Consider the following 53496-nt stretch of genomic DNA (forward strand, 5'->3'; position numbering starts at 1 on the left):
TTCATAGGCTACACCTCTGACGTGTTCGATCGTTTAAATTTCATAAAGCGATGTTCAAAATAATCATATCATATTCGTTATAAAGAACAACCACTTATTTTAAAACCAATTATTATCTCTAGCACAAATAAGTGGTAATATGAACAGATGAGGAGAGGGGTGACAGGACTGAAAATTAAAATAAGATGGTATGTCGTCGTGTTTCTCATAACGGGAAGCTGGCTAGGAAACCTTTGGTATTTTCAGAGCATGCAGCTGAAGGAGGCGCTGTTTCTAAAGCATGACAGCACCATAAATGGGAGCACTGGTGAAATACTTGATTTTACATTTTTTGAAAATAAACAAGCAACTAATAAAGTAAGCAGCATTCAAATAGAAGAACTGCCGGAATTCCGATTTCAAATTTATAAAAGCAACATACATACTCATCAATCTGAGATGCGAGCTTCTGGACAATTGATGCCAGATGTTATCAATGAGGATAGGAAAATACCGTTCACAATAAGAGAGATTACGGTGTATTACGAGAAAGGGCAGTCTAGAAAAGTTCCGATTGGTGAGATTAATGTCGAGTGGAATAAACGAGAAGGCATACTAGACTTTGCTTCGGGTGGCTCGTCCTCAAATGGCTCTGGAAGCTATAAGGTTTATGTAAGGAAAGCGGCTGTTTTGGAGAAGATTGAATATACGTTCAGCGATAAAGTGAAGCCATGGTTCAAGCTTGATCTATTAGGGAAGCCGCTTGAGTCGGTTGAATTCCCAATGAAGCTGTCGCAAAATGACTCGTTAGCATTTACATATCAATGGTCTATTCCGGAAAATGAGCCCGAAGCCTTCACGATGTTTAAGTCCAAAATCATTCTTCACTTCAAGCTGGAAGATGGACAGGAAATGATTGAGGATATTCCGATTAATCATAACCTTAATTTTAGTGAGCGGCAGCTGAAGCGTTTAGTCCGTTCGGGAGGTGAAATGCATTGAGCACCCCTTTCAGACGCGAGCTAAGGAGACTTGGCTGGGGCCTTGTTTTTGCAATGATAGATATAAGGATTGGATACTTTGATTTGCTGCCTGACATTATAGGTTACTTGATGGTTTTGTCAGCCCTGCAGCATCTGGGCTCCATACACCCGGCATATAAAAAAGCGAAGTACATTTCTATTGTTCTGATCATTCTTACTATTCCAGTTCTGTTTATCCAAACAAATGTAACGATTACGGAATTTTCGTCTATACCGCTGGCCGTCCATCTCTATTCGCAACTGCTGTTTATTCTTCACATTTTGATGGCGTATTGGATTTTTAATGGGCTTATTGAAATGCTGAAACAGGATGGGGCTTTTCAGTTGTTGGATACTGCGATTAGCCGCAGAAATACTTATTTGGTGTTCAACCTTTTAATGGTTATAATATATCCGTTCTTGTTGAATGTAGAAGATAGCTGGGTCATGCTGTTAATCGCTTTTGGAATATTGTTATTCATTATGGAGCTGCTATTTCTTCGATTGCCATTTCGAGTCTCAAATGTTAGAGAGAAAAGGTCGTTGAATTAGCGGAAAAGGGGGATCTCATGTCTTTTGTAAAACGGTTGCGATGGTTTTTTAAGGATAGATGGGGCAGCTATGCGCTTGCCATAGGCATTATGGCGTTAGTCAGCCTGCTCTCCACAATACCGCCTAATCTAATTGGACGAACGGTTGACAACATCCGCGATGGACAGTTGACTTCAGCTGGTTTAACGCAGACGGTGTTGACACTAGTTCTGCTTGCGTTATTTCTTTACGTCATGGTCTATATATGGATTACGACGCTGTTTGGCAATTCGGCGCTTATCGAGAAGGTGCTGAGAGGGAAGCTGCTCGCAAATTTAACAAGGATGACGCCTGCTTTCTTTCAGCGCAACAGCACGGGACAGCTGATGGCGCTCGCGACAAATGATGTACTCGCAATTGGCCAGACAGCGGGATACGGTGTAATGACGCTCGTCAATACGCTGGTAGGGGCATCGGTAGTCATCATTATGATGATTTCATTAGTCAGCTTTAAATTAATGATCGCAGCACTTATTCCGCTTCCGTTGCTGGCAGTCGTGATTAGCAAGCTGGGCAAAAAAGTAAGAACCCGCTTTCTGGACGCGCAGGCTTCCTTTGGGAAAATGAATGAACATGCGCTGGAATCGATTTCGGGCATACGCGTTATTCGCTCGTACGTGCAGGAAAACAATGATCTTGTTGCATTTGATCATGTGACCTCAGAGGTTATGAACAAAAATAAACGGGTTTCGATTCTGAATGCGATGTTCCAGCCGATTATCTCGTTAATTGTAGGTGTCAGTTATTCCATTGGAATAGGTTATGGCTCATATCTCGTATTCCAAGATGAGATTTCACTTGGTCAGCTCATTTCATTTAATATCTATTTGGGCATGCTCATTTGGCCAATGATTTCGTTTGGCGAGTTTATTAATGTGCTGCAGCGCGGCAGTGCTTCTGCTGATCGATTGGATTCGGCGTTAACGCAAAAGCCGGATCTTCAAGATTCAGATAAGCCTGTTGCCATTAAGGTGCCTACGCGCATTGAGATGAAGCAGCTCACCTTTACTTATCCTACGGCTAGCCAGCCTAGCTTGAACAATGTATCCTTTCAGCTTGAACGAGGCCAGACACTTGGAATCGTAGGGAAGACGGGGAGTGGAAAGAGTACGCTGCTTAAGCAGCTGCTGCGTCAATATCCGCTTGAAGCGGATCGTTTAATGATAGCGGGAGTTCCAGTTGAGCAAATTGAGATAGACCAGATGAGACGCTGGATTGCCTATGTGCCTCAGGAGCATCTGCTTCTCTCCAAGACCATTCGAGAAAATATTGCGCTAGGCAAGCCGAACGCAACGCTAGATGAAATCGCTCGAGCGGTTCAAATGGCTTCTTTTACAGAAGATATTGCACAAATGCCAGAAGGACTTGAAACGGTCGTTGGGGAAAATGGTGTCATGCTCTCAGGCGGACAAAAACAGCGGCTGGCGATTGCGCGGGCATTGCTCGTTGATTCCGAAATATTGCTGCTCGATGATTCACTTTCGGCTGTTGATGCACGGACGGAAAGTCGAATTCTTCACCATATCCGTTTGGAGCGTGAAGGAAAGACGACATTTATTACGACTCATCGCCTATCAGCGGTTAGCCACGCGGACTGGATACTTGTGCTGAATGAGGGCCGAATCATCGAAGAAGGCACTCATGAAGAGCTGATGCTGTTTGGCGGCTGGTACAAGGAACAATGGGAACGGCAGCAAATGGAAGCTAGCTTGGAAGAATAGGAGGCTTAGAATGCCAAAACAATCAACGGCGAGAAGACTATTCGCATATGCTCTCGTCTATAAGTTTAGAATTATCGGCGCCCTGCTTATTCTGTGCTGCGCAGTAGGTGCTGAGCTCGGCGGACCTTTTATTATAAAAACGATAATCGACAAGCATTTATCCGTCGGCGGTAATGATATCATGCCAGTTCTCGGGCTGCTGGGCGTCTATATGGGGCTGCTGCTTGTTGCAAGCATTAGCAATTTCTCGCAATCCTATATTTTGCAGACGACGGCGCTTCGCATTATCAAAAATATGCGTATGGATTTAATGAGCCATATTCAGCGAATTCCGCTGCGCTACTTCGATAATACGCCGATCGGGCAAATTGTATCGAGAATTGCGAACGACACAGAGGCGGTCAGGGATTTATTCATGAGCTTCATGGCGACCTTTGTTGTCAGCTTCGTACAGCTGCTCGGTATTTTTACTGCTTTGTTTATTTTGGATGTGCGGCTAGCGATGTTTTGCTTGTTATTGCCGCCGCTCTTCGCGATCATTATGGTCATTCATTTAAAATACTCAAAGAAATACATTACAATTATGCGCGCACGTCTCAGCGACATGAATGCGATGATCAACGAATCGATTGTCGTTATGCCGATTATTCAAGCCTTTCGCCGCGAGAAGGTGACGCTCGAAGAGTTTGAGGTGCTGAACGAGGATCGTTACATTAACCAGATCAAACAGTTTAGAGTTTTCTCTTTGTCTTCAAGAAACATTGTGGGCACCATTGGGAGCTTGGTAACAGCGATGGTTATTTGGTACTTTGGGCGTGCTTCACTGGAAACAGCAATTCTTTACGGCGTGTTTTATGCTTTTATTGATTATTTGGGTCGTATTTTTCAGCCGATTATCGGTATCTTCGATCAATTGACGAATGCACAGCGTGCATTTGTTTCTGCGGAGAAGGTATTTGCGATATTGGACATGGAAGGCATGGAGGTCGAAGAGGTAGCTCAGGTGAAACGTCCGGATGGTATCGTGAAATTCGATAACATTACGTTTGCATATAAAGAGGGCGAAAACGTTCTGAAGCAAATTTCATTCGAAGCGCGCAGGGGAGAGACGGTTGCATTAGTCGGTCATACCGGTTCGGGCAAAAGCTCGATCATGAATCTGCTGCTTGGCTTTTATGAGCCTGATCAAGGGAACATTACGATTGATGGACGTAATATAGCGACGTATTCGAAGCAGGAGCTGCGCAAGCATATGGGCATTGTGCTGCAAGATCCGTACTTGTTCGCAGGCGACATTAAATTCAACGTCAGCCTGTACAACAAGGACATCACAATAGATCGCGTGAAAAGCGTGCTGAAGGATGTTGGGGCGGCAACTTTTGTAGAGCAGCTGCCTGGCGGTTATGATGAGCCAGTGGTTGAGCGCGGCAGTACGTTGTCTTCGGGACAGCGGCAGCTTATCTCTTTCGCTAGAGCTTTAGCCTTCGATCCTTCTATTCTAATATTGGATGAGGCGACAGCCAGCATCGACAGTGAGACGGAGGGGCTGATTCAGCAAGCCTTGAAGGTGGTCAGTGAAGGCAGGACAACACTAATTATCGCTCATCGCTTGTCCACCATTCGAGAGGCGAATCAGATTCTCGTCTTGCATCGCGGTGAAATCGTGGAGCGCGGCAATCATGATGCTTTAATGGCGCTGCGAGGCAGATATTATAAAATGTATCAACTGCAGAAAGGCGAGAAAGTATCGACTGAGCCGTCCGCTGTTACGATGGAAACACAAGGACGATAGAAGTTTACTTTTAACGCTTAGAATAGGAATGAGAATAGCGGCAGCCATGGAATTATTCCGAGGCTGCCGCTGCTATGTTATGACCTTATAGAGTCATACAATTTAAAGCGTGTGCTGATTTAGTTGAACTCGGCTTCATTTATGTGATCTTTTGTATCACTTCTTAGACTGCGGCTGAAGTAGAAACTCTTCTACTTGCTTGCGATGATGCTCGTCATGCTGGATAAAATCAAAAATTAAATATCCGATCGAATAGGGAGCTTTCGTTTGCGGACAATGTGTATTTCCGTGTACAGTGATAGGATGAAAAAATTGCTGCTCAGTCATTTCGGTTAATTTTTGCACAAGTTTTTGTCTTGTCTCAATCGCTTGATTTAAAATTTCAGATGGCAATATGCCCGATAATGCGTAAGCCGAGGAGGCAGCATTATATTCATCGTGGTTCGGGAATTCAACATTGCTGTGTTTTTCAGCTTCGGGCAGTACGCTTGTTATGAAATATTGATCCCATCTGTCTAAATGGGCAATGATTTCTGTGGCGGACCATTTGTCCTCCTTGATCGGATTAAGCCATGTCGGTTCAGGTGTGATATGGGATAAGGATGAATACCACGGCGCTAAGCTGCCAAACTGTTGAATAAGTTCATTTTGTTTAATCATATAATCCTCCTACAATCAGATATAACTGAATTGTAGAACATAAACCACGACAACTGCCTGTCATCGTTTCGTTCCTTTTTTTAGCTGTAAAGCCGCCATATATTTTTCGCTCTATCTCGGATGATATCCCTCACATATATCGGCTCAATTACTTCCACGGTATCCCCGTAGCTCAAAATCATGCCATATACCCATTCATCCTCAGGATAAACGATTTCAACAAACATTGTACCGTCGTTCTCGCAGCGAATGATTCCTTCTTGAAAAGAATCTTCGACTCTCACCTTAACGCTAGGTTGAAAACGCATCACCAAATGCACCGTCTTCGTATTCATTTTCCATTCGGCTTCAATGGCTGCAGCGTCATAAGCGGCGATTTCTCGGTCAAAGATTTCAGATATGGCAGCTAGTTTTCGCATTCTCGATAGTCGATAAAGCTTTGTTATATTTTTGTCTCTGCAATAGCCATACAAATACCAATGGAACCCTTTATGAACGACGGAAGCCGGCTCCACGACAGCTTTAGCTGAGCAGCCTTGTGAGTTGGTGTAGTCAAAGGTTACGACCATTTTCTTCTGAATGGCCTGTCGAAGGAGAGTTGTTTTTTTCTTCTCCTCCTCATTGCAGCCCCATGAGGACAAATCAATAATCCATTGTTCCAGTGCTTTATCCGTATAATGAATATCGCTTTTTTTCAATAGGGCTCGCATCTTCTCCAGCGTGCGGGCAACATCAAGATCATCCGAATGGCTTTGCAGCCCTTTTAGTCCCGTCATTACGGAAACGAGCTCATCTCTAGTGAGAACCTGATGGCTTAGGCGGTAGCCCTCCATAATTTCAAAACCTCCGAGCAGCCCCGGAAATGAAAGGATGGGGATGCCTGCCATATTAATGGCTTCCATATCCCTCTGAATCGTTCGGTTTGAGACTTCAAACTTTTGGGACAAAACCGAAGCGCTTGTTCTGCCATGGTTCAATAAATAAATGATAACAGCGAGCAATCGTTCTATTTTCAAAGTAATCACCTGTGTTTGTGGATTTATTGTAGAGAGTGGTGCTTGTTGGGGTTTGGGGCGGCTGGCTTTGATGAATATAGGAGCAACGAGCAGTTTCTGAATGCTATTGGATCCAGAAGCAACGAGCGTAAACTGAATTCTAACGAACCTATATGCTGCTATTTGCAATATCAGGTCCAAAATAAATTCTAACGAACTCAGAAAACCTTATATGCGTAAAAAAGAGCTCATTTACATCAATTGAGGTCTAATAAGGCTCCCTAGGTTCGTTAGAACTAAAAAGGTAGCATTTTAAAGCAAATAACATGTCTGGTGTTCGTTAGTTTTCAGTTGCAATGATCAATTGCTCATCCTTGCATTTCCCGCTTGTTTGATAAGTCCTGACTTTGTTTTTGAGTCCTATGAATATCGTATCTTTCGACATATTAATAGGAGTTTCGTAGAGAAATTAGAAGGGCAACACATCTCTAGGCACGCTTAAGTATTTGAAAATATTGTAACATTAAGCATGAATATACGGAAAGAACCACTTCGGCATATCTAAAATAGACAAAATGAACCATTAAAGTCACATATCAAGTTATGTATATGGTACTTAAAACGCAATTTCATTCTGTTTAAAACAAATCCTTCTACCAATTGACAGAAAAAATGTTCCGTTGTATACTCTCCATAAAGTATTGTGTTAGTTTACATCACATTAATAAGTAGATGGTTTATAAACTTTGGGCCCGAAGTTAAATTCCCCTTCCTTCATCAATGCAAATAGTCTGTTCACGGATGTTATGCATGTTTTTGGAGTAAGGGGATTTTTTATTGCCAGCTATGAACAAATGTGCATGTTTACGAGAACTTAATTTCATTTTGATGTTGTGATTACACTTTGTAGCTAATCTAATTGTTGGGTAAACTATTTTATTCATTAATGGTTGTGGAGAGGGGAAAATGTAGGATGCACAAATTGGTCATACGAATACAAAGAAAAGCTTGCATGCTGTTAGCGGCTCTTCTTTTGGTTGGAGGTACGCTCGGCAGCTTAGGTGCGCCGGTTCAGGCGTCGCCTGCAGGAGATAATATCGTTATTTCACAAGTGTATGGCGGTGGGGGAAACGGAACTGGCTCGACGTTTAAGCAGGATTTTATTGAGCTTTACAACCCAACGAATCATGACATTTCATTGGATGGAATGAAATTGTTTTACGGATCGGCATCTTCGAAAGTGGGGGTATGGCCGGATAGTTTCATGCAATTAAAAGATATTAAGGTTGGAGCTGGAAAATATTATTTAGTTCAACAGTCTGCGGGTACAGATGTTAATGCCCCTAACCTGCCTAGTCCGGATGATACTGGCACCCTTGCCTTGGGAGCAGCGGGAGGAAAGGTAAAGCTAGTAGATAGTAAAAATAATATCATCGATTTGGTTGGTTATGGTACCAGCGTTGAATTTGAAGGCGCAGGTCCTGCTGGTACTTCACTTACTAATGTTACAGCAGTGATTCGTAAAGGCAATCGCGCTCAGGACACTGATAACAATAAAGCGGATTTCGAAGTGGGCACTCCTGACCCGCGCAACTCCACATACGGTGTTGTCGCTGTTGATGTTGAAGCAGTAACGCCAGACGTGAACGAAGGAGCTGTACTTCCGGGTACAATCATTAAGCTCTCGACGCCAACAGTTGGCGCCAGCGTTTACTACAGTGTATATGGAGCAGGTGATGCACAAGTCGCTCCAGAGGACTTTACATGGTATCAACCGAATGTAACAGAAATCAAAATTAATGCGCCTACAACGGTTCATACTTATGCCAAAAAAGAAGGTTTTCCAAATAGTGCTTTGCGTGAATATTCTTATACGATCTCTACACTAGTGACTATCGCACAAGCACGTGCGGCTGCACTTGGTACAAGCGTAACTCTTAGTGGTGTTGTAACACACCGAGCGGATTCAGGCGCTTTTGTAAATCTTTTCGTACAGGATCAAAACGGAGGCATTATTGTTAGAGTTCCAAGCAGCGTCTCGGCACAGCCGGGGGACGTCATTGAGGCTTTTGGCAAGCTGACTGAATTTTCGGGATTGCTTCAATTGGAGGCATCTGCTGAAAATGCAAAAGTAACGGGTTCTGCTCCTATTCCAGATCAGATCGTTGTTGATTCTTCGAGCTTTGGCAAAACGACTGAAAATCGCAACAAATTCGAAGGTCGTTTGGTTCAAGTCAAAAATATTAAAGTTGAAAGTGTTGCCAGCGGCGTTGTTACAGCTACGGATGCTGTGAATGGCGGCAAAGTTATTATTTATTCTTCCGATGCTTCGTTTGTGGCAGGTAAAACCTTCGAGCAGGTTACTGGCGTTATGACGTTCCATTCCAGTGTAGGATTGGAATTATTGCCACGTAATACACTTGATATTGTGGAGAAAAAGTTGGCTGTTCAAGCGAGCACTCCGTCAGGGGGCATTAACGCAGGAGGATCTGTATCGCTAAGCTCACTAGTTCCGGGTGGTGTGATTCGTTACACGACAGACGGAACTGTTCCTACAGCTACTACAGGAACGCTTTATACGAAAGCCATTGTCGTAAATGCGGATATGGTCATTAAAGCGGTTGTGACAGCTGGTGGAGTGACAGGCGATGTATCGACATTTACGTATAAAGTATTAGAAAATACGAATGGTATTGCCATTCATACAATTCAAGGTGAGACGCATAAATCGATCTATACCAATGTAAAGGTTTCGAATGTTACTGGTATTATTACTTCGGTCAGTGCGAATTCCTTCTACATGCAGGCACCTGATGGGGAGCAGGATGAGAATCCGAATACGTCTGAGGCTATTCAGGTGTACAAGCCAGCACATGGTCTAGCTGTTAAGGATGGAGTATCAGTCACAGGTACTGTAGAGGAATTTGGAAACAGTCCATCTTTGACTGTAACGCAAATCAATGCAGCAACAATCACTAAGGTATCGAGCAATAACCAGCTTCCTACAGCTACATTGGTAGGAACAGGCGGCAGAATCATTCCTAACCTGATCGATACCGACAGCTTTAGCAAGTTCAACCCAGAGAACGATGCAATTGATTTCTTCGAGAGTTTGGAGAGCATGCTCGTTGAAGTGAAAAATCCAACGATTACTGGACCTTACGCGAATGCGGTAACTCCAATTACGTTTGATAATGGTGCCAACAATCCAGTGAAAACCGCTGTAGGCGGAATTGTATTGCAAGGAAATGGTTTGTCTGCTATTGATAGCAGCTTGAACCCGCAGAAGCTGTATGTTGGCGGATCAAAGCCAGCTGGTGCAGAAATTAAAACTGGAGATGCTTTTAACGGCAATATCGTTGGCGTAATTCAATACGCTGGTGATCTGTATAAGCTGATGCCTACACAAGCTTTGCCAACTATCGTACGCAGCGCAAACGTCCAGAAGGTAACGAATATTGTACCTAACCMGGACAAGCTGACGATTGCTACATTTAATGTGGAAAACTTCAGCGCAGATCAAACCGCTAAAGCTGCAAAAATTGCTTCAATTATTGTAACGAATATGAAGCAGCCAGACATTATCGGTTTAATGGAAGTACAAGACAACGACGGTGAAAAGGATACCGAAAATACGGATGCTGACCAAAGCTTCAAAACGCTGATTGATGCGATTAAAGCAAAAGGCGGACCTACGTATTCTTATACAGACATCGCTCCTGAGAGAAATAAAGATGGCGGCGCTCCTGGCGGTAATATCCGAGTAGGCTTCTTATATCAAGCCGAACGTGTAACACTTGCTCAAGGAACGAAAGGCGATTACAAATCAACAATTAAAGTAAACGGAATTGGCGGCTTAACGCAAAATCCTGGTCGTATTGGCTCTGATGACGCTTCAACATTTGCTTCATCTCGTAAACCGCTTGTAGCAGAATTTATGTTCCAAGGAAAACGAGTTGTTGCGATTGCGAACCATCTGAATTCAAAAGGTGGAGACGGCAAGCCTTGGGGTGATGTTCAGCCGGTTGTTCGCAGCAGCGAAGTGCAGCGCGCGAAGCAAGCGGAAGCTGTTAATAGCTTCGTGAAGGAATTGACAACGAAAGACCCTGAAGCAAGTGTAGTCGTGTTAGGCGACTTTAACGATTTCCAATTCTCAGGCACATTGAACAAAATTAAAGGCAATGAATTAACAAATCTTGTTGATACGCTGCCAGTTTCAGAGCGTTACTCGTATATCTATGACGGTAATTCACAAACGCTTGATCACATCCTCGTGGATAAAGCGAATGGGACAACAGCAGAAATCGACGTGGTTCACGTCAATGCAGATTTCTCTACAGAACAGGGCAGAGTAAGCGATCATGATCCGCTTCTTGCGCAGCTGGATCTGTCTTCTAAAAAAGCGGCTGAGTTTGCGATGACGCTCATGCATACGAATGATACACATGCGAATTTGGCGAATGTTGCAAAGAGAGTTACTGCAGTTCAGCAGGTTCGAAATGAAACAGTTAATTCACTCCTTCTTGATGCTGGCGATGTATTCTCGGGCACTTTGTATTTTAATAAATACTTAGGCCAGGCAGATTTAACGTTTATGAATTTGATGAAATACAATGCTATGGTTTTCGGTAATCATGAGTTTGACAAAGAATTATCGGTGCTGGCAGATTTTGTGAAAAAAGCAAAATTCCCATTTGTTAGCTCCAACATTGATTTCAGCAAGGAGCCTGCACTTAACGGATTATTATCCGAGCAAGCGGCTGGTGAAGCGGCTCAGGATGGAAAGATTTATAATTCACTTATTCTTGAAGTAGGCGAGGACAAGACGAAAGTCGGCGTAATTGGCTTAACTACAGAGGATACGAAGTTTCTTGCGTCTCCGGGACCAAATATCATATTTAATGATTATATCGCTAAAGCGAAAGAAACCGTCAAAATGCTGCAAGATCAAGGCATCAACAAAATCATTGCTTTGACTCATCTTGGTCATGCATTCGATCTTCAATTGGCTGAGCAAGTAGCTGGAATTGATGTTATCGTAGGAGGTCACAGCCATACGAAAGTAGACGCTCCTAAGGTAGTCAAGACACATGGAGAGCCAACGCTAGTTGTACAGGCGGAGGAGTATAACAAATATTTGGGACGCTTGGATCTCAAATTCAATCAAGCAGGCGTACTGACTAAATGGGATGGCAAACTGCTCGATATTGCAACATTTGCTCCAGATCCGGTAGCGACTGAATTGCTTGATCCATACACAAAGGGTATTGAAGCTATTAAACAACAGGTTATTGGTAAAACGAATGTATTTTTAGATGGTGGCAACCCTTCTGGTCGTGTTGCGGAAGTCAATCTTGGAAACATAATGACAGATGGAATGGTTTCTAAAGTGAAAAGCTTTGTTGACAGCAATCCTGATTTAAAGAAATTGGATGTAAAAGGATTCGTGGGGATTCAAAATGGTGGCGGAATTCGTAAACCTATTCCGCTGAAAGCTATAGGCAAAGCGGATGGTGACATTACACTAGGTGAGCTTTTGGAAGTTATGCCATTCGGCAATAATCTTACATCACTTCGTATGACGGGTCAGGAAATTGTGGATGCGTTAGAGAATGGTGTAAGCGGCATTGAAACGGTTCAAGGTCGATTCCCACAAGTATCTGGCATGCGTTACTACTATGATTCCAAGAAGCAGCCGGAAGTACTAGATGCGAATGGACAGCTTGTAACTGCGGGTAAGCGTATAGCAAAGGTAGAAATTAAGAACGCTGACGGCAGCTACAGTGCTATTGATCTGAATGCTTATTATTTTGTAGCAACAAATTCTTTTATGGCTAATGGCGGAGACTTCTACCGCTCCATGAAGAAAGCGAAAGATGATGGTCGTCAGTATGAGATGAACATCGTTGACTACGAGGTGTTTATCGAATACCTTACGAAAATAGGCACTATCAATATGGGGTTAGAAGGCCGTATTACAGATCTAAAAGGCGAGCCGCTTCCAGGTGACAACGATCCATTTAAGCTAACGATTATGCATGTGAACGACACGCATGCTCACCTTGATTCGATTGCAAAACGTTTTACAGCGATTAAGGAAATTCGTGCAGAAGTAAAAGACTCTATCTTGCTAGATGCAGGTGATGTGTTCTCAGGAACGCTGTATTTCAACAAATATCTTGGTCAAGCGGACTTGGCGTTTATGAATAAGTTTGGTTATGACGCGATGGTATTCGGAAACCACGAATTCGATAAAGGTCCATCCGTACTTGCTGATTTTATTAAAAAAGCGGAGTTCCCGTTTGTAAGCTCAAATATCGACTTCAGCAAGGAACCTGCAATGAACGGACTTGTGTCTGAGCAGGCAATCGGTAAACCAGCTGCGAAAGGTAAAATTTATGACGCGATCATATTGGATGAAGGCGGGCAAAAGATCGGCGTATTCGGCTTAACAACGGAGGACACAAAATTCCTTGCATCGCCAGGAGATAATATTGTATTCGAGGATTATATTAAGAAAGCTGAAGAAACGGTCAAAATGCTCGAAAAAGAAGGCATCAATAAGATTGTGGCATTGACGCATCTAGGAAATGAATTTGATAAAGTATTGGCTGAGAAGGTTACGGGCATCGACGTTATCGTCGGTGGACATAGCCACACGAAGGTTGACGCACCGCTTGTATATCATGCTACGGGAGAACCGACACTCGTTGTACAGGCAGAACAATATGGCAATTATTTGGGCCGTTTGGACCTCGAATTCAATAACAAAGGGATATTGACCGCATGGAATGGCAAGCTGCTTACAGTTAGCGGTTATGCAGCGGACCCGGAAGCTGTTGAAATGTTGAAGCCATACAGTGCGGGTGTTGCCGATATTCAGAAGCAAGTCATCGGTAAAACAAATGTGTTCCTGGATGGTGATCGTAATTCTGTACGGTCAAAAGAAACCAACTTAGGAAACTTGATCACAGACGGTATGGTCTCCAAAGTAAAAAGCTTCGTAAACAGCAACGAGGCATTAAAGCAATTGGATGTAAAAGGTTATGTTGGCATTCAGAATGGCGGAGGTATTCGCGAATCAATTAAGAAAACCGCTGAGGGTAAAGTAGATGGAGACATCTCGATGGGCGAATTGCTTACGGTGATGCCTTTCGGAAACAACCTTACGGCGCTTCGTATGACAGGCCAAGAAATTATTGCTGCGCTTGAGAACGGTGTAAGTGGAATCAAAACCGGAGAAGGCCGCTTCCCGCAAGTATCGGGCATGCGCTTCTACTACGATTCTAATAAGAACCCTGAAATATTGGATGCAGACGGAAAGCTTAAGCAGGCTGGCGAACGCATTACGAAGGTTGAAATCAAAAACGCAGACGGCAGCTACAGCGCAATTGATTTGAATGCTTATTATTTTGTAGCAACAAACTCATTTATGGCTAATGGCGGCGATTTCTATCGCTCGATGAAGCAAGCCAAAGATGCTGGACGTCAGCACGAAATGAACATTGTTGACTACGAGGTATTCTTGGAGTATATCAATCAACTAGGTACGATTAATGCAACGACAGAAGGACGCATTGTTGATGTGAATGTTGTAGTTCCGACACCTACTCCAACACCAACAACACCGCCGGTGACAACACCGACGCCGACACCAACGCCAACACCGACGACACCGCCGGTGACGACACCAACGCCGACACCATCCATCACATTTAGTGATGTACGCGGCCACTGGGCGGCAGATGCTATTGCGAAGGCAGTGGAAATTGGGTTTGTTAATGGGTATGGAGACGGCACGTTCCACCCTGGAGACACAGCAACAAGAGCACAATTTATTACAATGGTAGGCAGGGCGCTGAAGCTTGAATCGTCGACAAGCAAGCTGGACTTTGCAGATGCAGATAAAGTTCCTGCATGGGCACGCTCCTTCTTTGCACAGCTTATTGAAGATAAGGTCATTGCAGGCTACGAGGATAATACGCTTCGACCATCAAGTGAATTAACAAGAACGGAAATGACCGTAATTCTTGTTCGCGCACTAGGCATTAAAGTTGATCCGAAGGCGAAGCCGACGTTTGCTGATTTGAGTGACATCCCTGTATGGGCACGTCCTTATATCGCTGCGGCACAAGCCGAAGGACTAGTAGCAGGCATGGGCGGCAATAAATTTGCACCTAAGAAAAATGCAACAAGAGCAGATGTGGTTACACTGATTTTGTCCGCACTAGAGTATGAAGGAAGAAACGGAATTTAATTAAGCAAAAGCGTCCCATTCCACTTGTTAAGAGTGGGGTGGGACGTTTTTTTTAGTAAGATTTGTTGTTTTCATACAAAGAAGGCGACACTTCATTTGAAACCTATGTTAAATTAGAGGGAGTAGATACCGTTTGCATTTCTAGACATAAATAGAAAGAGTGAAACTTGGATGGCTGATGATCGACTGGATGATAAGCTTAGCAAAATGATTGATGTAGCAAGGCTGTATTATGAACTGGATTATAATCAGGAAGAAATCGCCCAGAAGCTGGGGGTATCGCGCCCTACGATATCAAGATTTTTACAGCAGGCGAAGGATGAGGGGTACGTTCAAATAAAAATCGTACACCCGAACGAAAACAATTTTGTTCTGGCGAATCGTTTGGAAGCGAAGTTTGGGCTGAAAAAAGCGGTTATCGTTTCTGTGCCGCAGTATGAGGACAGCATCGTAAAAAGGTATATTGGCGAAGCGGCAGCGAACTATTTATACGATACGGTAAAAGATGGCGATATCATTGCGACAACGTGGGGAACGACGCTCTTTCAAATGGCTTCTCAGCTTAAGGATAAGCCGGTTCGCGACGTTAAGGTCGTGCAGCTCAACGGCGGGGTTAGCCATTCAGAGACCAATACATACGCTTATGAAATTGTTCATTTATTCGGCAAGGCTTTCCATACGATACCTTACTTTATTCCGCTGCCGGCGCTTGTTGACCATGAGGTTGTGAAGCGGACGATTGAATCGGATCGCCATATCCGCAATATTTTGGAGCTAGGGAAGCTCTCTAATATTGCCGTTGTAACCGTGGGAGCCCCTACGGATGATTCTGTATTAATTAGAGCCAATTATTTCACAGATTCCGATCTGGAAATTATTCGCGAGAAGGCAGCTGGCGATATATGCTCACGCTATATCGATATTACAGGCAATATTTGTTCAACACTCATGAACCAGCGCACGATTGGCATCAGTCTCGATGAACTGAAGCGCAAGGATCAGTCAATACTTGTGGCAGGCGGAGCGAAGAAGGTAGATGGCATTTATGGCGCGCTGCGCGGCGGCTACACGAATGTACTCATTACCGATCAGTTTACAGCGAGGTATCTATTAGAACGGGATGTGTAGACGTCCTATAGAACGAACGAGGGGATCTTAGCTGCAAGGCAGCTAATAAGATCCCCTCGTTTTTCTTCCTATCTCTCTTAATGAAGTGCAAATCGCTCAGCGGAGTCAACCGTATGCTTCAGAAGCGTGGCGATCGTAACAGGACCTACGCCTGCTGGCACAGGAGTGATCGCACTTGCTTTTGCTAGGCATGCCTCGTAGTCAACGTCCCCAATATTCCCTTTATTGTACCCTGCATCAAGTACTACAGCGCCATCGCGAATCCATTCGCCTTGAATGAAGCTTGGTTTGCCTACTGCAGCAACGACGATATCGGCAAGACGCAATAGCTCCGCTAAATTTTCCGTTTTGGAATGACAGGTTGTTACGGTTGCATTGCGGTTCAGCAGCATCTGAGAAACGGGTTTGCCTAGAATCGGGCTTCGTCCAACGACGACGGCATGTTTGCCTTCAACCTTGATGTTATAGTAATCAAGAATAGCCATAATAGCAGCAGGGGTACATGACGGATACTGGGCATAACCAAATGCATTTTGAGCAAAACCTAGCGCGGTTACACCATCAACATCCTTATGGATACTAATCGCTTCAAAGGCAGCACGCTCATCAATTTGATGCGGTACGGGGTGCTGCAAGAGGATGCCGTGAATAAGCGGGTCAGCATTAAGCTGCAAAATAACGTCAATCAAATCATCCGTTGAAATGCTTTTGTTCAAATGAATACGTTTGGAATCAATGCCAAGCCGCTTGCATGCATTGCCTTTCATTCGAACATAGGTTTCAGACGCAGGGTCATCGCCCACCAGTATCGTCGCTAAGCATGGAATGATTCCCCGCTTGCTTAGAGCCTCCACTCTTGCTTTCAGCTGCTCTTTGATTGCATCGGCCACAATGGCTCCATCCAAAATCAGTTTCTCCGTCATCTTCTACCTCAGCCCCTTATAAATAGATGTTAAAAAAACATAAAAAGGCAAGGGGTATGTCCCCTTACCTTTGCCCAGGCGTACGGCTAATGATCTGTGCGCTTCCTCATGGCTATCCATGTTCCGCCAGTTACGCACAGCTTTTTATTGGTATTTTGATTTTAACAGGTGGAAAGTTCAAAAGCGAGCCATCAACGTTATTTTATGATTATTTAGGTGTAGAAACAAGAGAATGGGTGCTATAATTACTATACCAAGAGGGAGCGGGTCGCGCTGCCCTCTTTATTTGCAGTTTGCGCAAAATGATGGGAGATTGAGGTGGTTAGTTGTTAAAGCTCACTAGATTTTTGAGGAAATATTGGCTGAGCGCTGTGCTGGCACCGTTGTTTATGCTGCTAGAGGTGTTCATGGATTTGCTGCAGCCGCGGTTCATGGCGAGCATTGTGAATGAGGGCATTATAGCAGGTGATCTCACAGCAATCGCGAGCACCGCTCCCAAAATGCTGATCGCCGCATTAATCGGTCTAATAGCAGGTGTCGGCTGTACGGTGTTCTCGACGATAGCGTCGCAAAACTTTGGGGCTGATCTGAGGCAGGAGCTGTTTCAAAAAATCCAGTCGCTGTCGCTTCGATCGCTTGACCGTTTTGGTTCAGGCTCGATCGTGACGAGACTGACGGGCGATGTCACACAAATTCAGAACTTAGTATTGCTGCTGCTTCGCGTATTTGCACGAAGTTCATTCATTATTATCGGCAGTCTGGTCATGGCTTTTGTAATAAGCCCGCGCCTATCTATTATTTTGCTCGCAATGATACCCTTATTAGCTCTCTTCCTCATCATTACAACTCGGATTACCGTTCCTTTGTTTTCAATGATGCAGCACCGGCTCGATCAAGTGAATACCGTTATGCAAGAAAATTTGTCCGGTATCCGTGTTGTGAAAGCATTTGTACGGTCCGATTACGAGGAAGAACGTTTTAATGAAACAAACTCAAATCTACTGCATGCCAGTCTAAAAGCAGCTAAGATCGTTGCGCTTAATACGCCGCTTGTGTCGATCATTCTTAATTTTAGCATTGTAGCTGCATTATGGTATGGGGGAATGCTTTCTGAGCACGGGGCGCTGTCAGTGGGCAGTCTCGCCGCCTTTTTAACTTATATTACACAGCTTCTCTTTTCTACTCTAGGACTTGGAAATCAATTGATTGCAATCTCTCGGGCCAAGGCTTCTGCTGACCGAATTAACGAGATATTGGAGGTGCCGGCAGATAAATGGACAGCTGAACGAAAAGCTAACGAGCAGTCCAAGAAAATACAGGCTGGCAGAATTACGTTTGACCATGTGAGCTTCAGCTATGAAGGCTCGGAGAAAAATATACTTCACGACATAGATCTGGATATAGAGCCGGGCGAGACGATTGGGATCGTAGGGGTGAACGGCTCAGGAAAATCAACGCTGGTCAGCCTCATTCCAAGGTTTTATGAAGCGACAGAGGGGATGATTCGCATTGATTCCCATCCAATTAACGAGATCGCTTCTGCAGAGCTGCATAGCCATATCGGTATGGTGCTTCAGCAGGCGCATCTGTTCAGTGGAACCATTCGTGACAATATCAGCTATGGCAAACCGGATGCGAGTCAGGATGAAATAGAGGCAGCAGCCAAGGCAGCTGAGGCTCATGCCTTCATTATGGAGCTGGAGAATGGCTACGATACGCTGCTTGGCCAGCGCGGGGTCAATCTGTCCGGCGGCCAAAAGCAGCGTTTGTCCATTGCCCGGACGCTGCTGCTGAAACCCAAAATTGTCATCCTTGATGATTGTACGAGCGCRGTTGATCTGAGAACGGATTTACTCATACGCAAATCATTGCAAGAGATTATGAAGAGCAGCACTTGTCTTATCATTGGCCAGCGAATTGCATCCGTACAGCAGGCAAATCGGATTATCGTGCTTGAGGATGGTCGAATTACAGCCATTGGCACGCATCAGGAGCTTCTTGAACAAAGCAAGCTATACCAGAAAATGGCCTTTTCCCAGCAAGGAGCTTGATAGATGAATCATACACTAACGGCATTAAGAAGAATTGGAACTTATTTGCTTCATGGCCGCGCTAGATTGCTGGCGGTTATTGCACTAACGATAGTTGCCGCAGGGCTTACGCTCGCCGGTCCATATTTTTTGGGCAAAGCTTTGGATGATTATATTGTAGCGAAGCGATACGATGGGCTGCTTTCTATTTGTTTGCTAATGTTTGGCCTATACGCGGCTGGCAGCTTAGTCAGCTGGCTTCAAGCTATTTATTTAGCTGATGTATCACAGCGGACCGTATGGAGCCTTCGCAAGGAATTATTTAATCATTTGCAAAAGCTGCCTATTCCGTTTTTTGCAAGTAAAAATCACGGAGAGCTCATGAGCCGCACGACAAATGACATCGACAACGTTACGAATACGCTGAATCAAAGCTTAATTCAAATTATATCGAGCGTTATCATGCTCATAGGCTCGTTCGCGATGATGCTTTTCTTAAACGTGTGGCTCACGCTTGTAGCACTTATCGTTATTCCGGTCATTGTTATAGTTACCAAACGAATTGCGAAGATAACCCAGCGTCAGTTCAAAGGACAACAGCAGGAGCTTGGCGGGCTTAACGGCTTTATCGAGGAGACGGTATCGGGACAGAAGGTCGTAGCCCTGTTTCATCAAGAAGAGCGAATGGCTGAGCAGTTCAGCGCCGCTAATGCCAAGCTGAAGAAAGTCGGAACAAAAGCCCAAATTTATTCGGGTACGATGGGTCCATTTATGAATATGTTTGGTCATATCAGCTATTTGATCATTGCAGGTGTCGGCGGCTGGCTGGCAATTCATGACCATGCAACAGTTGGGGTCATCATAAGCTTTCTTGGTTATTCAAAGCAATTCTCCGGTCCTCTGAATGAGGTTGCCAATCAATATAACATGATTCAGTCGGGGGTAGCAGGCGCGGAGCGGGTATTTGAGATGATGGATATTCCATCAGAATATGATGAACCCGAGTCTGTGAAAGAGATGGAATCGATTGGCGGCAAGGTAGAGTTTCGCGATGTGCGGTTTGAATATAATGACGGAACCGCAGCGCTTAATAACATCTCCTTTATTGCGAAGCCGGGAGAGACCGTTGCGCTAGTGGGTCCAACTGGAGCGGGCAAGACTACGATCATTAATCTGATTGGGCGATTCTATGAGATCAAGGACGGTCAAATACTGATTGATGACGAAGACATTTGCACGATAGACAAAAACAGCTTGCGCAAACAGCTAGGAATCGTGCTGCAGGATGCCCATTTGTTCTCAGGTACGATTCGTGAGAATATCCGCTACGGCAAGCTGGATGCTACCGATGAAGAGGTGGAAGCGGCTGCAGTTCAAGCGAATGCGAATAGCTTCATCACGAAGCTGCCGCTAGGCTATGAGACCGAATTGACAGCGGAAGGCGGGAACATAAGCCACGGGCAGCGCCAGCTTATCACGATTGCTCGTGCCATTCTTGGAGACCCTGCGCTGCTTATACTCGATGAAGCAACGAGCAGTGTAGATACGCTGGCTGAGCTCCAAATTCAAGAAGCGATGAAGAAGCTGCTTAGCGGCAGAACGAGCTTCGTTATTGCTCATCGTCTCAGCACGATACGAAATGCGGATACCATTTTATTTATTAAAGATGGTGAAATCGCGGAGCGCGGTACACATGACGAGCTTCTCGCCAAAAAAGGGTTGTATGATCAACTGCATGGCAGTCAATTTTTACAACAAGTATAGACGTACTGTCTCATAAAGGTTATATGAATGTGGTACAATGAGACGAGCGATACAATTAGGAGATGACTAACGATGACAGAACAACTGAACGAGCAAGAACTTTTGCAGTATATAGCAAACGAAACAAACGCGGATGAGAAGCTGATTAAGCTTGTATTAAAGCATGAGCAAGCGTTCATCGGCAGCGCGAAGGAAGATAAAAATGGCGAGGTAGATATCGACGGCGACGAGCTCGTAGATTATGTACTGAGCCGTCCTGATGTAAAGTCCAATGAGCTGGTTGTGGAATCAATCTTGGACGCAGAAATGGATTATTTGATGGACAAAGGCCTTGCAGGTTACGTAGACTAATTTGTGAGCATAAAGGTAAGTTTATGAGGAACTGCTTCCAAGCGCATGTTGGCTGAGGCAGTTCTTCTTTTGTTGAAAAGCTTATAATATTTTTGTAAACACTAGCTGAAAATAGATGTTTTGCACGGTTATTGCGACGGAATAAGGACAGGATAGTACAGCATATGTTCTAAACGAGGTACATGCGTTTTTGAAAAAAATGCTTTTTTATGCTAAAGTTATAGGATGAAATCGGGAAAACGGAGGATGGGCAGTTGGCAAAAACGCATAAAGGGTTATCATCTTTAGAAATTTTTAAGCGATTTATTTTTATTACGATTGGTTCGATTTTAATGGGCGTCGCACTCGAATTGTTCCTCGTTCCGAATAATGTAATCGATGGTGGCATTGCCGGCATATCGATTATGTTGGCGCACCTCACCTCGCTTCCACTCGGCGTGTTCTTGTTCGCAGTGAACGTACCATTCCTAATTCTTGGTTACAAACAAATTGGGAAAACGTTTGCGATCTCGACCCTTTATGGCATTATCGTCATGTCGGTCACGACATCATTGCTCCATCACGTTGAAGCATTTACAGAAGAAAAACTGCTCGCTGTATTGTTCGGTGGTCTTATTCTCGGTGCAGGTGTGGGTCTTGCGATACGTTTTGGCGGGTCGCTGGACGGCGTAGAAATTGTATCGATCCTGATTTCGAAGAAAATGCGTATGCCAGTTGGACAAATTATCATGATTTTTAACGTTATCATTTTTGTAATTGCGGGTTTTGTGTTTGAATGGGATTCAGCCATGTACTCGATGTTTACATATTATATAGCGATTAAATTAATTGATATCGTTGTGGAAGGTCTCGATGAGTCGAAATCGGTAACGATTATTTCCTCTGAATATGATGAAGTATCGCAAGCGATTATTGACCGTTTAGGCCGTACAACGACTTTGATCCAAGCGCGCGGCGGCTATTCGAAGGATGAAACGCAAATGATCTATTGCGTCGTATCCCGTCTTGAGCTTGCGAAGCTCAAAGCTATCGTGCAATCCATCGATGAGAATGCCTTTATTGCTATCGAGCATGTATCCGACGTCATGGGCGGCGGATTCAGCAAAGGCAGCATCCACTAAGGTATAACAATAAAATCCGGCTGCGGCGTCAGAAGACGCGCAGCCGGATTTTTTATATTATAGGCTTGATGGAATAGCTGAATCACTCACAGGCCTAGCGAGACCTTTGTCTTTTACACATAGCAGGAACAAGAGCGCAATAACCATGCCTCCTGATGAGAAGTAGAACAGTACGGAATATCCAAGCAGATCAATCAAGCCGCCCATGAGCGGCGGTGAAGCGATAGCAGCAAGTGAAGAGATTAAGTAATAGATGCCTGTCCGTGTACCGATGCTTTGCTCTTTGCCGAGAGAAACGATAAACGGATAGGAATTGATATTGATCATCGCCCAGCAGATGCCTCCGACAATAAGCAAGGTACGAAGCGGGAGCAGCGCGTCCGCCAAGGAGATTGCTGCAAAAATAACGATGAGGCCAATAACCCCTGACGTGATAATAAGCTTTTTGCCGAAGCGGTTGCCAAGCAGTCCGCTTGGAATGGCGGCTGCTACAAAAGCGAGTGAGAAGAAGGCGAGCGAGAATGATGATTGGCCTTCGGTCAGCTGTAAGTGCTTTGTGCCGTACAGAGTAAAGAAGGCTTCAACGCCTTGATAGGAAAGAAACCAAAAGAAAATTGCGCCAAGCAAAAAGATCGTAGGACGGTTCCATTGTTCTTTGAACGATATTTTTGTTTTCTCCTCAGCAGGCGAATAAGAGAGTGCATCACGTTTTTCTTTTATGTTATTCAAGAGAATGACTAAACAAATGAGCGTTAAAATGGATGCAACTAGAAAAGGGAGAGAGTGATGTTTCTCATATAGAAACGAGCCTCCTGCGAAAGCGATAATGGAGCCGATGCCGCCCATGAAGTTAATAATGCCATTTGCTTTTGTACGCTTGCTGTCATGAGTGATGTCGGGCATAAGCGCGACGGTCGGGGAGCGGTACAAGCTCATCGACAGATTCATAAGCACCATAAACAATACGAGCGTGAGCAAGCTTGTGTGCCAAGGGATGAGCGCACCGAACAAGGCTGCAAGCGGMATGCCGATGAGCAAATAGGGCATTCTTCGGCCAAGGCGCGTGTTTGTGCGATCACTGCGGCTTCCAATCCATGGCTGCAAAAAAAGAGCAAAGTAATTATCGATCGTCATCATGAATCCAATCAGCGCTGTACTCGTCAAAAACTTATCGAGAAAAAAGGGGACGAATGCGTTGTAAAGCGCCCATGTAATGCTGATGCTAAAAAAACCGAACCCGAGCAGCCATGTTTTTTTCATACCGCTTATGCCCCTCTCCTTAACAGCACCTCAGCCAATCGATCAGGATAATCCGTAATGATTCCGTCTACACCTGCGTTAAGGAGTCGCTCCATCTCTTCCGCATCATTAACCGTAAACGGATGGTAGGCAATGCCATGTGCAGCGGCGGAAGCTGTCCATTCTGGCGTTACAGCGTATTTGAAAGGATGCAGTGCATCAGCCTGAAGCGTCGCAGCATATTCCCAAGGACGATAAAGCCCTTCCATATATAGAACACCGGTACGAATTTCAGGCGCCAGCTGCTTGCAGAGCAAGAGCGAATAATGATTGAAGCTGGATAAGATGATGCGATCAGCCATTCCAAAGGCACGAACTATGTCAATTACCTTTTGCTCCAAACCTGGATACTGGATGATACCGTTTTTAAGCTCGATATTTAAAATGATATCCGAATGACGGAGAAGCTCAAGAAGCTGCTCTAAAAGTGGAACTCGTTCGGCTTGGAAGGCGGGGTCAAACCAGCTGCCGGCATCGAGTGACATAAGCTCCTCGTATGCTGTATCTTTTACAAGCCTGTTCAAGCCGGTTGTCCGCATTAGTGATTCATCATGAATGATAACGATTTGATCGTCCTTCGTTAGTTGAACATCAATTTCGATGCCAGTAGCACCTAGCTCAATGGCTTTCTTGAATGCAGCGAGCGTGTTTTCGGGACAATAGCCGCTTGCTCCGCGATGGGCGAAATTAATAATAGTTTTAATAACGATTCATCCTTTCTGCACAATAGAGTCTATTACTAACTATATAGAAGTAATATTATGGCTGTGTCAAACACGAAAAAAAAGTGGGCTCCGGAATGATTCCAATAAGAGTTAAGCGAAGCGGTAATACAGGAGGAGGTAGGTAGCTAGTACGAAAATAAAATTAAGCGGAACAAACACCATTTGCGTGAACGTCGTGCGATAAACGGAGAGCGGTTTCTTATAGATGCAAGCGCCTTCGATAATAAACAAAAGCAGTACGATGTGAATCATAAAATGACCAATCAGCTCTTTCATGCCAAAAAGCATCGTTGCGGAGATGAAAATGAAGGTTAGCACCACAGACAACATTCGGTTTAAAATACCGATTACGAGTAAATAACCGACCACAAACTCAATAAAACCAGCCATGACGATAAATAGTGAGTTGTCAAAACCAAACGTGGGTACGTGATGTTTAATAATAATGTCCTCTGCCATTGTCGGGTAAATCCATTTCTCTACGGCGACCCAGCAAAGCGATAAGCCTGTTCCCAAATAGAGAAGGGGGAATCCCCATTCAGATAGTTTGGTTTTCTCGAGCAGCAGGGCGCCGATAATGGCCAAATAAAAACCATAATCAAGCATATGAAATATTCCTGCTTCAATGCCTGTTTCAATGAACAGAAAGAGCAGCACAAGCGCACCAATTTTTGTTGCATAATGCCGCGGAATAAGCAGTAATATGATTGCAGCCCACATTAGGATCGTATGCCAGCCGTCTGTAAGCTTAAATTCCAGTGCGAAGCGTGTTCCGGAAGCTGCTTGAATGAGAAGAGCAGCAGCTGTGCCGTACTTTAGGATGGGTAAGGAATATCGCCGGAGCTTAACGAGCTGGCGATCCACCTTTGTAGACAAATTTGAGCTCGACAACTCAGGAAGGAACTTGGTTAGCACGGCGAGCAAAACGGTGACGATGATTGCCAGCTTCATGAAAAAAGGAGAAAGAATGGCGGCAAGCGGCTGCTTCTCCGCGATGATGTCTGTAAACCATTTGACATGTGCATAATAATCCATTAACTGATATTCCTCCGATTCGATGTGGTTTAGGATGAACACGAGGATGATCGTAGCATAATAGAGAAAAGAATAAAAGTGTAATATAAGGGATAAATTTACATTATTAAAAAGTTTGTTTACATACCCCTAAGGGGTATGATATTATAAATTTATCAAGTAATACCCCATGGAGGTATGCGAAATGGACAATGAAGCAATAATCGATGGGAGTCATGAGCATTCCCATCCACCGGATGACTGCTGCGACCCAAATGGTCCGCGGAAGAGTCATCACTCCTCACAAATGAAGGACAATTTAACAAAGCGCTTGAACCGAATTGAAGGACAAATTAGAGGCATTAAGGCGATGATAGAGAAGGATACGTATTGTGATGACGTGCTTAATCAGATTGCCGCAGCACAATCCGCTCTGAACAGTGTCGGCAAGCTGCTGCTTGAAGGACATATGCGAAGCTGCGTAATTGAACGTATTCAAGCAGGCGAAAGTGAAGTTATCGATGAATTGCTAATAACCGTTAACAAACTAATGAAATAATAGACGGAGAGGGGATTTTAATGATGGCAAACGCAGTATTGAAGGTAGAGGGCATGACATGCGGTCATTGTGTCAGTTCGGTTGAGAAGGCCGTTGCAAATGTAGGAGCGGTAGGCAAGGTAGATTTGGCAAACAAGAAAGTAACTGTCGATTTCGATGATTCGAAGGTTACGATAGAGGCAGTAAAAGCAGCGATCGAGGATCAAGGCTACGACATCGTATAAAATAAAGCAGGTAGGGGCTGAATGCAGCCCCTCTTTTTTTTGGTTCTGATTTCGTTTATTATGAAGGCAATAAATGTAATGTTTATATTAAAGAAGTGCTTTTAAATCTTTAATTTGCTCTGTATGCCGCTGCTCGTGCAAATATAGCAGTTCGATCCATTGATCTAATGGCAAGTTGCCAAACCTCGGGTGATTCACTGCTATTTCCTCCACAATAGATTTATCCTCAATCTTAACAAGAACATCCATTAATTTAATTCTTGATTCGCTTAATAATTGAATGATCTGTGATACTTGAAATGGTCCTGAATCAGGTTCTGAAATTTGGGGAGCTTGATACTTCACCGACTTATCCAACACAATTTCAATAGGCTGACGTTCGGCTTTGGATAAAATCTTTTGCTTAAGCCCGAATAAAATGGCCTTCCTAAACAAATTTTCCGTTTTCAATAAATGATGGCAAACCTGAGCTATACTCCACATTGAAGCTTCAAATGTGCGATTGAATTCATCGTCATCTAGGCATGATATTTCATTTAACAATTTCTCTCTAGTTGTAGATAAATACTCATTAAAATCATCCATCTGATCCTCTCCTTAAGCGGATGGTAATATCTACTATAATCATATAACAAGGTACTATGACTTGGTACTATTTATTACAATATTCTAAGCACTGGGATAACGCATACTATCGTCCGTTAGCAGGATTGAGGCTGAGGTCGATGGGCAATAATGGATGAGATTAGATTTTAACGCATGAGGTGAATGGTTATGAATAAATCGGCTTTGCATACAAAGAAGTATCGGAAGCGGACAGTAACTGCGGGAATCATAATTCTTTGCTTGCTTGGAGCGGGCTGCGGAAGCCCGGCAGGGAGTGACCATTCCCAGCATGCTGTGAGCAATGTTGCTGTCACTGATGAGCATCGTGGTCATACGGCTAATGCACAAGGCGATGAAATGGAACATGATTCTTCGGAAAATCATAGCGGCCACAACGACTTAGAGCAAATGTCAGCGGCCGATATTAAGCTGGAATGGCGCTATTCGCCGGTGCGTCCTGATCCTGGGAAAGAAACAAATATCGAGCTGTTTCTTTATGATCATGCGGGAAAGGCGATTGAAAAATATGATGTCAATCATGAGAAGCTCATGCATCTCATTCTCGTAAGCGAGGATTTGAAGGACTTCATGCATATTCATCCGGAGTATAAAGGAAAAGGTAAGTTCGAGGCAGCTGCATCCTTTAACAAGAGTGGAATGTATAAGCTGTACGCAGATTTTATTCCGACAGGTTCTCCGCAGATGACGGTCACGTCCCTTCTACAGGTGTCAGGAGAAAAGCAAGCTCAGGAGCCGCTGAAGAAGGATAAAAACCTAACAAAGACCGTTGATGGTATTGCTGTTTCCTTGAATATTTCCTCATTCAAAGCCGATCAAGAGACAGATTTGATATTCACGTTAAGCGACGAAAAAACGAAAGAACCGATTAGTGATTTACAGCCTTACTTAGGGGCTATCGGACATGTTGTTATTTTGAGCGAGGATAGGAGCCGTTACCTGCATGTCCATCCGAATGATGACAACAGAAATGGGCCGACCGCTGAATTCTCGACTCGTTTCCCTGAACCGGGTTTATATAAAATGTGGGGGCAATTTCAGCGTGGAGGAAAAACGTTTATTGTTCCGTTTACGATTGAAGCAGAGTAAAGAAATGATCAACATTAAATATTTATATAAATGCTAATCACTCAGAAATGGGTGATTTTTTTGTGCTTAAACATGAAAAACGAGGCAATCCAGCGGGTGTTAAGCAGATTGTAAATAAAAATGTGATTCAGCATTGGAAATAGTTGAACGAAAATTTTGCTTGAATCGAATTTTAGTACTTGAAAACGTAAAAATACGTGTTAAACTAAATCATGTAACATAATCATTAATCAATTAACATAATGGTTATTTCTCATGGAGGTGAAGCTTGAGCTGAATATGTTTACGTATGTTTTAATGCAATAATGTAGGTTCGCGCTATGCGGTTAATAAATTAACTAGAATATAAGCAAACTGGGCTGTTAAGTCAAGAGCTGCTTATGTTTGATTCAAAACAGAAGCCGAGCAGTGAGAGCAAGCAGGAGTTGTTTAAGCTTTACAATGCTGATAACTAGAGGGAGTCATAGCAGCAAGAGAAACAAAAGATAGAAATCGTTTTTGATGCCTGCGAAAAAAATGTTTCTGATTAACAAATATGTTAAACACTGTTTACTCAGCTATGAACCATAATCAAGCAAGGCATTAATGACTATATCGTTTAAGGGTTAAAATGTAAACGCTTTATTCAAAATTACGAAGGAGGCTTTTTTAGATGAAAAAGTTAACAAGCACTTTCATTTTTATGTTGGCTCTTATTATGCTCGTAACGGCGTGCTCCAGCGGTGCAGGTAAAAACACCGTTAATAATGGTAAAGAAAATACGCCTGCGAATACGGAAGGCAATAAGGAAGCGTCTACAAATGAGCCGGCCGCTAATAATTCTGAGCCTGATGGCGGGGCTGCCAAGTCCTCCATTGATCCGTCGATTGCAGGTGAAGTAACGTTCTGGACGTTCCTTGACAACAAAGAGAAGGATGCTGCGCTTCAAAAGGCGTTTAATGAAGTTTATCCGAATATCAAGCTGAAAACGATTTTTGTACCTTTCGGAGATTTGCATGATAAGCTGCAAACGACTTTGGCAGCTGGCAAAGGAGCACCGGATGTAGCACTTGTTGAGCAAGGCCAATTTACACGCTATAGCACAGGAAATGTGCTGGAGGATTTGCTTCAACCGCAATATGATGCTGGCAAATATCAAAGCCTAGTATCGGAGTATAACTGGAACCGCTGGTCGTCCATTGACGGCAGCAAATTGCTAGGTATGCCGTGGGATGTTACACCTGCTGTAACTTACTACCGTGCAGACATCTTTGAAGAGCTGGGCTTGCCATCTGATCCAGCCGAGCTTGGCGAATACATTCAAGATCCAGACAACTTCTTCACATTAGCTCAAACGTTGAAAGCAAACGGTAAGTATTCCATGGAATGGCGTGATTCACCGGTTCACTGGTTAGGCGATTCACTTGGATACTACGACAGCGAAATGAACTGGGTTCGCAACACGGATGAGTTCGTAAAATTCCTCGATATTTCAAAACAAGTAAACCAATTGAAAATTGCTCCGCATGACGGCATCTACAGTGATAAAGGCAAGCAGCGCGTGAAAAAAGGCGAGTCCCCGATGTACGTAGCGGGAACTTACGGCGCACGTGATCTAGAAATCAACTTCCCGGATCAAAAAGGCAAATGGAAAGCTACAACAATGCCTTTTGGACTTAACGTTGGTATGGGCGGATCGACATTCGTCATTCCTTCACAAAGCAGCAATAAAGATGCAGCATGGGCATTCGTAGAATTTATTACAACGTCCGAAGCAGCTTGGAAACTATGGATTGAACAATCGGTTCAACCGGATTACAAGCATATTACAAGCCAAGAATGGTACCTGTCACATACAAATCCTTACCTCGGCGACCAAGAGGATTACAAGTTCTACAATGAGCTTGCCAGCCTCATTCCAATTAGACGTTTTACTCGTCTTGACGGTTTAGCATGGCCTTTATGGGTTGAAGGTGTATTAGCCGCACTTGATAAAAACGTTGATTCAAAAACAGCCATTCAGCAAACGCAAGAAAACATTGAGAACAAGCTGAAGGCCGAAAAGGAAAAACTGATTAAAGAGCTCGCCCAATAATTTTGCTTTCTTTATCAGAAAACCGAATCATCCTTCATTGAAGGATGATTCGGCATGATAACACAACGATACGTTTTAACATTTATCGCGAAACGATTGCTGCGCCGCCTTAAAATGACGCAAGCCGTTTACGCTAGTATGGCAAGGGGGTGCTCCTTGGTGATTCATTGGCTAAGCAAGTATAAGGTAACATTGGTTGTCATTGCCGCATTAGTCTGCTTCTTTTTATGGTGGAATAATTCAAGAGGCTACAACGATGATGCGATGGCTGGAATTGCGCTGGATGCTGGAATCGATCAATCGTCAATTTTGGAAGGTGAAGACGCCAGCAGCAAGCTGGAGCCGTCTTTTAATAAATATGCAGACAGCTGGAGTGAACAAGGAGCGTCAGATACGACGGATTTCAGCATCACGCTGTCTTCTACAGATTATGAGGGAATCAGCGAGTCAGGAACACAAATCGTTTCGGGCTTAGGTGACCAGTCAGGTCAAGCCTTGGCTCTTATAGATGAGGACAGCTGGGCGGATTATTCCTTTGAAGTGCCGCAGGATGGCTATTATCAAATGGGAATGAGCTATTACGCGATGGAGGGCAAGCGCTCATCCGTCGTTCGCAGCTTACAAATTGACGGAAAATATCCGTTTTTCCAAGCGAAGAAGCTGGAATTCCAAAGGATGTGGAAGGAAGCCGGAAAAACATGGTTTGACAATCAGAATAATGAATTCAATCCGCGCAGGGAAGAGACATTCGGTTGGCAATACCGGGAGTTCCGTGATGCAGAAGGCAAAACGTACGAGCCGTTTCGTTTCTATCTGACAAAGGGCAAGCATACGCTGCGCCTTCAGGCGGTTAGGGAGCCTGCGGCAATTGGGAAAATTGACATTTACTCGCCGGTAAAGGTACCAACTTACGCCGAGGTTGCCAGCACATACGAACAGAAGGGCTACAAGAAAACGGCAGGGCAGCTTATTAAGGCACAGGCCGAGCTGTCGACCTTAAAATCCGATCCGACGCTGAAGCGCATCGAGGATCGCGAGCCGTTAACAGAACCATTCAAAAAAGATTCTATTGTACTTAACACGTTTGGCGGCGCTAGCTGGCGAACGGGCGGACAGTGGGCGGAATGGGAAATTGAGGTGCCTGAAAGCGGACTGTACGAAATCGGAGCACGTTATGGGCAATGGTTTCTTAACGGAATGCCAACACAGCGGACGGTAACGATTGATGGCAAGCTGCCATTTAAAGAAATGAATGAAATTTCTTTTCCTTATAAGGCTGAGTTCCAAGTTGCTAAGTTTGGCGGCGACAGCGAGAGCAATGAGCCCTATCTCTATTATCTAGAAAAGGGCAAGCATACGATTCGAATGGAGGTTCAGGTTGGTGCGCTCGGGCGTATGCTCGAGACGGTTACAGATACGACACGCAAAATGTCACTGCTCGGCCGTGAGGTTATTCAAGTTACGGGTACGAACCCCGATCCGAATGGCGACTGGCGCTTGGAGCAAAATATCGCGAACCTCGTACCGCGCCTGCAGCTTATGGCCAAGAGCTTCGATGATACGATCAAAGGTCTTTATGAGCTGGGCGTTGACAAGGGCAGCTCTGAAGTAAGTCCGCTTTACGAAGCGCGCGACGTGCTGCTCAGCATGTCTAACGATACAACCTCCATTCCAGGACGCATGCTGCAATTCAATGATTTGCAGGCATCGCTTGGGACATGGGTGAATGGGCTGAGCAAGCAGAGCTTGCTGCTTGATTATCTCATCATTAAATCGCCAGATACGGCATGGCCGAAGCCTGATGCAGGCTGGCTGGCTAGAACGGGTACGATGATTTACGACTTTACGAGCTCGTTCACGAAAAACTACGGCGGTATCGGCAACGTGTATGAAGACGAGAAGGTGCTGGACGTTTGGGTAGCGAGAGGGCGCGACTGGGTCGACATTATTAAGCAAATGATTGATGAGGATTTCACCACAGAAACAGGCATCAAAGTAAATGTCAACGTGATTCCGGCTCAGCAGATGCAGGTGCTCTTGCTGGCAAGCACGGCGGGTTTAGCGCCAGATGTTGCGCTTGGCGTAGAGGGTGAAATTCCAATTGATTATGCTGTGCGCAATGGATTGGTCAACTTGGAGGAATACGACGATTACGATGAAGTGGCCGCTCGATTCAGGCCAGGTGCACTTATTCCTTACAAATATAATAACGGCAGCTACGCGTTGCCAGAAAATCAAAATTTCAACATGCTGTTCTATCGCAAAGATATTATGCAGCAGCTGGGCATCTCCGAGTCTGAAATTCCAGACACTTGGCAGGAGGTTATGGATCTTATTCCGATCCTGCAGCAAAACGGAATGGACTTTTTCTACCCGCATGCTCCGAATAATCCGGCGCTTGCTATTAATGAGTTTGCGCCGTTCCTGTTCCAGCAAAACAGCGAGTTTTACCGTGAAGACGGTAAATATTCGAACCTTGATTCGCCAGAGGCGATGAAGGCATTCAAGCTTTGGACAGGATTGTTCACGAACTTTAAAATTTCGAAGCAAGCCGATTTCTATAACCGTTTCCGTTCCGGCGAAATGCCAATCGGGGTGGCGGACTATTCCACTTACGTGCTGCTATCTACTGCAGCGCCGGAGCTTACAGGCTGGTGGGGCATGAAGCCGATGCCGGGCATCGAGCAGGAGGACGGGCAAATTAACCGTTCAACCGGCGGCCTCGCGCAAACGGGCATGATTTTCAAAGATACCGACATGAAAGAACAATCATGGGAATTTCTGAAGTGGTGGACGAGTGCAGATACGCAGGAAAGATTCGGATCTGAGCTTGAAGCGCTGCTTGGCGTAGAAGCAAGATGGAATACCGCTAATATCGAGGCGCTGAAGCGGATGCCTTGGCAATCCTCTGATATTAACGCGATTCTCGAGCAGTGGGAATGGTTCAAGGAGCGCGAGGTTGTCATTGGCGGTTACTATACGACCAGACATATCGCGAATATTTGGAACCAAATCGTATTGAACGGCAAAATACCGCGTGAAGCGGTGGAGGAAGGCGTTAAGGAAATCGATAAGGAATTGCGCAAGAAGCGCGAGGAATTTGGTTTAAATGATGCGCCTGCATCTTCCAGTCAAGCAACTTCCAAAGGAGGCGACAGCCCGTGAAAATGAACACAGATTCAGCGGCAACCGTGGTCACTCCGGCAGCGGAACGCCTCCGCAAACCGAGCAAATTGTCCTTGCTGTGGCATGAAATGAAGAGAAACAGGGTTTCCTACCTGTTTCTCGCTCCATTTCTTATCCTGTTCACCTTGTTTACGATCGTACCGGTCGTCACTTCGGTTGTACTCAGCTTTACATATTACAACATTCTGGAGGCGCCAAAGTTTATTGGTCTCTCCAATTACAAGCTGTTGTTTGTCGACGACGATATTTTTCTTAAGGCGATTGGCATTACGTTGAAATTTGCGTTCATTACAGGGCCGGTCGGCTATGTAATGGCGTTCTTGCTGGCTTGGCTCATTAGCCAAATTCCGCAAAAATACCGCTTCTTCTATACGCTTTGTTATTACACGCCGTCCATTACGAGCGCTACGGCGATGTCGGTCGTATGGCTCTACCTGTTTGCGGGCGACCGCAAAGGCTTGCTTAACTATTTTGCATCGAAGCTGGGCATTATCGACGAGCCTTATCTATTTTTGCAAAACATTAATTCGATTGTACCCGTGATCATCATTGTCTCGCTATGGATGTCGATGGGGGTAGGGTTCTTGGCTTTCCTAGCCGGCCTTCAGAACGTACCGAAGGATCTTTATGAGGCTGGGGAAATCGACGGAATTAAGTATAGATGGCAGCAGCTCATTTATATTACAGTTCCATCCGTAAAGCCGCAATTGCTGTTCGGCGCAGTGCTTCAGGTTGTTAGCTCACTGACCGTGTTTGATGTGAGCGTGCAGCTCGTCGGATTGCCGAGTCCGCTTTATGCAGGCCATACGATTTTGACACATTTATTCGATTATGCCTTTATCAAGTTTGAGATGGGTTACGCTGCGGCGATCGCGGTTGTGCTGTTCGTCATGATGATCGGACTAAACCGTCTCATATTCAAATGGCTAGGAAAGGACTGAACCGATATGACTGGCGCAGTGAAAGGCAGGAAGGATTGGGGAGGGTTTTTCCTTTATCTATTTCTAACGTTGTTCGGTCTCTTGATGCTTGCCCCTCTGGTTTATATGGTATCTACAGCCTTTAAACCAACAAGCGAGCTGTTCCTGTTTCCACCGCGATTTTTCGTGAACAATCCGACATTAGTCAATTTTCGCGATCTATTGCTCATAACGGGAACGACAAGCGTTCCGTTCTCCAGGTTTATTTTTAACAGCTTGCTGATCAGCTCCTGTATTGTTGGCTTTGGCATTCTCGTATCGGCCATGGCAGCGTATCCGCTGGCGAAGCACAATATGCCGTTTCGCAGCGCTATTTTCAACATGGTCGTGCTTGCTATTATGTTCTCGCCGATGGTCGTGCAAATTCCGCAATATTTGCTCATTAGCAAAATCGGTTTGATCAATACGTATTGGGCGATGATTTTGCCGTATTTGGCGGCTCCGATAGGGATGTTTCTCATGACGCAGTTTTTGCGCCAAATCCCGGATGCCTTGCTGGAGGCAGCACGCATGGACGGCGCATCCGAGTGGAAGGTGTTCTGGGTTGTCGTCATGCCGATGCTGAAGCCAGCCATCGCGACCTTTGCATTATTCAGCTTCATATCAGCCTGGAATGATCCATACCCAGCAATGGTTTATACGACCGATCAGGATATGAAGTCGCTGCCGCTGGCCATCCAGACGTTAAGCGGTGGATACGGCGTGGTTGCGCGTGTCGGCACGCTTGCCGCGGCAAGTTTATTGATGATTGTGCCGACGATAATCGTCTTTATCGTAACGCAGCGCTTAGTGCTGCAAACGATGGCGCATTCAGGTCTGAAAGAGTAGGAGGACAACCKGGATGAAGCAGGCTACGATATTCCGATTCGTTGTCAGTACAGCTATCGCTTTACTGATGCTAGTTACAGCTCTACCTGTTCAAACGTTCGCCGCCTCTCCTTATGAAGGGTATACGAGAAATAAGCTGGGTCAAGATGTTCACTCGATCAACGGGTACATGTATGAGAGCTCAATTGACGGTTATAACCTATCATCTGGACCATTTAGCTCGCCAGAAGATATTTTCCTTGCTGACGATGGAACGATCTATATCGTAGATACAGGAAATAGCCGGGTCGTCCATTTGGATGTGAAGCATGAGGTGCTGAACATTATCGGCGACGAAGAAGGCGACGGCAAGCTGAACGAGCCAAAAGGCGTTTACGTGAAGCAGGATGGAACCATCTATGTAGCGGATACCAAAAACCAACGAATCGCTATTTTTGATAAAAACGGGAAATTCCAGAAGCAGTTCGGCAAGCCTGAAAGTCCGCTGCTTGGAGCAACTTTCTCGTATTCTCCATCAAAGCTGCTCGTGGATAAGCGGAATTACATGTTTGTCGTGAGTGACGGAAACACACAGGGCCTCATTCAAATTGATCCAAATGGGCAATTTAAAGGGTTTTATGGTGCGAATCATGTAGGCTTCAGCTGGAGCAGATTGTTTGTTAAGCTCGTTGCAACGGAGGAGCAGAAGGCAAAATTGTCGGTCGTTAAGCCGCTCGAGTTCTCCAATGCGGTGCAGGATGAGGAAGGTTTCGTCTACACGTCCACACTTGGAACAGAAATGAACCAATTGAAGCGTTTATCGCCTGTGGGTGTGGATACGCTCAATATTGTTCCTAAAAGGTACGGTGGACGTTTTGATGCTGGCCCTTTCGAAGTACCGTCGTTTCTTGATCTTGCTGTAGATAAGGACGGTGTTATCACCRCACTTGACCTTCAGTCCAGCAAAGTTTATCAGTACGATAAGCTCGGAAATTTCTTGTTCGTGTTCGGAGGGCTCGGCGATCAGAACGGCTTGTTTATCACGCCATCAAGCCTTGATCAGTCAGCAGACGGCACGGTGTATGTGGTCGATAAAGGACGCAATCGCATCGATTTGTTCCGTACAACGCCATTTGCAGATCTGGTGCATGACGCATCGCGGTTATTCGTTGATGGACGATACAAAGAGTCGGAGGGAATGTGGAACGAGGTTTTGCATTTGAATGCAAACTTTGATCTAGCCTATCTCGCAATCGGCAAGTCTCTCTATAAAGCGGAAAATTATAAGGGAGCTATGGAGTATTTTGAGCTGGCAAGATCGCGTTATGATTACTCGGTCGCTTTCAAGGAATATCGAAAGGAATATATTAGAGAGCATTTTGCATGGATATGTTTAGCCATTATCGTGTTAATCGTGCTTTTGCGCTACATCATACCTTTTGTTTGGCGCAGAGCTTCTGCGATGCTGAAAGACCGCAAGTCGGCTAAAGTGGTTCAGGTGAAGGGAGGAGTGCCTTATGATCGCAACGTTTAAAATGATGCGGCAGGTGCTCGTGCACCCGATCGATTTTTACCACGATATTCAGGAGCCGGGCCGCATTAAATGGGGGCAAGCGTTATTCATCGTCGCACTGGCTTATATCGCGAGAATGGTTGCCATTCTAATTACGGGGTATGCGTTCGAGACGAGAGAAACGTATGAGATCTCGTTTGTGCATGAGCTGATATGGATCGTTGTGCCATGGGTAACGTGGACGATATCGAACTGGGGCGTCAGTGCGATTCTTGAAGGGGAAGGGAAATTTAAGGAAGTGTTTGTTGGCAGTGCATTTGCGCTGGTTCCTTATGCGATCTTTATTATCCCAATCACGCTGCTAACCAATATTTTGGCGCTGGACGAAAGCTCTATTTATTCGTTTTTAATCAATCTTACTCTTTACTGGGTAGGATGGCTGCTCTTGCTAAAGGTAAGAATCGTTCATGATTTTGAGCTTGGCAAAATGATCTGGATTACGGTGCTGAGCATCGTCGGCATATTAATTATTTGGTTTATTGGCATTCTGATGTTTGGCTTAATCAATCAACTCCTTAACTTTATAATCGACATGTTCAAAGAAATAAACTTCCGAAGGTAGGTGGACGAGATGAGGAAACAACGAAAATGGCTTATTATCGTGGCATTGCTGCTCGTTGTCAGCATATTCCCTCACTTCGGGAGCGTGGAAGGCGAAACCCGTGTTCAAGCGGAGGAAGACGCGGGCAAGAGTGCAACTGCGACTGCGACGGAGACGACCACGGATGAAGATGCCGCAGCGGCTTCGGAGGCTCCAGTAGAAGAGTCTGCTGCAGAGACAACGGAACCTGATGACCAAGGCGAAGTGAAGCTGTATCCTGTATCTGCTACGAAGCAGATTGCGGAGAATGACAGCTACAAGATGTACATCGACGATAAAACAGGCAATGTTCGCCTCGTTGACAAGCGAACCAAGAAAGAATGGCTGGGGACGCCGCAGCTTCCTAGAACGACGATGCCTAATAATAAGAAGTTTATGGATGCGGCCGTTCATGTGAAGTATACAGAAGGCTCGGATACTGTACAAACATACTTAGCAAAGGAAAAGGAAAACAAGCTGAAGATCGAGACGATTGATGGCGGGGCGAAAGTAACCTTCCAATTCGTGAAGGAAAAGCTGGAGTTTGCGCTTGAATATCGTTTAAATGAGAAAGGCTTCGAGCTGTCGATTCCGGAAGCATCCATTAAGGAAGCGGGCAAAGCAAAGTTTGTAAGTATTGAGCCGCTGCCATTCTGGAACGCTGCTGCGGATACGGAGGAAGGAGCGATTTTCCTGCCGGACGGCTCCGGCGCGCTTATGAAATACAGCGCGAAGCATCCGCAGTATTTTGCGGGCTACTCCGAAATGATCTATGGCGCCGACCCGGCTTACGTTACGCAATCACATACGGATATTGATCAAATGTGGCGGCAAAAGCTTGCTCCAAAAGAAATGGTTGCGCTGCCGGTATTCGGCAATTACCGCGACGATGTAGGTTCGCTCGGTATCGTAACGAAGGGTCAATACGATGCGAAGATTAATGGAACGCCGTCAGGCATCCGCGCGATCTCCTATTACCGGACGTCGGCGGAATTCGTGTACCGCTGGAGCGATGTTATTTTCATCGGGACATCGGGTGAAATCCCATTTTTCCAAGGCAACTGGATCAAAGGCGATCGGCAGCTGCGTTACGTACTGCTTCAAGACAAGGAAGCTGATTATGTAGGAATGGCACAGGCATATGGCAAATTTCTGAAAGAGGAGCAAGGAGTTAAGCCTTTGGAGCAAACGGCAGTTCCCTTTAAGGTGAAGCTGCTTGGCGGTATTTTGCGTGATGAGGTGCTTGGCAATACGTTCATTTCGATGACGACATTCGATCAAGCGCGAGAAATTATTGATGCTTTTCAGAAAAAAGGAATCGCGAATTTAGAGCTTACGTTTTCCGGATGGTCTGATGATGGTCTATATGGCGATCAGCCGGATCACTTTCCAGTGGAGAAGAAGCTGGGCGGAGCAAAGGATTTGAAGGATCTTGCCGCCTATGCCGCTAATAAAGGGGTTTCGCTTTATTTGGAAGCAAACTATGCTCGCGCAATCGCGGATAGCGACGGCATGAAGAAGTCAAAGGACGCCATTCGCGGCATGGATCGTGAAGTTGCGCCAAGTACGGACTATTATATTGGAAGCAGATGGAATGACGACAGCAGACTTTATTATTGGATGAAGCCAGAGCGTGTCATCAGCAAACATTTGAACAAAGAGCTGAAGGATTATTCGAAGCTTGGCATCTCTGGTGTCCATCTTAGCTTTTGGGGAAATACATTGTACTCCGATATCGATTCGAAGTCGCTGACAACGCGCGGCGAGACAGCATCAGCTTGGGTGAAAGCAACGGATGCCATTCGGGAGACTACTGGCGGAGCGTCAGTCGATTATGGATTTGCTTATATGCTTGGACATATTGATGGGATTAGCGGTGCACCGCTTGATTCCAGCCATTTTATTTACAATGACGAGACGGTTCCTTTCTATCAGATTGCGGTACGCGGGCTGGTGCCTTACTCGGCTAATCCGATCAATTTGCGAAATGATGCCCAGAACGAGCTGCTTCGGATGGTAGAGTATGGTGCGCTGCCTAGTCTAGAGCTGACTTATGAGCCTACAACGAAGCTTCAAAGAACGCTGGAGGATCGGTTATGGAGCTCCGAGTATAGGACATGGATTGATGATGCAGTTCAGCAATATAACGAGCTTGAGTCTATTTACAAAGCGATAGCTAATCAGACGATTGCTGATCATGAGAAGCTGAGCAATAACGTATATCAAACAACGTATGCGAATGGAACAAAGGTTATTGTCAATTATGGCAGTGCTTCAGCGACGGTTGACGGCTTATCCATTCCTGCGGCAGGATATCTCATGCGAAACGGAGGGAAATGAGCATGGGCAAAAAATTTGGACTCTCGATGAGAGGCCGCCACATCTTTGAGGGATACTCGTTCATTTCCATATGGGTTGTCGGTTTCTTACTGTTCATGGTCATTCCGCTCGGCAAATCACTTTATTATTCGCTTAACAATTTAGAGGTTACGAAAGCAGGGCTAAAGGCATCTTACACGGGCTTGACCCATTACCGCGCCGCCTTTACGACAGACATCGATTTTGTGCCGCTGCTGCAAGCTACGCTGACAACGATGCTGACGCAGGTACCGCTTATTCTGATCTTTGCGATGTTCAGCGCATTGCTGCTTAATCGTCCGTTTCGCGGCCGTACATTGTTCCGCGGCATATTCTTTCTGCCGGTTATTATCGCTTCCGGCRCCATCTTGAGGGAGCTGCTGGAGCAGGGTGCTGCCCAGCTCCCGATCTTCTATCAATACGATCTTTACAGCAAGCTAAACGCATTTATACCGGACAGCATCTTGGACCCGCTGCTTCAATATGCAGATTCTTTAACCCTCGTCATGTGGGATTCGGGCGTGCAAATATTGATTTTCATCGCGGGTTTGCAGACAATCTCGCCAGCGTTATATGAAGCAGCCAAATGTGATGGCGCAACAAAATGGGAAAGCTTCTGGAAGATTACGTTTCCGATGATTATGCCGATGCTGTTCGTCAACACGCTTTACAGCGTCGTCAACTCGTTTACCAAAACAGATAACCAAATTATGAATCACATTATGAACAATGTGTTCAAAACGAATAATTACGCTTATGGCTCGGCAATGGGCTGGATTTACTTTATTGTGATTTCGGTTGTGCTAGCGGTCGTATTCTTCATCTTCCGCAAAAGCTTGTCAGCAACCGAAGGTAGGGGGTAGAGGGCATGAATTCACCTAGCATGACCGAAAAATATGCCGACCTTCAAGGCAAAGCGGAAGAGGTCTGGAAGATTACTTGGATAAAGCGCGGACGCGGCGTAATCGGAACGTTTTTCTATTATGTCGTTATTCTCAGCTTGGCGTTTGTTTTCGTTTATCCGCTGCTTTATATGGTATCAAAATCGCTGATGCGGCCGGAGGATGTGGCGGATGCTACGATTCAGTGGATTCCGAAGCAGTTTAATCTAACGAATTATTCGATCGCAATGGAGGAAATTAACTTCTGGCCGGGACTGCTGAACAGCTCCATCATTTCATTTGGCAGCGCGATGCTTCAAGTCGTAAGCTGTTCAATTGTAGGATACGGCTTCGCACGTTACCGATTTCCCGGTCAAGCGTTGTTTCTGGCGATGGTTGTATTTACATTTCTTGTGCCGCCGCAGACGATCGTTGTGCCGTTGTTTACCTTTTTCCTCGACTTGGGCTGGGTAAATACGCATCTGCCGTTCGTTGTTCCGGCGCTGCTTGGACACGGACTGAAAGGCTCTTTGTTCGTCCTTATCTTTATTCAATTTTACCGAACGCTGCCGAATGTGCTGGAGGAAGCGGCAAGAATCGATGGCGCGGGTGCGTTCCGGACGTACTGGATGATTATGTTCCCGCTCGCGAAACCTGCCATGCTGGTTGTCTTCCTGTTCTCGGTCGTATGGCACTGGAATGACCTGTTTGAGCCGAATATGTATTTGCTCGTTCCAGAATACTTCAACCTGGCGCAAAATATGGCTTTCTTCAACGGCAATGCGAATCTGGATCTTCAGCAGGCATCCAGCTCGGTATCCTCAGGTACGCTCGGCATGGCGCCGACGCTGCAAAACCAAGTTATGGCTGGGGTTATGCTAACGATCCTGCCGGTGCTTATTTTGTACATGTTCACGCAGCGTTATTTCGTCGAGAGCGTCGAACGTTCCGGTATCGCAGGTGAATAGTAGGAGAGATGCAGCTTGATTGACATACGTCTGAAGAAGCTGACTGCCATATTGCTGCTGGTATTGGTGGCAGCTGTTATCTGGATTGTCTTCAGCCAGGGGCAGGAGCCTAAGATAAAGGAAACAGCCCAGCGAGATGAGCAGCAGGCTTATCAAAATTGTTTGCTGCTGCGCTACACTTTCGATCATGCGGAGAAGTCGGAGCTGAGCGCTTCACCGAATGAATTGCTGGACGCATCAGGTCATGATAATACTGGGATGCTGAGCGGCGGCGTGCTACAGAAAGAGGGCAAGTTCGGAAGCAGCTTGCAGCTGGACGGATCAAGCGCCTATGCGGAGATGCCTACGGCAATTTTGAATGGTTTGGAAGAGCTGACGATATCCGCATGGGTTAATATTAACGATCTGCGAACGTGGCAGCGAATCTTTGATTTCGGCAATGGAGTGGATCGTTATTTGTTTCTCACCCCGATGTCAGAAACAGGCAAGATGAAGCTTGCGATCAAGAATGGCGGCGGCGAGCAAATCATCAGCACCGAAACGGAGTTTCCGGCGGACAGCTGGACGCATGTTGCCTTCACTTGGTCTGGCAGCACGGGCATTCTTTATTTGAATGGGCATGAAATCGCCCGCAATGGTGATCTATCGATCAAGCCGAGTGATATGGCGGGCACGACAGGCAACTATATCGGAAAATCGCAGTTTGACGTCGACCCGTATTTATCCGGCCAAGTAGACGAGGTGCGGATTTATAGCGAAGCTCTATCCGTTGATGAAATTGCTGATCAACGGACTGAAGGGATGAACGATCAGGATACCGTTGCTTTTGCGGTAGAGTGGTTATCTCTTCCAAGCAGCAGCCGTGTTATGGAATCTTTAGAGCTGCCGCGCAGTGGACCGGGTGGCACAAGCATTGTCTGGTCCTCTGATCATGAAGAAACAGTTGCCCCAGATGGCACAGTTACTAGACCGGCAAGCGGACATGGAGATGTTGAAGCAACGTTAACGGCAATGGTCAACAAAGGAAAAGCAGCGGGGGAGAAAAAAATACCGCTTCGCATATGGGAGGAAGGGGCAGCGGATTACGCGATTTCCATTCAAGCGGATCAGACGGGCGCTCTTGTAAGTGATACCTTATATGGGATTTTCTTTGAGGATATCAATTTTGCTGGTGATGGCGGCGTGTATGCAGAATTGATTGAAAATCGCTCCTTCGAATTCGGCGATTCATTCTGGAACTGGGCAGTAAGAAAAGCTGGATCTGGAGACGGAGCAGTAGAAGTTGCGGATAAAGCGCCGCTGAACGCAAACAATCCACATTATTTATCGATACAGGTGAAGGCTCCAGCCCAAGAGGATGAGCTTGCAATCGTTAATAGCGGTTTTGGCGGAATGGCTTTGCAGCAAGGTGAGAAATATGATTTCTCGATGTATGCAAGAAGCAGCAACCATGCAGCGCTTAAGCTTACTGCTTATCTAGAAGACGATGGCGGCAAAAGGCTAGGCGAAACGGTAATCACAGCCGAGAAAATGGGAGCGGAATGGACGAAGCTGAAGGGGACAATAACGGCTTCAGAAGCAGCTCTGAACGGAAGACTGGTACTGGGTGCGAATGGTAACGGCCAAATCGACGTTGATATGATCTCGTTATTCCCGCAATCCACATGGAAGAATAGACCAGGCGGCTTGCGTGCAGATCTTGTCCGCATGCTGTCTGATTTGAAGCCGTCATTCGTAAGATTCCCCGGAGGCAGTATCGTTGGGGGAGATGGAATTGGCAATCGCTACAATTGGAAGGATTCGATTGGAGACCCGTCCGAACGAAAGCAAAATACGAATATGTGGGGCGGCGGCGCCTTAACGACGCCGTATTATCAAAGCTACGGGCTTGGCTTCCATGAGTATTTCCAGCTAAGCGAGGATCTTGGAGCAGAACCGCTGCCTGTCGTAAATGCAGGAATGGGCGATCAATTCCGTCAGTCAGACGTAGCGCAGATAGAGGAGCTTGCTTCTTATATCCAAGATGCGCTTGATCTGATCGAATATGCAAATGGTTCTTCAACGAGCAAATGGGGAGCGAAGCGGGCGAAGAATGGACACCCTGAGCCGTTTGGGCTTCATTACCTTGCGATTGGCAACGAGCATTGGGGTACGGATTATTTTATAAGATACGAAATGTTTGCAGCTGCGATTAAAGAGAAGTATCCCAATATTCAACTTATTGCGTCCGCAGGTCCTTCGCCTTCTGGTCCTATATTTGATGATGCTTGGCAGTGGCAGAAGGATAAGCCGACAGATATCGTCGATGAGCATTATTATATGAATCCTGATTGGTTTATAGCGAATTYGAATCGATATGATACGTATGATCGGAACGGGCCGAAAGTGTTCGTAGGCGAATATGCAGCACATAACGGCAAACGCAGCAACAGCTTCGGTTCAGCGCTGGCTGAAGCGGCGTTCATGGTCGGGTTGGAGCGGAATTCTGATGTTGTAGCTATGGCTTCCTATGCACCATTGTTCGGTAAGGAAGGGTATACACAGTGGTCGCCGGATTTAATCTGGTTCAACAATGCTGAAGTATACGGGACTCCGAACTATTATGTGCAGCAAATGTTCAGCAATCATGTTGCGAGCTCGGTACTGCCTGCTTCAATTCGCATGCGCAGCGGCGAATCGTACGAGGCGGGACGCGGCGGTAAACAAGGAGAGGAGCCGTTTTATTTCATAGCGGGCAGAGATGAGAAGACAGATGAGATCATTCTGAAAATCGTAAATGCCAATGACTATACAGTGAATGCGTCTATTGAAGTAAAGGGGAAAACGATAGCCCCGCAAGGAACGAAGCTGTCGCTCCAAGCGGATATGGGTGTGGAGAATTCGTTTGCGAAGCCTGCGGCCGTGCTGCCTAAGGAGCAGGCTGTTGATGGGTTGTCTAACACATTTACGCTGGAGCTTGCGAAACAATCCATTACGATCTTTAGGCTGAAAAATTTACCGTAAAAAGGGGATGAAGAGCTAGCAGCTCGCGCCGCTAGCTCTTATTCGTTCCTTTCATAATAAAGCTTAAAGACGATGTCTTGATTGTAATTGCCAAACCCAGAGCCGAATAACGTAACGCCGCCGACATTTTCAGCGTCCTTCTCGACAGCTATGCGGAATTTCCATTGCTTGCTTAATATGTTGACATCATCAAGAGTAACATCGGATATTTGCTGACCGTCGATGAAGGTTCCGGCTTGTGTAATCTTCAGCACCTTCAACAGGCCGTATTGATTAATTTCATCCCACCACCAATCGGGGGTATACTTTCCGCGTTTGCCGCCGAAGTCGCCAGGACTCGTCCATAGGCCGATTTTGGTGTCATTTAAGTAAAAGGAAATGTCGGAGGGCCAATTGTCATTGGCAAAAGGAGCCTCGGAGGAAATTTCAAACGAAATTTCGAGCTCAGTAGGCTTCTCGCTTTTCAATAAGAAGTTGGCTGTTTTGTATTCAATAAAGCCGCTGCTAAACCATAAGATTCTGGCATTGATGCGATCAGGATCAAGAAAAAAACGAGGCTCATCGAACATGCCAATGACTTTAGCAGTCGTAGCGAGGCCGCAGGTAGGCTCCACTTCAAAGTCGGTGTAGTGGCCGATGGAAATGATGGATTCATGATAAGTGCGAAGCGCTGGGCGCCGTGTTGACGGGAAATCTATCTCAATGCTATCTGTGATAAGTTTGCACATTTTTTTGGTTCCGCCACTGCTGGAAACCATCTCGGAGCTGATTAAACCAGCTTTTTCGAGCTTTTTCACATGCATCGTCATAATGGGGCTGCTCAGCTCGAGCGCTTGTGCGAGATCCTTGATGTTCATCTCCTGCAGAGCAAGCAGCTGTATGATTTTAAGCCTTACATCGCTGGCTAATGCTTCATAGATGGGTAAATGAGTATCTGAAATATCAATTTTCATACATTCACTCCGCTCAATTTTTTAACATTGGATTTGCCTTACAGCTTGTGATTGAAAATATGAAGTCGAATTCGTTAATGAAAATGTTATTCTGATATATCTTATCTATTTTATATGCAAAGAGAAACCTTGACAATTTATATTTAGACCGGTGCAACCCTTCGTATTTATAGTAATGAATCGATGAAGTTATTTTATAAAAATAGAAATATTAGCTGGAGGACTGAGAGAAACATGAGCACACAAGCATCTGAACAGTCGCAGAAGCAGCTGCGAAATCCGTTAATAGAGCAACGAGCAGATCCGTGGGTAGTGAAGCATACAGACGGGTATTATTATTTCACAGGTTCTGTGCCTGAGTATGATCGGATTGAGCTGCGAAGAGCACTAACGCTGGAAGGACTTACCGATGCTGAGCAGGTTGTGGTATGGGAAAAACACGATTCGGGACCAATGAGCCACAATATTTGGGCACCTGAGCTGCATTTTATCGCTGGAAAATGKTATGTATATTTCGCTGCCGCAAGGGCAGATGCGCCATTCAGGCATCGCATGTATGTTATTGAAAATGATTCGGCTAACCCGCTTGAGGGCGAGTGGACGGAGAGGGGCCAGATCATTACGGATTGGGATTCTTTCTCACTTGATGCGACAAGCTTCCTGCATAATGACGAGCAATATTTAGTATGGGCGCAGCAAGACCCAGCCATTCAAGGCAATACAAATTTGTATATCGCTTCGATGAGCAATCCTTGGACGCTGAAGAGCAAGCAGGTATTGATTACGAAGCCGGAGCTCGACTGGGAAGTCATTGGTTTCATGGTAAATGAAGGAGCGGCTGTCCTGAAGCGGGGCGGGAAAATATTTATGACCTACTCCGGCAGCGCCACCAATCATAACTATGCGATGGGTTTGTTGACTGCTGAGGAGAACAGTGATCTGCTTGATCCGCGCTCATGGGTGAAGACGCAGACGCCAGTGTTTACAAGCTGCCCTGAAAATAGTCAATATGGGCCAGGGCACAATAGCTTCACCGTGTCTGAGGATGGGGAACAGGATATTTTGATCTATCATGCTCGCAGCTACAAGGACATTGAAGGCGATCCGTTATTTGATCCCAATCGTCACGCCCGCGCCAAGGTATTTACGTGGAACGCCGATGGAACCCCTCATTTCGGGAAGCCGCCGGCTGATAATTTGTAGTGAATAAGCAAGAGCCGGTTGTAACAGGGCGGCTTTTGTTTATTAATTGATAATAAAAAAGCTGCAAGGATGGCGGAGTGCCATCCTTGCAGCTTTTATAAAATTATACAGCTTGCAAGCCAGCTTGGTTAAGCATGTTCCATGGCTTGTTGTAATGCGGCTGGAAGAAGAAATCGACGTAGCTTAATTCCTCCATCGTCATTCCGTTCTGGATGCAAACCGACAACGTATTTATCGACTGGGTGAGATCAACCTTCGATAACACCTGTGCGCCAACGATTCTGCCGTTATCCGCTTCATATACGACCTTTAAAGTCACTTGCTCAAAGGTAGGCATGAACTCAAGTCGGTAGCTATCAATGATTGTGACATTTTTCACATTCATTCCCGCAGCAAGTGCGCCTGTTTCCGTTAGACCAGTCGATGCAATGTTATAATCGTAAATTTTAATGCCCGACGTGCCTTGTGTTCCGAGATATCTGACCGTTGGTTTCATCAGGTTTTTGGCTACGAGCGTTCCCATGCGGACAGCGTTTGTGGCTAAAGGAATATAAGCGTTTTGCCCTGTTGGATTATAGTGGATGGCGCAGCTGTCGCCAGCAGCAAATACATCGGCTTTGCTCGTTCTCATATAATCATCCACAATAATTGCGCCGTTTGGAAGCATGTCAACTTGGCCTTTCAGCAGCTCAGTGTTAGGTCGGAAACCGATGCAAAGCACGACGAGATCTGCTTCATATTCTCCAGCTGTCGTGATGACCGTCGTTACATGACCCTCGCTGCCCTTGAACGAAGTAACCGTCTGACCAGTTGCGATCGTTATCCCTTTATCAATCAACGCCTGCTCTGTAACATCTGTAAATTCACGATCCAAGTATTTATATAAAATGCGTTCCATATTGTCGATTAAGGTTACCTGTTTGCCAAGCTGTTCAAATGCTTCTACGAGCTCAATACCGATGTAGCCGGCTCCGATAACTGCAATGCGGTTCGCTGTTTTTGCTTTCTCGATGATTTCTTTCGAATGGTTGTAGTTTTTGCAAAGAACGATATTTTCAAGCCCGATGCCGTCCATTTGCGGAATAATCGGCCACGAGCCTGTTGTAACGACGAGCTTATCGTAGCTTTCAGTAAATTCGTCTCCCGTTACAAGATTTCGGACCTTAATTTGTTTAGCATCCGTATCTACTGCAAGCACATCATGTCGCATATGCGTCTTCACGCCAAGCTCAGCGAGCTGCTCGGGCGAAGCATAAAATAGCTGCTCAGCATTTTTAACTACACCGCCAACATGCAGTGCGATGCCGCACGATAGAAACGAGATATTGTCATTCCGTTCATAAACGGTAATGTTGGCCTCCGGGTAAAGTGCAGCCATTTGTTTAATTGCAGCAGTTCCTGCATGTGTACAGCCAATAACAGCAATGTTCATCGTCATAAAAAACGCCTCCTATGGGATGTGTAGAGGGTAGTCTGCTATGGCAGCCGCCCTTACAACGTGAATTAATTCACAATATGCTATACAGTGTGAAAAGATTCACAACCTTTGATTGCTTTTATCATATTCGCTTTTGAGAAAATTGACAAGGGGTGTTCAAGCTGTTTTTACAATATTAATTAAATTTTCAGATTATTTGACACGTTTTGTCCACAACTTCCACAGTAACCTTTTATCCATACGATTGGATGAAATAAACTCAGAGCAGTAGCTGTGAGTCATCAAAGTATCTATTTTGCTTCTATTTTATTATGGCAAATGAGATATTAAATGATCAGGATGGAGCAGCTTCGTGTAATGGCTTGTTATATAGGTATTAAACCAAAAGGCATGGAAAACTTTTAAGCCAGCGTTGCATGCGCCATCCAGCTCATTAGAACCGCCATCGCCTACAAATGCCGCATTTTCGGGTGATACGTTTAACCGCTCACAGGCTAATTGATATATACGAATGTCTGGTTTGGCTAAGCCAACTTCATATGAGAAGAGGGCATCATCAAAGTAGGGAGCGAGCTGGCTAGCTTTCCACTGGCGAATTTCTTCTTCTGTACAATTGCTAATAAGCCCTATTTTTATGTACTTGCTTTGCAGCTCTTTCAGCATGGCAAGAACAGCTGGCTGAATCGTTAACAATGGAGCCTGCTTTTCATCGATTCTTGTTCGATACAAGTGTTCCACTATTTGTTCGTTGTAAGGCAAATTCTGCTTCTCCAAAATGTCTCTCATCACTTCAATGAAGTTAACATATTGTCCGGTCATTCTTGCTTCTTGGCGTTTGCGCCATTCTTTCTTGAAATCGCCATGATTCATGCCGAGAAGTGCAGCATCGTCCGCGGATCTATTGATGGTGCGCTTGCCATCCGTAAATTCAGTTATCAACGTTTCAAATAAATCGAAAAAGACAGCTTTAGTGTTCAGGTGGATCAGCTCCATTTTTCAGATTTTCTAAAGAATCCTGCCGTTGTTCCGTTGACTATTATTTCGTGAAGCTGCTGTATTTGTCCTCTTGATGGAGGTAAGCGGTTTGGATTTTCATTTTGCTTCGATTTGCTTTAAACTCTTTAGGTAAAAGGGCACGTTAAGGAGGCATCCAAAATGAAAGCAGCATACGAGGATAAGGTTGTACTAATAACAGGCGCTGGGGCTGGTATTGGACGAGCGCTTGCACTAGCTTATGCGCAGCAAGGAGCACTGCCTGTATTAGTGGATAAAAACGAAGAAGGTCTGGAGCAGACTGGCTTGCTGCTGCAAGAGGCAGGTTATGATTCTTTATCCCTTTCTGCCGATATGAGCAACCCTGATGACATTATTAAAATGCTGCGTGATTTGGAAACGATTGTCGGGAGATTAGACATCGTCATAAACAACGCGGGGTTTGGCATATGGAAGTCGCCATACGACCTATCCATTGATGAGTGGGATAGCGTTGTGAATACGAACCTGCGCGGGACGTTTGTCTGCTCGCGTGAGGCTGCCAAGTTGATGCGGACAACCGGCGGTGGGGCTATCGTAAACATTTCTTCAACGAGAGCAATGATGTCGGAACCGAATTCAGAAGCCTATGCGGCATCCAAAGGCGGGATTCTCACGCTAACCCACGCGATGGCGGTTTCGCTCGGCCCAGATCATATTACGGTTAACGCAATATGTCCAGGTTGGATCGAAACGGGAGATTACAGCAAGCTGCGCCCAGAGGATCATGAGCAGCATCCGTCTAAGCGGGTAGGCAAACCGGAGGATATTGCACGGGCATGCCTATATTTAACAGACCCTCAAAATGATTTTGTAACCGGAACCCACATCACTATTGATGGCGGTATGACGAGAAAAATGATTTATGAGGAGTAGTTTGACGGGAGATATAGAGTGAGTGTAATGGCATGGAGTATGGGAATGGTGCTGATCACGTAGTGAGTCAGCTCCATATGGAGTATATTTGTTTAACAAAAAGAGGCAGTCTCAAAAGCAGTTTATCTGCTTTTGAGACTGCCATTGCTTTATTTAAAGCAGTGGTTATCATAAAACAGCCTGACTATGAGGGAGCTGAAATAAGACTATTTTCTAGCTCTATTTTGGTGAGAAGGGCACGTTTGATGAAAATAGGACTATATTTTAGACTTATTTTTGCTGAATTGGCTCATATTGAGCTTCTTCGTGGGTGATGAGTGAAAATAAGGCTATTTTCTAGCTCTATTTTGGTGAGAAGGTCACGTTTGATGAAAATAGGACTATATTTTAGTCTTATTTTTGCTGAATTGGCTCATATTGAGCAGTATCGAGGTTGATGAGAAAAAATAAGGCTATTTTCTAGCTCTATTCTGGTAAAAAGGGCACATTTGATGAAAATAGAACTATATTTTAGCCTTATTTTTGCTGAATTGGCTCATATTGAGCATTATCGTGGGTGATGAGAGAAAATAAGGCTATTTTCTAGATCAATTTTTACAAAGGTGCGAAGTCCATGCTTATTTGTGAAACGCCATCTTTAACTGTTACGCCTGCGTCCCGAGACTCTTCGATAATCAGCTGGATGCATCATTGGTGACCTAAACTTAGTGTAAACTGAAATGGAGCCATGAATAAATACTCCTCTCTAGAATGGTTTAGGCAGCTTCTGCGAGATGAGTATTTACTTCATGGCTTACTTTTTATGAAATCCTTCATATTACACAATTACACAGGATTCAACTTCCAAACGCTTCGAGGATAGAAAAGTGACTTATTTTAGTTAGTTGATGCCGGAAAGACCACGGTAGGACAGATCCGTTAATACGGTGATGAAATGTCCGATAAGCTTTTTACCTTCTTGGCCAACCAACCCATGTATTGAATTCTTTTTTATGCTAAAAAAACAGGGGTTGCCCCATCAGCTAACGCGAACAAGCTTCCATCTTTGGGCGCCGTTTCCGAGATCATCCCAGATTTGAACGTTTGAACCGTTGGCTGTGCCAGAAGCAGCGACATCCAGCGCCCTATTGCTGAGTGAGTGGATAAGCTTGAAGTAACCGCTCCCTGTGTCGATGATCTTCCAATGCAGATTATCTGAGTTCGCATAATCCCAGATTTGAACATTGGTGCCGTTAGCTGTTCCTGCCCCGCTGACATCAAGCGCTTTGCCGCTGTTCGTGTTAATGAGCTTGTATGCTCCGCCCCCGACATGCGTAATTTGCCAGAGCTGATTTGCCTGATTCGCACCCTCCGTCCAGATTTGCACATTGGAGCCATTCGTTGTTCCCCAAGCATCCACCTCAAGCGCTTTGCCGCTATTTGTATTGATAAGTTTGTATACACCACCTGAAACGACACCATTGTAAACATCGTTGCGAGTAAACTCAACCCGGTCAATATCGACCCATTGGCTCGCTTGGCTGTTTGATGTGAAAAAGCCAATGGTTGCCTGGCCGTTTACAACTGCGATGTTCGAGAGTGTAACAGGCGTCCAAGCTGTGGTTACGGGGCAATTGGTTTGCCGCGACGTTCCGCCAAAATCTTTTACTTCCATTACGCAAGAATTCTGCCCGCCGCTGCTCCGCATATACGCACGCAGCGTATAGCTGCCATTATCAAGTCCGCTAATCGTTTGGCCAACATAAGCCGATGCAGGTCCGCTCGTTCCGGCTAGTCCGATAAAATAATTGCCCTGGGCGGCGGGTACACCGACACCATCGTTTGTGCCATGTACTTTAATTCGAGCGGGGTAATCATCGCCAAATGTCGTCCAGCCGCTTACGTTTGCCGTTTCAAAGCTCCAATTTGTTACTAGGTTTGTGTTCGATGGTGTAACTGCATGACCAAATCGAATATACACTCCGCTGCTTGGATAGTCTGCACTCGTCGCTGCAAGGACGTGAGTAGAATCTATGGGCAGCAAGGCATTCCAATTTGAGCTGGTCGAGTCGCTTACTGGGAAAATATTAGTCCGATATTGCCAAGTTGCACCATTGTCTGCGCTAATCATCGTGTACATGGAGGAGAATGCGTCGCCGGTATTCGTACTGTCATTGTCCGTTTGAAAAGAAGCAAGCAAGCGGCCATCTCCAAGCTTAACAACAAAAGGCGCACCAGCTTTTTTTCCGGATTTGGAAGGAACATAAAGGGTTTGACGAGGGACGTTCCAGTTATAACCATCCGACGATATTTTATATTTGATAACAAAAGGATGACCTGCGACGTCGGTCGCTTCGAACACTAGGATGTATTGGCCATTAGCCATTTGGGTAATAACTGGCATTCCATCTCTAGAGCCTGCGGCAACACCGTCGCTGACAATCGTTTCGCCGCTCCAGCCGTTACCGGTCCATGTTTTCATAATAAGCTTCTGAAGGCCTGTATTGCCTACAGTGGCAGGACCATCATCTGCATAATATACAGCTATTGTATTGCCAAGCATCTGAAGATGCGGCTCCCATAATCCTTTGAACGAGTTTGCTGTGGCAGAGCCGATTTGGCCGTTCGTTAAATCTGACCAGGTGCTGCCGCCATCGGTGCTTTTTTTGGTTTTTAGGTAAGTGTTATAAATCGAACCGGATTGCACAACAAGGCGGTACGAAAGCCAAATCTCGCCATTCGGCAACTGAAGCATTTGGCCATTACCTACATCACCGCTGGAATCAGCTGCAGCTTGTATAGCAGGAGACCAGGTATGACCGCCGTCCGTGCTGCGAGAAAGCATAATTCTTGTTTTGCCCCCGCCTGCATTCGTATCGAAAGAGGCTAAAATATCGTTATTGTTCAGCTTTAGCAGCCTTGGATACCATACTCCGCCGTTTTGAGGTGTGAATACGGTTGCGGTATTTGAGGGCCAAGCTAATCCAGGGGCTGCAAATGCTTGAAAACCAGGGAGCAGTATACTGATTATAAGAAGCAAGCCAATCCATAAAGCGGTTATTCTAACCTTGCTTTGGACAAACATGTGAAACCATCTCCTCTTATTGTTTTGTAAGCGCTTCAAAACGGATTATAGAATATATTAGTATTTAAATATATACTAAAGTTAGTATATCCTGTGCTTTAAAAACGCTGGAATGATAGAAGTTGAATGAAAATGCAGAAGTTTTCGTTTGAAAATGGGGTTATAGACTGCTTTTTAAGGTGAAGCATTAGTTGAAAGAAGATTATTTCTCATTTTTTATACTAAATAGAGTATTTAAAAGTATAACAATATAATCTAGAATGAGTTCATCAAGGAAGCGCTTGCAAAAAAAGGGAGGCGTCAAACGAAATGAATAGAAAATYATCCGCGAAGCTTGGACTTGTAATGCTATTATGCTTTGGAATGCTGCTATCGGCTTGTTCATCAGGTGGAAATGGCAACAGCACTGCTACAAATGGAAACACGGGGAATAAAGGTGATGCAGCAACAAACGCACCGCAAGAAAAAGTAAAGATTTCGTTTATGGGTCATGGCAGTCCGCAGGAGAAAGATATATTTACGAAGCTGATCAAATCGTACGAAACGAAATATCCGAACGTAAAGGTAGAGTACACAAGCGTGCCGCCTGCTGAATACAATCAGAAGCTGTCTACGCTGGTTGCATCGGGCAAAACACCGGACGTATTCTATG

Annotated in this window: 38 protein-coding genes and 1 riboswitch; of the genes, 27 read left to right on the forward strand and 11 right to left on the reverse strand. The window is 45.2% G+C overall.

Going from position 1 to position 53496, the window contains the following annotated elements; genetic code table 11:
* Positions 1-159: 159 nt before the first annotated feature.
* From AB4Z17_RS06975 to AB4Z17_RS06990, 4 genes are read left to right on the forward strand one after another with little or no spacing between them, the layout of a single operon-like run.
* Positions 160-981 carry a hypothetical protein gene (locus AB4Z17_RS06975; RefSeq protein ID WP_441912849.1) on the forward strand — a complete coding sequence of 274 codons (822 nt, stop codon included), beginning with the start codon at positions 160-162 and terminating at the stop codon, positions 979-981.
* Positions 978-1553, forward strand: a complete 576-nt coding sequence (locus tag AB4Z17_RS06980) for a hypothetical protein (RefSeq protein WP_441958920.1) — start codon at positions 978-980, stop codon at positions 1551-1553. The genes AB4Z17_RS06975 and AB4Z17_RS06980 overlap by 4 nt, the downstream gene beginning before the upstream one ends.
* 17 nt (positions 1554-1570) lie before the next feature.
* Positions 1571-3313, forward strand: a complete 1743-nt coding sequence (locus tag AB4Z17_RS06985; RefSeq protein ID WP_441958922.1) for an ABC transporter ATP-binding protein — start codon at positions 1571-1573, stop codon at positions 3311-3313.
* A gap of 10 nt (positions 3314-3323) precedes the next feature.
* Positions 3324-5105, forward strand: a complete 1782-nt coding sequence (locus tag AB4Z17_RS06990) for an ABC transporter ATP-binding protein (RefSeq protein WP_441958924.1) — start codon at positions 3324-3326, stop codon at positions 5103-5105.
* Between the two features lie 156 nt (positions 5106-5261).
* Here AB4Z17_RS06990 and AB4Z17_RS06995 read toward each other — a convergent pair whose 3' ends face one another.
* Together AB4Z17_RS06995 and AB4Z17_RS07000 are read right to left on the reverse strand one after the other, a co-directional pair.
* On the reverse strand, positions 5262-5765 hold the full coding sequence (locus tag AB4Z17_RS06995; protein ID WP_441958926.1) for a DinB family protein: 504 nt from the start codon (positions 5763-5765) through the stop codon (positions 5262-5264).
* 80 nt (positions 5766-5845) lie between these two features.
* Positions 5846-6790 (reverse strand): helix-turn-helix transcriptional regulator, encoded by a 945-nt coding sequence (locus AB4Z17_RS07000; protein WP_441958928.1) that lies wholly within the window; start codon positions 6788-6790, stop codon positions 5846-5848.
* 982 nt (positions 6791-7772) lie between these two features.
* Here AB4Z17_RS07000 and AB4Z17_RS07005 point away from each other — a divergent pair.
* Both AB4Z17_RS07005 and AB4Z17_RS07010 read left to right on the forward strand, forming a co-directional pair.
* The gene (locus AB4Z17_RS07005; RefSeq protein WP_441958930.1) at positions 7773-15017 is read left to right on the forward strand and encodes a 5'-nucleotidase C-terminal domain-containing protein; all 7245 of its coding nucleotides are present in this window, start codon (positions 7773-7775) and stop codon (positions 15015-15017) included.
* A gap of 171 nt (positions 15018-15188) precedes the next feature.
* Entirely contained in the window at positions 15189-16145 is a 957-nt protein-coding gene (locus AB4Z17_RS07010; protein WP_076267183.1) for a sugar-binding transcriptional regulator, read from the forward strand.
* A gap of 77 nt (positions 16146-16222) precedes the next feature.
* Here the strand turns inward: AB4Z17_RS07010 and AB4Z17_RS07015 are convergent, their stop codons facing one another.
* On the reverse strand, positions 16223-17068 hold the full coding sequence (locus AB4Z17_RS07015) for a bifunctional 5,10-methylenetetrahydrofolate dehydrogenase/5,10-methenyltetrahydrofolate cyclohydrolase (protein ID WP_441958932.1): 846 nt from the start codon (positions 17066-17068) through the stop codon (positions 16223-16225).
* Between the two features lie 65 nt (positions 17069-17133).
* Positions 17134-17212, reverse strand: a riboswitch (ZMP/ZTP riboswitch).
* A gap of 182 nt (positions 17213-17394) precedes the next feature.
* Between AB4Z17_RS07015 and AB4Z17_RS07020 the strand changes: the two genes are divergently transcribed.
* From AB4Z17_RS07020 to AB4Z17_RS07035, 4 genes are all read left to right on the forward strand, one after another.
* Positions 17395-19119 carry an ABC transporter ATP-binding protein gene (locus AB4Z17_RS07020; RefSeq protein WP_441912857.1) on the forward strand — a complete coding sequence of 575 codons (1725 nt, stop codon included), beginning with the start codon at positions 17395-17397 and terminating at the stop codon, positions 19117-19119.
* 3 nt (positions 19120-19122) lie between these two features.
* Entirely contained in the window at positions 19123-20862 is a 1740-nt protein-coding gene (locus AB4Z17_RS07025) for an ABC transporter ATP-binding protein (RefSeq protein ID WP_441958933.1), read from the forward strand.
* 72 nt (positions 20863-20934) lie between these two features.
* Positions 20935-21213, forward strand: coding sequence for a hypothetical protein (locus AB4Z17_RS07030; protein WP_076267180.1), 279 nt, complete (start codon positions 20935-20937; stop codon positions 21211-21213).
* Positions 21214-21467: 254 nt separating this feature from the next.
* Positions 21468-22334, forward strand: a complete 867-nt coding sequence (locus AB4Z17_RS07035; protein ID WP_441912859.1) for a YitT family protein — start codon at positions 21468-21470, stop codon at positions 22332-22334.
* A 57-nt stretch (positions 22335-22391) separates the two neighbouring features.
* Here AB4Z17_RS07035 and AB4Z17_RS07040 read toward each other — a convergent pair whose 3' ends face one another.
* The 3 genes from AB4Z17_RS07040 to AB4Z17_RS07050 form a co-directional block, all read right to left on the reverse strand.
* The gene (locus AB4Z17_RS07040) at positions 22392-23594 is read right to left on the reverse strand and encodes an SLC45 family MFS transporter (RefSeq protein WP_441958934.1); all 1203 of its coding nucleotides are present in this window, start codon (positions 23592-23594) and stop codon (positions 22392-22394) included.
* A gap of 5 nt (positions 23595-23599) precedes the next feature.
* A complete protein-coding gene (locus AB4Z17_RS07045; RefSeq protein ID WP_441912878.1) occupies positions 23600-24337 on the reverse strand; it encodes a glycerophosphodiester phosphodiesterase in 738 nt (245 codons plus the stop codon).
* A 111-nt stretch (positions 24338-24448) separates the two neighbouring features.
* Positions 24449-25393: a hypothetical protein gene (locus AB4Z17_RS07050; protein ID WP_441912861.1), complete on the reverse strand. Its 945-nt coding sequence runs from the start codon at positions 25391-25393 to the stop codon at positions 24449-24451.
* A 184-nt stretch (positions 25394-25577) separates the two neighbouring features.
* Here AB4Z17_RS07050 and AB4Z17_RS07055 point away from each other — a divergent pair, with 184 nt between their 5' ends.
* Together AB4Z17_RS07055 and AB4Z17_RS07060 are read left to right on the forward strand one after the other, a co-directional pair.
* Positions 25578-25931 (forward strand): metal-sensitive transcriptional regulator, encoded by a 354-nt coding sequence (locus tag AB4Z17_RS07055; RefSeq protein WP_441882687.1) that lies wholly within the window; start codon positions 25578-25580, stop codon positions 25929-25931.
* A 23-nt stretch (positions 25932-25954) separates the two neighbouring features.
* Positions 25955-26155, forward strand: a complete 201-nt coding sequence (locus AB4Z17_RS07060) for a copper ion binding protein (protein ID WP_441912879.1) — start codon at positions 25955-25957, stop codon at positions 26153-26155.
* An 87-nt stretch (positions 26156-26242) separates the two neighbouring features.
* On the opposite strand, the gene AB4Z17_RS07065 is transcribed toward AB4Z17_RS07060, so the two are convergent.
* Entirely contained in the window at positions 26243-26740 is a 498-nt protein-coding gene (locus tag AB4Z17_RS07065) for a DinB family protein (protein WP_441958936.1), read from the reverse strand.
* A gap of 189 nt (positions 26741-26929) precedes the next feature.
* Here AB4Z17_RS07065 and AB4Z17_RS07070 point away from each other — a divergent pair, with 189 nt between their 5' ends.
* From AB4Z17_RS07070 to AB4Z17_RS07120, 11 genes are all read left to right on the forward strand, one after another.
* The gene (locus AB4Z17_RS07070) at positions 26930-27868 is read left to right on the forward strand and encodes a hypothetical protein (RefSeq protein ID WP_441958938.1); all 939 of its coding nucleotides are present in this window, start codon (positions 26930-26932) and stop codon (positions 27866-27868) included.
* A 652-nt stretch (positions 27869-28520) separates the two neighbouring features.
* Positions 28521-29942: an ABC transporter substrate-binding protein gene (locus AB4Z17_RS07075; RefSeq protein ID WP_441912865.1), complete on the forward strand. Its 1422-nt coding sequence runs from the start codon at positions 28521-28523 to the stop codon at positions 29940-29942.
* 54 nt (positions 29943-29996) lie between these two features.
* A complete protein-coding gene (locus tag AB4Z17_RS07080) occupies positions 29997-33107 on the forward strand; it encodes an extracellular solute-binding protein (protein WP_441958940.1) in 3111 nt (1036 codons plus the stop codon).
* A 2-nt stretch (positions 33108-33109) separates the two neighbouring features.
* The gene (locus AB4Z17_RS07085; protein WP_076267399.1) at positions 33110-34069 is read left to right on the forward strand and encodes a carbohydrate ABC transporter permease; all 960 of its coding nucleotides are present in this window, start codon (positions 33110-33112) and stop codon (positions 34067-34069) included.
* A 6-nt stretch (positions 34070-34075) separates the two neighbouring features.
* Positions 34076-34936 carry a carbohydrate ABC transporter permease gene (locus AB4Z17_RS07090; RefSeq protein ID WP_256710834.1) on the forward strand — a complete coding sequence of 287 codons (861 nt, stop codon included), beginning with the start codon at positions 34076-34078 and terminating at the stop codon, positions 34934-34936.
* Between the two features lie 13 nt (positions 34937-34949).
* Positions 34950-36449, forward strand: coding sequence for a hypothetical protein (locus AB4Z17_RS07095; RefSeq protein WP_441958942.1), 1500 nt, complete (start codon positions 34950-34952; stop codon positions 36447-36449).
* Complete coding sequence (locus tag AB4Z17_RS07100) at positions 36433-37050, forward strand: YIP1 family protein (protein WP_076267169.1); 618 nt, start codon at positions 36433-36435, stop codon at positions 37048-37050. The genes AB4Z17_RS07095 and AB4Z17_RS07100 overlap by 17 nt, the downstream gene beginning before the upstream one ends.
* 9 nt (positions 37051-37059) lie before the next feature.
* Positions 37060-39408 (forward strand): DUF5696 domain-containing protein, encoded by a 2349-nt coding sequence (locus AB4Z17_RS07105; protein ID WP_441958944.1) that lies wholly within the window; start codon positions 37060-37062, stop codon positions 39406-39408.
* A gap of 2 nt (positions 39409-39410) precedes the next feature.
* Positions 39411-40289, forward strand: a complete 879-nt coding sequence (locus tag AB4Z17_RS07110; RefSeq protein WP_441958945.1) for a carbohydrate ABC transporter permease — start codon at positions 39411-39413, stop codon at positions 40287-40289.
* A 5-nt stretch (positions 40290-40294) separates the two neighbouring features.
* Complete coding sequence (locus tag AB4Z17_RS07115; RefSeq protein WP_441958946.1) at positions 40295-41275, forward strand: carbohydrate ABC transporter permease; 981 nt, start codon at positions 40295-40297, stop codon at positions 41273-41275.
* A 15-nt stretch (positions 41276-41290) separates the two neighbouring features.
* Positions 41291-44278: an alpha-L-arabinofuranosidase C-terminal domain-containing protein gene (locus tag AB4Z17_RS07120; RefSeq protein WP_441958948.1), complete on the forward strand. Its 2988-nt coding sequence runs from the start codon at positions 41291-41293 to the stop codon at positions 44276-44278.
* Positions 44279-44316: 38 nt separating this feature from the next.
* On the opposite strand, the gene AB4Z17_RS07125 is transcribed toward AB4Z17_RS07120, so the two are convergent.
* Positions 44317-45231: an ArsR/SmtB family transcription factor gene (locus AB4Z17_RS07125; RefSeq protein ID WP_441882668.1), complete on the reverse strand. Its 915-nt coding sequence runs from the start codon at positions 45229-45231 to the stop codon at positions 44317-44319.
* A gap of 234 nt (positions 45232-45465) precedes the next feature.
* Here AB4Z17_RS07125 and AB4Z17_RS07130 point away from each other — a divergent pair, with 234 nt between their 5' ends.
* Positions 45466-46434 (forward strand): glycoside hydrolase family 43 protein, encoded by a 969-nt coding sequence (locus AB4Z17_RS07130; protein WP_441958951.1) that lies wholly within the window; start codon positions 45466-45468, stop codon positions 46432-46434.
* A 103-nt stretch (positions 46435-46537) separates the two neighbouring features.
* On the opposite strand, the gene AB4Z17_RS07135 is transcribed toward AB4Z17_RS07130, so the two are convergent.
* Positions 46538-47866 (reverse strand): FAD-dependent oxidoreductase, encoded by a 1329-nt coding sequence (locus AB4Z17_RS07135; protein ID WP_441958963.1) that lies wholly within the window; start codon positions 47864-47866, stop codon positions 46538-46540.
* A gap of 315 nt (positions 47867-48181) precedes the next feature.
* Positions 48182-48865, reverse strand: coding sequence for an HAD family hydrolase (locus AB4Z17_RS07140; RefSeq protein WP_441958953.1), 684 nt, complete (start codon positions 48863-48865; stop codon positions 48182-48184).
* A gap of 162 nt (positions 48866-49027) precedes the next feature.
* On the opposite strand from AB4Z17_RS07140, the gene AB4Z17_RS07145 reads away from it, so the two are divergent.
* Positions 49028-49780 (forward strand): SDR family NAD(P)-dependent oxidoreductase, encoded by a 753-nt coding sequence (locus tag AB4Z17_RS07145; RefSeq protein WP_441958955.1) that lies wholly within the window; start codon positions 49028-49030, stop codon positions 49778-49780.
* A 32-nt stretch (positions 49781-49812) separates the two neighbouring features.
* Positions 49813-50094 (forward strand): hypothetical protein, encoded by a 282-nt coding sequence (locus AB4Z17_RS07150; RefSeq protein WP_441958957.1) that lies wholly within the window; start codon positions 49813-49815, stop codon positions 50092-50094.
* 704 nt (positions 50095-50798) lie between these two features.
* Here the strand turns inward: AB4Z17_RS07150 and AB4Z17_RS07155 are convergent.
* Positions 50799-52844, reverse strand: a complete 2046-nt coding sequence (locus AB4Z17_RS07155) for an RICIN domain-containing protein (protein WP_441958959.1) — start codon at positions 52842-52844, stop codon at positions 50799-50801.
* A gap of 309 nt (positions 52845-53153) precedes the next feature.
* Between AB4Z17_RS07155 and AB4Z17_RS07160 the strand changes: the two genes are divergently transcribed.
* The coding region (locus AB4Z17_RS07160) for an ABC transporter substrate-binding protein (RefSeq protein ID WP_441958961.1) at positions 53154-53496 on the forward strand (343 nt) is incomplete at its 3' end.

This window comes from Paenibacillus sp. TAF43_2, from assembly GCF_052113545.1.
Classification (GTDB): Bacteria; Bacillota; Bacilli; order Paenibacillales; family Paenibacillaceae; genus Pristimantibacillus.

What these genes read in the sequence shown, in the direction of transcription:
- AB4Z17_RS07075 (WP_441912865.1), top strand. Translation starts at nt 28,521, where the DNA reads ATGAAAAAGTTAACAAGCACTTTCATTTTTATGTTGGCTCTTATTATG.
- AB4Z17_RS07125 (WP_441882668.1), bottom strand. Translation starts at nt 45,231, where the DNA reads ATGAAAATTGATATTTCAGATACTCATTTACCCATCTATGAAGCATTA.
- AB4Z17_RS07135 (WP_441958963.1), bottom strand. Translation starts at nt 47,866, where the DNA reads ATGAACATTGCTGTTATTGGCTGTACACATGCAGGAACTGCTGCAATT.
- AB4Z17_RS07010 (WP_076267183.1), top strand. Translation starts at nt 15,189, where the DNA reads ATGGCTGATGATCGACTGGATGATAAGCTTAGCAAAATGATTGATGTA.
- AB4Z17_RS07060 (WP_441912879.1), top strand. Translation starts at nt 25,955, where the DNA reads ATGGCAAACGCAGTATTGAAGGTAGAGGGCATGACATGCGGTCATTGT.
- AB4Z17_RS07015 (WP_441958932.1), bottom strand. Translation starts at nt 17,068, where the DNA reads ATGACGGAGAAACTGATTTTGGATGGAGCCATTGTGGCCGATGCAATC.
- AB4Z17_RS07100 (WP_076267169.1), top strand. Translation starts at nt 36,433, where the DNA reads ATGATCGCAACGTTTAAAATGATGCGGCAGGTGCTCGTGCACCCGATC.
- AB4Z17_RS07085 (WP_076267399.1), top strand. Translation starts at nt 33,110, where the DNA reads ATGAACACAGATTCAGCGGCAACCGTGGTCACTCCGGCAGCGGAACGC.
- AB4Z17_RS07080 (WP_441958940.1), top strand. Translation starts at nt 29,997, where the DNA reads ATGATAACACAACGATACGTTTTAACATTTATCGCGAAACGATTGCTG.
- AB4Z17_RS07090 (WP_256710834.1), top strand. Translation starts at nt 34,076, where the DNA reads ATGACTGGCGCAGTGAAAGGCAGGAAGGATTGGGGAGGGTTTTTCCTT.
- AB4Z17_RS07150 (WP_441958957.1), top strand. Translation starts at nt 49,813, where the DNA reads ATGGAGTATGGGAATGGTGCTGATCACGTAGTGAGTCAGCTCCATATG.
- AB4Z17_RS07025 (WP_441958933.1), top strand. Translation starts at nt 19,123, where the DNA reads ATGAATCATACACTAACGGCATTAAGAAGAATTGGAACTTATTTGCTT.
- AB4Z17_RS07030 (WP_076267180.1), top strand. Translation starts at nt 20,935, where the DNA reads ATGACAGAACAACTGAACGAGCAAGAACTTTTGCAGTATATAGCAAAC.
- AB4Z17_RS06995 (WP_441958926.1), bottom strand. Translation starts at nt 5,765, where the DNA reads ATGATTAAACAAAATGAACTTATTCAACAGTTTGGCAGCTTAGCGCCG.
- AB4Z17_RS07145 (WP_441958955.1), top strand. Translation starts at nt 49,028, where the DNA reads ATGAAAGCAGCATACGAGGATAAGGTTGTACTAATAACAGGCGCTGGG.
- AB4Z17_RS07105 (WP_441958944.1), top strand. Translation starts at nt 37,060, where the DNA reads ATGAGGAAACAACGAAAATGGCTTATTATCGTGGCATTGCTGCTCGTT.
- AB4Z17_RS07115 (WP_441958946.1), top strand. Translation starts at nt 40,295, where the DNA reads ATGAATTCACCTAGCATGACCGAAAAATATGCCGACCTTCAAGGCAAA.
- AB4Z17_RS07070 (WP_441958938.1), top strand. Translation starts at nt 26,930, where the DNA reads ATGAATAAATCGGCTTTGCATACAAAGAAGTATCGGAAGCGGACAGTA.
- AB4Z17_RS07155 (WP_441958959.1), bottom strand. Translation starts at nt 52,844, where the DNA reads ATGTTTGTCCAAAGCAAGGTTAGAATAACCGCTTTATGGATTGGCTTG.
- AB4Z17_RS06990 (WP_441958924.1), top strand. Translation starts at nt 3,324, where the DNA reads ATGCCAAAACAATCAACGGCGAGAAGACTATTCGCATATGCTCTCGTC.
- AB4Z17_RS07055 (WP_441882687.1), top strand. Translation starts at nt 25,578, where the DNA reads ATGGACAATGAAGCAATAATCGATGGGAGTCATGAGCATTCCCATCCA.
- AB4Z17_RS07065 (WP_441958936.1), bottom strand. Translation starts at nt 26,740, where the DNA reads ATGGATGATTTTAATGAGTATTTATCTACAACTAGAGAGAAATTGTTA.
- AB4Z17_RS06985 (WP_441958922.1), top strand. Translation starts at nt 1,571, where the DNA reads ATGTCTTTTGTAAAACGGTTGCGATGGTTTTTTAAGGATAGATGGGGC.
- AB4Z17_RS07140 (WP_441958953.1), bottom strand. Translation starts at nt 48,865, where the DNA reads ATGGAGCTGATCCACCTGAACACTAAAGCTGTCTTTTTCGATTTATTT.
- AB4Z17_RS07050 (WP_441912861.1), bottom strand. Translation starts at nt 25,393, where the DNA reads ATGGATTATTATGCACATGTCAAATGGTTTACAGACATCATCGCGGAG.